44 protein-coding genes and 1 pseudogene (2 of these 45 cut by a window edge) are annotated in these 57,671 nt (G+C 32.1%); 41 read left to right on the top strand and 4 right to left on the bottom strand.

The window, feature by feature from the left end; genetic code table 11:
• From NST77_RS25000 to NST77_RS25075, 16 genes are all read left to right on the top strand, one after another.
• Positions 1–839, top strand: partial view of a replication-relaxation family protein gene (locus tag NST77_RS25000; protein WP_016205274.1) — the 3' portion only. 118 nt of this gene lie to the left of the window's left edge; the window shows 839 of its 957 coding nt (coding positions 119–957); its start codon lies off the left edge, out of view; it ends in the stop codon at positions 837–839.
• 404 nt (positions 840–1,243) lie between these two features.
• Positions 1,244–1,690, top strand: a complete 447-nt coding sequence (locus tag NST77_RS25005; RefSeq protein ID WP_341123837.1) for a hypothetical protein — start codon at positions 1,244–1,246, stop codon at positions 1,688–1,690.
• Positions 1,683–2,297: a hypothetical protein gene (locus NST77_RS25010; protein WP_016205276.1), complete on the top strand. Its 615-nt coding sequence runs from the start codon at positions 1,683–1,685 to the stop codon at positions 2,295–2,297. The genes NST77_RS25005 and NST77_RS25010 overlap by 8 nt, the downstream gene beginning before the upstream one ends.
• 740 nt (positions 2,298–3,037) lie before the next feature.
• Positions 3,038–3,880 carry a polymorphic toxin type 44 domain-containing protein gene (locus NST77_RS25015; RefSeq protein WP_341123838.1) on the top strand — a complete coding sequence of 281 codons (843 nt, stop codon included), beginning with the start codon at positions 3,038–3,040 and terminating at the stop codon, positions 3,878–3,880.
• A gap of 591 nt (positions 3,881–4,471) precedes the next feature.
• Entirely contained in the window at positions 4,472–5,938 is a 1,467-nt protein-coding gene (locus NST77_RS25020; protein ID WP_341123839.1) for a hypothetical protein, read from the top strand.
• Positions 5,935–6,684, top strand: coding sequence for a hypothetical protein (locus tag NST77_RS25025; protein ID WP_341123840.1), 750 nt, complete (start codon positions 5,935–5,937; stop codon positions 6,682–6,684). The genes NST77_RS25020 and NST77_RS25025 overlap by 4 nt, the downstream gene beginning before the upstream one ends.
• 15 nt (positions 6,685–6,699) lie before the next feature.
• Entirely contained in the window at positions 6,700–7,854 is a 1,155-nt protein-coding gene (locus NST77_RS25030; protein WP_341123841.1) for a ParA family protein, read from the top strand.
• 15 nt (positions 7,855–7,869) lie between these two features.
• Positions 7,870–9,408 (top strand): ATPase, T2SS/T4P/T4SS family, encoded by a 1,539-nt coding sequence (locus tag NST77_RS25035; protein WP_341123842.1) that lies wholly within the window; start codon positions 7,870–7,872, stop codon positions 9,406–9,408.
• Positions 9,401–10,381 carry a hypothetical protein gene (locus NST77_RS25040; RefSeq protein ID WP_341123843.1) on the top strand — a complete coding sequence of 327 codons (981 nt, stop codon included), beginning with the start codon at positions 9,401–9,403 and terminating at the stop codon, positions 10,379–10,381. Before NST77_RS25035 ends, NST77_RS25040 begins: the two co-directional genes overlap by 8 nt.
• Before the next feature lie 18 nt (positions 10,382–10,399).
• On the top strand, positions 10,400–11,308 hold the full coding sequence (locus NST77_RS25045; RefSeq protein ID WP_016205133.1) for a hypothetical protein: 909 nt from the start codon (positions 10,400–10,402) through the stop codon (positions 11,306–11,308).
• Between the two features lie 194 nt (positions 11,309–11,502).
• Positions 11,503–11,658 (top strand): hypothetical protein, encoded by a 156-nt coding sequence (locus tag NST77_RS25050; protein ID WP_193224519.1) that lies wholly within the window; start codon positions 11,503–11,505, stop codon positions 11,656–11,658.
• Between the two features lie 16 nt (positions 11,659–11,674).
• Entirely contained in the window at positions 11,675–11,851 is a 177-nt protein-coding gene (locus NST77_RS25055; protein WP_162837589.1) for a hypothetical protein, read from the top strand.
• Between the two features lie 64 nt (positions 11,852–11,915).
• Entirely contained in the window at positions 11,916–12,287 is a 372-nt protein-coding gene (locus NST77_RS25060; protein WP_341118161.1) for a hypothetical protein, read from the top strand.
• A 9-nt stretch (positions 12,288–12,296) separates the two neighbouring features.
• Complete coding sequence (locus tag NST77_RS25065; protein ID WP_016205131.1) at positions 12,297–12,797, top strand: hypothetical protein; 501 nt, start codon at positions 12,297–12,299, stop codon at positions 12,795–12,797.
• A gap of 341 nt (positions 12,798–13,138) precedes the next feature.
• Positions 13,139–14,185, top strand: a complete 1,047-nt coding sequence (locus tag NST77_RS25070) for a hypothetical protein (RefSeq protein WP_341123845.1) — start codon at positions 13,139–13,141, stop codon at positions 14,183–14,185.
• Positions 14,186–14,364: 179 nt separating this feature from the next.
• Complete coding sequence (locus tag NST77_RS25075) at positions 14,365–18,474, top strand: PKD domain-containing protein (RefSeq protein ID WP_341123847.1); 4,110 nt, start codon at positions 14,365–14,367, stop codon at positions 18,472–18,474.
• A 327-nt stretch (positions 18,475–18,801) separates the two neighbouring features.
• Here the strand turns inward: NST77_RS25075 and NST77_RS25080 are convergent, their stop codons facing one another.
• From NST77_RS25080 to NST77_RS25090, 3 genes are read right to left on the bottom strand one after another with little or no spacing between them, the layout of a single operon-like run.
• The gene (locus NST77_RS25080; protein WP_341123895.1) at positions 18,802–19,992 is read right to left on the bottom strand and encodes an IS110 family transposase; all 1,191 of its coding nucleotides are present in this window, start codon (positions 19,990–19,992) and stop codon (positions 18,802–18,804) included.
• A gap of 10 nt (positions 19,993–20,002) precedes the next feature.
• The gene (locus NST77_RS25085) at positions 20,003–22,951 is read right to left on the bottom strand and encodes a Tn3 family transposase (RefSeq protein ID WP_163187432.1); all 2,949 of its coding nucleotides are present in this window, start codon (positions 22,949–22,951) and stop codon (positions 20,003–20,005) included.
• Position 22,952: 1 nt separating this feature from the next.
• Complete coding sequence (locus NST77_RS25090) at positions 22,953–23,522, bottom strand: recombinase family protein (protein WP_000668444.1); 570 nt, start codon at positions 23,520–23,522, stop codon at positions 22,953–22,955.
• 346 nt (positions 23,523–23,868) lie between these two features.
• Between NST77_RS25090 and NST77_RS25095 the strand changes: the two are divergent.
• The 4 genes and pseudogenes from NST77_RS25095 (at position 23,869) to NST77_RS25110 (ending at position 29,415) form a co-directional block, all read left to right on the top strand.
• Positions 23,869–25,131, top strand: a pseudogene (locus NST77_RS25095) (IS110 family transposase).
• Positions 25,132–25,953: 822 nt separating this feature from the next.
• Entirely contained in the window at positions 25,954–27,279 is a 1,326-nt protein-coding gene (locus tag NST77_RS25100) for a spore germination protein (protein ID WP_163187434.1), read from the top strand.
• Positions 27,280–27,299: 20 nt separating this feature from the next.
• A complete protein-coding gene (locus NST77_RS25105) occupies positions 27,300–28,355 on the top strand; it encodes a GerAB/ArcD/ProY family transporter (protein WP_163187470.1) in 1,056 nt (351 codons plus the stop codon).
• The gene (locus NST77_RS25110) at positions 28,342–29,415 is read left to right on the top strand and encodes a Ger(x)C family spore germination protein (RefSeq protein ID WP_163187436.1); all 1,074 of its coding nucleotides are present in this window, start codon (positions 28,342–28,344) and stop codon (positions 29,413–29,415) included. Before NST77_RS25105 ends, NST77_RS25110 begins: the two co-directional genes overlap by 14 nt.
• Before the next feature lie 308 nt (positions 29,416–29,723).
• Here NST77_RS25110 and NST77_RS25115 read toward each other — a convergent pair whose 3' ends face one another.
• Positions 29,724–30,959: an IS110 family transposase gene (locus NST77_RS25115; protein ID WP_095322885.1), complete on the bottom strand. Its 1,236-nt coding sequence runs from the start codon at positions 30,957–30,959 to the stop codon at positions 29,724–29,726.
• A 1,009-nt stretch (positions 30,960–31,968) separates the two neighbouring features.
• On the opposite strand from NST77_RS25115, the gene NST77_RS25120 reads away from it, so the two are divergent.
• The 21 genes from NST77_RS25120 to ltrA (NST77_RS25220) all read left to right on the top strand — a co-directional run.
• Positions 31,969–32,643 carry an SOS response-associated peptidase gene (locus NST77_RS25120; RefSeq protein ID WP_341123848.1) on the top strand — a complete coding sequence of 225 codons (675 nt, stop codon included), beginning with the start codon at positions 31,969–31,971 and terminating at the stop codon, positions 32,641–32,643.
• A gap of 518 nt (positions 32,644–33,161) precedes the next feature.
• Positions 33,162–33,692: a hypothetical protein gene (locus NST77_RS25125; RefSeq protein WP_144545589.1), complete on the top strand. Its 531-nt coding sequence runs from the start codon at positions 33,162–33,164 to the stop codon at positions 33,690–33,692.
• The gene (locus tag NST77_RS25130; RefSeq protein ID WP_341123849.1) at positions 33,692–34,108 is read left to right on the top strand and encodes a hypothetical protein; all 417 of its coding nucleotides are present in this window, start codon (positions 33,692–33,694) and stop codon (positions 34,106–34,108) included. The genes NST77_RS25125 and NST77_RS25130 overlap by 1 nt, the downstream gene beginning before the upstream one ends.
• Before the next feature lie 109 nt (positions 34,109–34,217).
• The gene (locus NST77_RS25135) at positions 34,218–34,385 is read left to right on the top strand and encodes a hypothetical protein (RefSeq protein WP_341123850.1); all 168 of its coding nucleotides are present in this window, start codon (positions 34,218–34,220) and stop codon (positions 34,383–34,385) included.
• Between the two features lie 167 nt (positions 34,386–34,552).
• Positions 34,553–34,774, top strand: coding sequence for a hypothetical protein (locus NST77_RS25140; protein ID WP_016205245.1), 222 nt, complete (start codon positions 34,553–34,555; stop codon positions 34,772–34,774).
• Positions 34,775–36,219: 1,445 nt separating this feature from the next.
• Positions 36,220–37,434, top strand: a complete 1,215-nt coding sequence (locus NST77_RS25145; protein ID WP_341123851.1) for a replication initiation protein — start codon at positions 36,220–36,222, stop codon at positions 37,432–37,434.
• 98 nt (positions 37,435–37,532) lie between these two features.
• Positions 37,533–38,669 (top strand): DUF418 domain-containing protein, encoded by a 1,137-nt coding sequence (locus NST77_RS25150; protein WP_144545594.1) that lies wholly within the window; start codon positions 37,533–37,535, stop codon positions 38,667–38,669.
• Positions 38,670–38,870: 201 nt separating this feature from the next.
• On the top strand, positions 38,871–39,230 hold the full coding sequence (locus tag NST77_RS25155) for a DUF6018 family natural product bioysynthesis protein (RefSeq protein ID WP_144545596.1): 360 nt from the start codon (positions 38,871–38,873) through the stop codon (positions 39,228–39,230).
• A gap of 46 nt (positions 39,231–39,276) precedes the next feature.
• Positions 39,277–39,936: a JAB domain-containing protein gene (locus NST77_RS25160; RefSeq protein WP_341123853.1), complete on the top strand. Its 660-nt coding sequence runs from the start codon at positions 39,277–39,279 to the stop codon at positions 39,934–39,936.
• The gene (locus NST77_RS25165; RefSeq protein ID WP_016205240.1) at positions 39,933–40,337 is read left to right on the top strand and encodes a single-stranded DNA-binding protein; all 405 of its coding nucleotides are present in this window, start codon (positions 39,933–39,935) and stop codon (positions 40,335–40,337) included. The genes NST77_RS25160 and NST77_RS25165 overlap by 4 nt, the downstream gene beginning before the upstream one ends.
• 798 nt (positions 40,338–41,135) lie before the next feature.
• Positions 41,136–42,935, top strand: a complete 1,800-nt coding sequence (ltrA, locus tag NST77_RS25170) for a group II intron reverse transcriptase/maturase (RefSeq protein WP_341123854.1) — start codon at positions 41,136–41,138, stop codon at positions 42,933–42,935.
• An 80-nt stretch (positions 42,936–43,015) separates the two neighbouring features.
• Complete coding sequence (locus tag NST77_RS25175; RefSeq protein ID WP_341161098.1) at positions 43,016–44,098, top strand: DUF6094 domain-containing protein; 1,083 nt, start codon at positions 43,016–43,018, stop codon at positions 44,096–44,098.
• 11 nt (positions 44,099–44,109) lie between these two features.
• Positions 44,110–45,114 (top strand): DNA cytosine methyltransferase, encoded by a 1,005-nt coding sequence (locus NST77_RS25180; protein ID WP_341123897.1) that lies wholly within the window; start codon positions 44,110–44,112, stop codon positions 45,112–45,114.
• 60 nt (positions 45,115–45,174) lie between these two features.
• Entirely contained in the window at positions 45,175–46,893 is a 1,719-nt protein-coding gene (locus tag NST77_RS25185) for an LPD1 domain-containing protein (RefSeq protein ID WP_341123855.1), read from the top strand.
• A gap of 490 nt (positions 46,894–47,383) precedes the next feature.
• Positions 47,384–47,668 (top strand): hypothetical protein, encoded by a 285-nt coding sequence (locus tag NST77_RS25190; protein WP_341123856.1) that lies wholly within the window; start codon positions 47,384–47,386, stop codon positions 47,666–47,668.
• Positions 47,669–48,023: 355 nt separating this feature from the next.
• Entirely contained in the window at positions 48,024–49,115 is a 1,092-nt protein-coding gene (locus NST77_RS25195) for a DnaA N-terminal domain-containing protein (protein WP_144545608.1), read from the top strand.
• A gap of 1,945 nt (positions 49,116–51,060) precedes the next feature.
• Positions 51,061–51,618 (top strand): hypothetical protein, encoded by a 558-nt coding sequence (locus tag NST77_RS25200; RefSeq protein WP_341118259.1) that lies wholly within the window; start codon positions 51,061–51,063, stop codon positions 51,616–51,618.
• 19 nt (positions 51,619–51,637) lie between these two features.
• The gene (locus tag NST77_RS25205) at positions 51,638–52,453 is read left to right on the top strand and encodes a hypothetical protein (protein ID WP_341118258.1); all 816 of its coding nucleotides are present in this window, start codon (positions 51,638–51,640) and stop codon (positions 52,451–52,453) included.
• A gap of 1,272 nt (positions 52,454–53,725) precedes the next feature.
• Complete coding sequence (locus tag NST77_RS25210; RefSeq protein WP_152116068.1) at positions 53,726–54,049, top strand: hypothetical protein; 324 nt, start codon at positions 53,726–53,728, stop codon at positions 54,047–54,049.
• A gap of 336 nt (positions 54,050–54,385) precedes the next feature.
• Positions 54,386–55,324, top strand: a complete 939-nt coding sequence (locus NST77_RS25215) for a hypothetical protein (RefSeq protein ID WP_213086491.1) — start codon at positions 54,386–54,388, stop codon at positions 55,322–55,324.
• Between the two features lie 748 nt (positions 55,325–56,072).
• Positions 56,073–57,671, top strand: partial view of a group II intron reverse transcriptase/maturase gene (gene ltrA, locus NST77_RS25220; RefSeq protein WP_171510404.1) — the 5' portion only. It continues 267 nt past the right edge of the window; 1,599 of the gene's 1,866 nt are visible here — the first part of the coding sequence; its start codon is at positions 56,073–56,075; its stop codon lies off the right edge, out of view.

Here is a 57,671-nt window from a genome sequence, read left to right on the forward strand (position 1 = left end):
CGAAATATTACCCATATACAGGGATAGAAGGTGCTATGACACTATTAAACAGAAAAATTATTGATGAAGCGGATTTTACCCTTATTAAAGTTCTAGGTGACGCTGTTTGTGCAAATGAGGACCAAATTAGGAGATATATGTCTTCTCTAATGAGTAGGTCAGAAACCTCTAAGCGTTTAGATCGATTGAGAACCAATGGTGTTGTAGATAGATGGAAAGTTAGAATACGTGGTGATGAAGAAACACGACCTCCCGCTCCCTTTACATTAGGGGTAGCGGGTTATAGGCTACTAAAACATTATTATAGCGATCAGTTCTTTATGGCCCCTGATAGATGGGATAATTATGGTGTAGGTGGATTAAAACGATATGTATCAATGAATGAACTTCGCTGCCAATTCATAGAAAAGAAAGTTGTTTCTAAATGGAAATGGAATGCTCGTCTAGCAAATAATGCTCGGTATAAGTTCCCAATGAGTGCAGCAGAAGTAAAAACCCCTAATGGGAATATTAACTTTCTTATTGACAGAGCACAAATGAACCAAAACTTTATTGGTTATTTCAGAGATAAGTTTGAGAATTGGAAATATGTCTATAATAAATATGGTAATTTACCAATTTCAGATTTTCCTGAAAATCCGCAAATCGTAATTATATATACATCTACCATATCTATTGCTGAAGCAATTCATAAAGAACTGTTATTAGATACATTACCATTTAATATTCTTTTCTTAGTTGAAGAATTAATAAATGAAAATTTAGAAAGTGCCTATTATCAACCACTGAAACATCAAAAATTACAAAGAATAAATGTTCATTTGCAGGGGAATTATTAATTAAATTCCCCTGTAAATATATATCATTATTAAAATGTTGTAAGTATCATAAAAGAACAAATTACCTTAAAAGAGATGAACTTTTAATTATGTATAGCGGCCCTTATCCAAGAACCGCTATTTTTTTATTTTTACTTTCTTAACTGCTGCTGATTTTTTCCCTAGCTCTCCAAACTGTTTTAAAACTTCCTTAGATACAGGACTAATTACAGTATTTTTTTTGGCCATATAAAAAGCTCCTTTTATATAAAATTATTCGTCTATTTAAAGTTTGTCCAAAATTCTAGTTTCTATACGTTCTAAACCTCTCCTCCTCCTCATACACTATCAATATAACAATTTGGCATACTGACACTGAGATAAAGTAGGGGAAAACAAAAAAGGAAGAGGGGGAAGAGAGGGTTATGGATGGAAGGAAGCCATTAAATCCTATTTTTAACAACAATCATAAAAAGAAAGAAGATCAATTACTAATAAGGAATGTTCGGAAAATACCAATAACAAAAGATGAGGGACGCAAAACGAGGATAGATAAGAAAAAGGATGTAAAGATTCCTCTTTCAGATGAAGAAAGAAAACTCATTAAAAGATTGGCCAATAGGAGAGGACTACAACCAACACCTTTTTGTTCACTCTTAGTAAAAAAAGCTCTAACAGAATATAAAGATGCCCAAATTTTTGATGACTCCTATGACCCAAAAGGCAAGCCTTATCCTGCTAAATTAGAAGTTTACTATCATGACCTACTCTTTGATAAGACAGTTGAATGGGATTGTAGCCTTAAAGAAGCAGCATACCGCCTATTGAAATTCATGTTAATAAAAGAAAGAGATGGTCATTTATATGGCTAAATCAAATAAACCAATATATCCTGTTTATGAAGAGGAACTTAATGAGTTATCGTATCGACCAGATGGATTTTTTGACAGATTATTAAACTTTTCATTAAATAAATTAACTAACCCAGTTAAACTTCCTTATTCCTTTTTCATCCCTGTTTCTGAATATTTGAGAGGGGAGTTATTTTGTGAAGATGTCGCGGAGGCAATGGGAAATTATGAATTTACCCAACGAGATCTTATAAGTATTTTAGTCGATGACTTTCTATTTCAAGTTAAAGATAGGAACAATCCTTACGACTTATATCATGAATTAAAACAGAGAAATGATTATTTTGTAAAAATATATAGTTATTCGGAAGATAAGCATCAACCTCTTACTTTTGCTAAACCAAATAAAACAACCAAAACAAAACAGATTAAATGTTCACTAAGAAGAAAAGTAGCACTTAGATTGGAGGTAATGCTATCTGATATTACAGATGTTGAACCAGAAAATGAATTTGTAGTAGAGGATATATTAAGATTACTATATCGTGATTTTATACAACAGTATAAGAAAGGTAACTTAGGAAACGTAATACCAGGTATAATTAGAAGATTGAATGCTGATAAATAAAAAGAAAAATCAGAATGGACTAACTACTTTGTTTTGCCTTACACTGATTGCAACAGTAAGGCAAAATAAACTTTCAAGATTGAAACCCTAGTAATACATGTTTATTTATAGAAAAATTATTATAATCGATATTTTGAAGGACCTATAATGAACGTCCTATGCTATTGTGTGTATTAATGACTATTGACTATAATGACGAACAAGTTAGTCTAAGAACTACATTTTATTACCAGTTAAAGACTTAAATAATTTCCCCTCAATTTCTCAAAATTTATCCCCACCTATTATCAATTATCCAACCTAAAATATTGATAATTTTCAAAAAAAATTGAAAAACAACAAAATTTCTATATAATGGAATAGTTAGCAATAAATTTACAGTATAGAAAGGGGGGGGAAATATGTCTATTAGAAAAAGATTATTTCAGTTATTATTAGTAGATTTTGTTTATTTATTGATCTATTTTATTTACATTATAAGTCCAATATATCCTGGATATTATTTATTAGGAATTATAAATATTGTCTGCTTAATAATTGGTCTAGTTTTATTTCTTATGTATTTAAAAAATGCCATAACTATAAAGAAATTTAAAAGTGTAGATATATTTTTGACTATTGGGTACTTAATTTCAATTTTTATTATGTCTTATACTTTTATTGTCTGGTTACTTTTTAGTCCAGATTGGTTCAATGGTTAGTAATCTTAAAAAATAATTTAATAGTGAGGTAATAAAGTTATGAAGAGTAATAGAATTTTTTTAACTAAATTTATAATTGTTATAGCTTGTTTATTTATTCTTACACCTACTAATATTTATGCTGCTGAACCTGACTCTTCAAATGGTGTTTTAAATGAAATTAATAATTCTATAGAAGACATATATAATGATTCAATTGATTTAAATGTTACAGCCGTTTCTTCTGATGAAGATGCTTATACACTACTTCTTAAACATAAAGATCTAGTTTCATTAAATTCCGATAAAACACTCAATGTTAATTATAATAGTTTTTTAGATGCTGAAAAATTATCGGAGAATGATCTTAATACTTTAAAGAATTTTATTGAAAAAATAAATGTACTAATTACTGAAAAAGCAATTACCGTAGACAAAGATCTTTTAATTAACTATGTTACAGATGTACCTAGGGAAATTGTTATAAGACCTATGGCGCAAATTATTAGTATTATGTCTTCAACTAGAAGTCATGCAAAATCACTTAAAAAAGTATATGACAATGCTGTATTTGGAACTAGACATCTAGTTGCTGGTTCATATTTCGCACAAAGAGTTAAACCCGGTGGAGTATGGGATTATAAAGTTCAATTAGGAACAACAACAAAGTATACAGTTTCAGATTTAAATAAATCTTTAATGACAGGTGAAGCAATTGGTAATTTTCATTATGGGTATGTTGGAAGATCTATTTTTAGTGCTACAACTTTAAAGTCTGCAGCTGGGTTAGTACAAATCGGTGTTGGAACTTCTAACATAAAATTTTACAAGAGTTTTTTCGATGATCCAAAAGATCAAGCACAAATTCAAAAAGGGATAGATAAATATAATTCTGAACATTAGAATACACTTGGAACTTTTATAAGATAAAATAATTGATTAAACAGAATAAACAGAGATACCTGTAGTTAGGACATTTTAAAAAGAATGCTAACTACAGGTATTTTTATATACATATCTATTATATTAATTAATCTTATATTTGTAATTTAACAGGTATATTTAGAATATTTCAAAATATATTATGTTAAAACAACTAATAATCTCTTATTTATTGTTAAGGAGCATTTTCTAGCTTTTTCAATATCAACTTCTAATACTTTTTTCTTATTCTTTGTAAGAGACTCCTTAAAAGAAGCTAAATATAACTTTTCATATGTAACAGAAATTGATTTAAGCGATAATTAAATTTTTCAATACTTTTTGTTAATAATTAACTTGAATGTGGAGTAGTAACATGATACTATAATTTTAAAGATTGAATCGTCGTCAATCTTTCTCTTTTAAATGTAAATGTCTTCTAGGATTCTAGAAGACTTTCATACCGAAAATACGCAAATTAATATAATGACTAACGGGAAGCACCCGAATGTAAGACAATTCTTTGTAATTGCCTTGTGTTCGGGTGTTTTTTTGTTTTAAAGGAGTTTTAGTATGACAAAGAAGGTTCTTATAGCGGTAGGTGATAAAACCTATACCAAGATTTTAATTGAGACCTTTTCAAAGTCTCCTGAAGATTTCACTTTAAGTAAACAAGAAATTTTACATCGAAAATATCTCTATGAAATTGTTAAAGAAGAAACTCCTTCAATACTAATTGTGCATGATACTTATTTAGAATCCATGCAAGAAAATCAAAAAGATAAAGATATTGAGCTGTTAAGTATTATAAAACAACTCCGACTTGATTTCGACGACGCATTAAGAATTGTTTTCCTATGCGAACGATCAAGCAATGATCCGCTTCTTTCTCGACTAGTTAGTATGGGAGTACTTGATATATTCAATACCCAAAGAATAGATATTGAACAATTTATAAACCAGTTAAAAGGGAAAGTCTCATTCGCAGAAGTAGCACGTTTTATCAATAACTCTCTTAGTATCGATGGTGAAGTGATTCCCTCTCTACTGGAAGAAGATTCGGAAGAGGAATCTGTTAACGAAGATGAGAACGGTAAAACACACAAAGAAAAAAACACTAAAGAAAAAACTATCGTACAAAGAATCGTTCAAAAAAATGTCATAAAAAGGGAATACTCAATTCACGTACATAATGCACCCAGTGAAAAAGTAGTAGGTGTTCCAGTTAGGAAGAAAACTATCCTTGTAGGTAGCTTTTACCAACGCAATGGTACAACATTTATTTCACATATATTAGCTCGTAGCATAGCAAATTACCAAGTTAGCACATTATATGTGGAAGATCCCTTGCTAAATCCCTATACATATGACCGTTTTTATGGCCATGAATTTGCTCCAAATTACGTAAATAAGTGGAGTGCACAACAAGAGAATACTTCAGATATTCAAACAGAGTGGTTTCGTGATGGTGTTGAACTTATATGTCATAATCCCACTTTAAGTGAGGAACCAGTAGGAATTAGCTTTGAGGATTATATAAAGTTACTCTACACTAATTCATCACTTGTAACGATTATTGATGTTGGTAGCAACTTAGACAATGAGGTAGTCACTGATTTATTAGAGATAGCAGATCATCTATTCATTGTTCTTGACTCAGATGTCACCCAACTTCAAGGGCTTGGTGAAAATCCACTATTCTCTAGCCTTATCGAATCTGAGAAAACACATATCATTGGTAATCGTTTCAATGAAAAAATAAAGAAAAATCCCTTAATTCAAGATTTATTTAAAGATAAATTAATTTCTATAATTCCCTCTTTTGAAGATGAAGATGTATATGAAGCACAGTATCAAGGGATATTCCTTAACGACTATAAGGATTATAAAAGCAAAGTAAATGAACTTTTGGTACCTATATTAGAACTTTTACTTCCTAATAAACTCTTGAAAACTAAAGCAAGCGGGATATTAAACAAACTCTTCAATAGAAAAATTAAGATAGAAAAAACGAATCCAGGAGGTAATCAAAACGAATGAATTTCTTTAAAAGACCTTCCATCAAAATAATCAGCGGTCTATTGGTAGGTGTATCAGCTATCGGTTTAACCTTATTCTATGATCAATTTTTACGAGTACGAATTGATTCAACAGAGGTTGTAGTGATTAAGCCCTCTTCTGAAATATTAAAAAATGAACCTATTACAGAAGATAAGTTACTGATAGAACGTAGACCTAAACAAACTTTAATGAATGACGTCATCCTACCTGCAGAAGTGGATGAAATTATTGGATTAGATGCTAATCAGATTATCCAAGGGAATTCACTTCTTACTAAAACAATGATAGATTACGACGAACTTTTACCAAATGAAGAGGAAGGCGAGGCTATTCGACCTATAACGAAAGAAATGATTTATGCAATGCCTGGTTCTTTAAGAAGAAAAGATACCGTTAATATTTATTTGATTTATAACGATGGAACTACAAATTTAAATAAAAATGGTCCATCTACTACTAGCTCTGAGGATACAAAAGAACAGCTCGAAAAAATATCTAATTCAATGGAAAGTGAACCGTTCTTAAAATCAATAAAGGTTGTTTATGTAAAAGATTCGAGTAATAAAGAGGTAATCTCATCCTCAGAAAACAACAAAGAGGATAAACGACTTAATGCTACTTCAAGCATAAGTGATTTGGAGATTATTTTAAATGAAGAGGACTTTAAAAAGTTAATGAACGAAGTGCTCGGTAAAGGAGCAAAATTATATATAACTTATCAATAGGGAGAAGGACATGTAATGGAAATATTAATTTTTAGTCAAAACTCTATCTACAAAGAACTAATTGACAAAATGGACAACCTCCATGCTCATATGGGCAATATTGATTATTCAAATAAGGAAAAAATTGACGCTGTTTTATTAGATGGAGATTCATTTGACATCAATAACATAGGAGTAGTTAGAGAGAAATATCCCTCTATTCCCATGTATTTTAAGCCTACTCAAATCAAGAGTGAACAATTTACTAAGACAATTACAAGACTATGTGCAGCATATAAAGTAACCCTTATTCATGAATATTCTACAGAACTTCAAGTAGTTGAATACTGTATCAATAACCTAACGAATAAAGATGATTATTTATCAAAGAGAATCATTGGCATATTTGGCACACATAATGGTGCTGGTGTTTCCTCTACCACTTTAAATTTAGGAAGAGCATTATCACTCAAAGTAAAAGAAAAGGTTTTAGTTTTGAGTTTAAATAGTTGGGATCCAGCCGATTATTTTTACTTGTATCAAGGTCAATATTTAAATGATTTGAAAGTAGATCTCAATGTCAAAAATTTAACGATAAACAGGTTATCCGAAGCTATTTATTATCATGATTCCTTTTATCATTTGGCCGGCAACCGCGATATTAAAATGCAAAGATTTTATAAACCTTATGAAATTGAACATTTGATTCAAACAGCTCAACAGTTATTTGATGTAATTTTAATCGATGCTGGCACTCACTTTGATTCTGCACTTGCAGCACAAGCTTACTTAAGTTGTAATATGAAATTTCTTGTTACTAATCAAGAAGAGAAAGGCTATAGAGGATATTATCCTTATCTATACCAACAAATAATTGAACCTTCTGGTGGGAAAAATGATGATTTTATGCTTGTTATCAATAAATTCCAACCTGCGAATGCATTAATAAGCGAAAAAAAACTTGAGGAAGAACTAAATATGAATCGAGTTGTCACAATACCAGATATGAAGGAGCTAGGATCCATTGCTACTTTTGAGAAAAAATTACTATACGATTTTTCAGATAGTAGCTATAACAAGCCAATAGATGTTTTAGCTAATGTAATAATTGCTGAAGCTAAATTAACAGAGAAAGAAGATACGAAGGAACACAAAGAAAAGAAAGGATTTTTATCTATATTTAACCGGTAATAAGGAGGCGAAAAAATGACTTTAAATGCAGTTAAAAATGATACAGAACAATCATTAGGATTAGAAAGTGAGTTTGAGCCTTCCCAATGGTTATCTAAAACTATTGATGAAAAAGGGTTAAAAAAAGATTTTGTAACTACCTATGAAAGAAAAAAGACATTTCGTTTAATTTGTAACCAAGTTAAAGAAGAGCTACAAAGTATCATAATAGCTGAATCTGTAGAAAATGATCAATCTTCCTCTTTAATAAACGATGATTCAAATAGTGATGATGTTTGGTTAAACAGGCAGCACCAAGCAGTTATTGGGGACAAACAGGCTATATCTTACTTTATAACAAAAATTAACGAAGTCTTACAAAAAGAGAATATTACGTCCGATGAATATCCCTCTTTTTATGATTCTTTACCAGAAGCAATTTTCCATGAAGTATGGGGCGTAAGTATTCTACATAAATGGGATAAAGAACCTAATAGTGAATCTGCTGTTATCAGAGGGACTGAATTATGGATCGATAAACATGGTTATTTTCAAAAACAGCCAGAAGAATTTGAAAGTATATCAGTAGTAAATCGGATAAAAAAAGCTTTTCAAATTAGAACAAAAGAAGCACTAATTAATGAGCAGCAACCAGAACTGGAAATAGAACGAGAAGATGGTTCGCGAATCACCATGATGATGAATCCTAGAACTAAACTAGACATTATAGTATTTAGACGATTCGTAATTAAAAATAACAGTTTAGAAGAACAAGCAAGATTAGGAACAATCCCACAAGATGATGTTCCTTTTTATCGAGCCTTATCAAGAAGCATGGCTAACACCATTTTTGCTGGAAGAGTTCGATCTGCAAAAACAACTTTTATGAAGTCAATGATACGCGAAAGACCACCTGAATACACAATTGCAGTTTTAGAAAAACATTTTGAATTAAATCTAACCGAGGATTTAAAAGATCGTTTAATTTATGAAGTTCAGGCCACAGAAGGAGACTTACATCATGCCGTACCAAGACTTCTTCGTATGGAACATGACTATATTACTGTTGGGGAGATTCGTTCTCTAGAAACAGAGGGGTACTTACAAGCTTGTGAAAGAGGAGAACGTGGTGCCTTTTCTACTTATCATTTAACAGCCGTTAAAAATATTGTTGCTCAGATTACCCGACATTTATTAGATGAATTTCCCAATCGGAAATTTGATAACGAACAAGAGAGGGTAGCAAGAAATATAGACCTGGTCATTTCCCTGAGCGCAGAAAGAGATAGAAGAAAGAAAAGGGTTATCGGTGTAACAGAAATTATATGGGATGAGAACGAAAAGAAACCAAAAGAACAAGATCTAGTTCGCTACCACCCAATAAGCGGACAATACTATTATTCTTCTAACATAAGTAAGGAACTTCTATATCTAATGGCTGAAGAAAGTGTAGAGGATACTAAAATTCTATTAAATCATCTAAAAAAGAAAGAAAAGCTTTTTCCAATGAGCGAATATGAGAGACAAAAAGATAATATTCTTAATGATTTATTAGATGGTGCTTTAAATGAATAATTTTCAATGGTTTTGGCAAGCTGGTATCAATTACGTTCTCTATTCCATCTTTATCGTTTCTGGGCTTTATATTTCCTATCAGATTATGATGGATTCAGTCAAAATAAAGTATCAAGAAGTTAATTATAAGTACCGAATAAGAAGAATCAAAAGTGGTAATGCTTCACCAGAATCTCATACCTATAAGCACCCTTTTTTTAAACACATAAGCTTATTAATAAGAACTACAAGTGATCATCGTAGTGACAATGATACTGGTGTATTTCTCTTATTCACCACTTTACTTGGTTTGACTAGTTTCGCTTTTATCTTTTATTTAATAAAAGATTTTGTTATCGCCCTACTATTCGGGTTACTTCTGATGACCGTACCATATTTAATATTAAGGATAAAATTAAACAAATTGAGATATGTCATGAGTACAGAATTTCTAAGTATGGTTCAGAAACTAACCCAAGCCTATAGTGTTAATAAATATGATATTTATTACGCTTTAAGTGCCATGCAAAACGAAATACAGAATAAGAGTTTAAGAAAAGTAACAGTTCGCTTAATTACTGATCTTCAGTTATCTCGAAATGAACAAGAACTGAAAGATAGCATTCAAGTTTTCACTTATACTACTGGAACCAATTGGTCCAAAAGATTAGGAAGTATTATTTTAAAAGGCTATATGTATAAAGAAAACGTATTACATTCTCTCTTAGTTCTAACAAAACAAATAGAGGATACAGAAGAAATGTTAGAAGAAGAACAATCTCAGACTGTTGAATCTATTTATGATGGATTCCTAACGGTTCCATTGTTTATCGGCTCACTATTATTAGGTTATTTTACAAGTGGAGCACAGGATTGGTTTAAGCTTCAATTTGGAGAAAAATGGACATTATTTACCTTTTGCCTTTCCGTAGTAGGGACTGTTTTTTCACTAATAATTTCAATTTATTTAAAACATCCTAAAAACGACCTATAAGGAAAGGAGTCAAATATTATGGAATCAGAAGTTCTATTATTTAAATACATAGATGTATTTAAATACCTAGTAGTAATTGTTCTGTCTTTTACTTCAGGATATTTAGTGTATTTGGGAATGAATTCAACATCTGAAAGAATGCAACACCGTTTACGGTTTAAAAGCAATTTGCAAAAAAATAAGAACTCTATTTTAGGACTTGCTAAAAATTCTAAAGCCGAGGAATGGTTTAAACAAGCAAAGTATCCATTAGGACTAAATGGTATTAAATACTATTTAATTCTATATTCAGTAACAGCATTTTTAGTTCTTTATTACATAGTTTTTCCGGTTTTATTAGGGAATATGGATTATCTTGCACCAAAGGCTGCTGTTATATTACTTCTATTTGTTTTCGCTCTTCCTAGTAATCCTATTTCGTTATTTGTTTATATCATGAAAAGAACCATTGACTATCAAACATCGAAATTACATTCAGAGATTTTTATGCTCTATGATTTAATCATTAACGAAATAGAAATGATGACTGTCCATCGTCTTAATACTTATAGTATTTTGCAAAATATAAAGCCATTTTTCTATTTGCTACAAAAACCGTTAACGGAATTACTAAGTTCATGGACTAGTGATGGACCAAGTAAAGCATTAGAACAATTTTCTAAACACTTAGATTCTAAACCCAGCGAGGCGCTAATCGGAGTTTTACAAAATCTAGACAGTATGAAAAGAGAGACCGCACTTGAACAGTTAAATGGAATGCATGGAACATTTGCAAAAAAACAAGTTGAAAATTACAGAAGAAAAAGAAAAATAACAACAGATCTATTAAAAATTCCTATCAAAGCTACACATTTTATTCATATATTAAATTTTGTACTTGTAGTAGTAATGATGGTAATAGCTATATTAGATAAATCACAAATGTAAAGGTGGAATCTATTATTCTTTTAAGGAGGTGACCAACAATAAATACGTCGCTAAGTACTTTCATGAAAATCGCCATTACAGCCATTGTGATAAGTACATTTATTTTTGTAGCTTTGTATCAGGAATTATCTGGTTTCTCTGATTCTATGGCTCTATATACTGCAAAAAGCGGTGGATAACGAGGGGATATTATTATGAATAAATCACTATTAACATTTATGATGATGGCAGCAATTGTATCCATTATGACTTATTTAATTTTAGGAACCTCATTTAATGCTTATAAAGCAAAAAACAATCAGTATCAAGATATGCTACAAAATGAACATCAAATAAAAATCAAATTGTAAAAGGGGAATTTTAAAAATGAACACAACTTTAGCTCAATTCTTAAAAATCGGACTTACAGTAGTAACAATTAGCGCATTCTTATTCTTCATCGGCTACAATCTAGTAGGTTCAAATACTACTACTTATTCTGCAAAAATTAACGGAGCACAAAGCAACCTTCCTACTGGTGCTGGTGTATCTAGTAATAATTAAAAGATCAACATTTACAGTCAAAGGAGTTTACAGCTCCTTTGATTTTTTCAAAGGGGTGTTCTAAATGGCAAGAACGTTAGCTGAATGGATGGTATTGTTTATTACAGTAAATCTTATATTCACACCATTATTAACATCAATTGATAGTATGCATCGAGATGCAATTGAGGTCACTTTAACCGAAGGAGCTAAAGAGGCCGCTATTGAGGGCAGATTAACACCAGAAATTATTAAGGAAATGAAAAAAACTCTAGTAGAGGGTTATAACTTTGACGAATCTAAAATTATCATCACAGGAACATCTAAATTAACCCCTCGAAACGAATATATAGAAGCTACTATTGAAGTGCCACGAACTTTTATATTTATTCTTAATATATTCAACCAAGGTCCTAGAACTATTTCAAAAAGCACCAAAATCTTAAGCGAATATTAGGAGTATATAATGAGTACAACATTAAGAACTTTATTATTTGCACTACTTTTTGCATTAATTATGCAATTACAGCTTAATTTAGATACAGACAAAACCGCTTCTAGACAATTAAAGAACTCTTTAGAATTAGCAGTTCATGATGCTGGTCTTGCGATTAATCCAGCTGCATTATCTGAAGGAAAGATAATCTTTGATAAAGAAAAATCATTAGAAAATCTTAAAAATAGTTTAAATAATAATTTAAAACTTAAAAGTTCTCAGGGCTATGTTTATACACCTACCGCAAACTCTTTTTTTCAGAAAGAATTGTACTTAGTTCATCTAGAATTTATTGATGATAGTATATCCAGGACCTATCCGTTTGTATATTATAACGATAACTATCAGGTATTTGAAAACGTAGAAGGTCCTTGTGTAATTGCCATTGTAACTACTGAAAGCCCCCGCTGGTTCAAAGGAGATCTTGCAATGATACGACAAGCAGCGGTTTATGAGTATAAAAATAAATAACAGGATAAAAGAACCATGCTAATTGTATGGTTTTTTCTTTTAATAATTCCAAAATTATCCGATATAAACAGTGAACATGGTTAAAACAACCAATTTTTTTTACTTTTATAATGAAATTATCTTAAGAACCGGGTATAATTAAGGCATATCAATACTATTTTTATTTTTTGTGCCATCAATGGCTATTCGATTAATGAAAAAAGATGCGGTTCTTTGGGACTATGTTTTAGAAGTTGATTAGGGTGATTATACTCTGATCCATTAAAACGTCCCATTGGATCGCTTTTTTTCGTTTATAAAGGACAAAAAATAAAGTAAAAAAATTGAGAGGGGAAATTTATATGAAAAGAGTAATAACGTTATTAACATTAATACTAATTTTAGGAGTATTAAAACCAGTGCATTTGCTTGCAGATGAGTTACCTTTAGCATCCTGTAGCATGACAATTAATTCAGATAAGGCTACACAAGCTAACCCAGCAAATGCAAGTGGATTATGCAGAGATATAGTGTATGGATATTATGCAAAGGCTGCAGATACTTTTAATATTTTTGGTGGGGTTCATCAATCTGTAACAAAAAGTGGTCAAAAGTTTATAGTACCCGTTTTTTCAGATAAACACACTCATGCAGAATTAACGGTTTATATTAACAGGGTTGCTACTAAGCCAACTCCTAAACCTACACCGAAGCCTGAGCCAAAGCCCGAACCTAAACCTACACCAAAGCCTGAGCCTAAACCAGACCCTAAACCTGCACCAAAGCCTAAACCAGAGTCCAAACCGGTTACACAACCGAATTCTGATAATAAAGCAACAAAACCTTCTACTTCTACAGGTAGTAAAAATTCAAGCAATACCAATACTAGTAAAAATAACTCAACTAATACTTCAAAATCGAGTTCTAGTAAAAGCAACTCAACTAATCTATCAAAATCAAGTGGAACAAGCAATAATACAGAAAGTAAAAAAACAAACAGCAGTTCTTCTTCCAATAGTTCATCAAAATCAAGTCAAAGTAGTTCTTCCGATAGAAGCAATAACGAGGAAAATAAAGTTGTTGCCTCTGTAACAAAAATAAAGGAAGGAAGTAATACATCTACTGATAAAAATGATAATAAAACAAAAGAAAGCACAATGGAAACTGAGCAGAAAAAAGAAAGATCTGATAAAAACGACCCTTCTACTGAAAACAAGGAAGATAACATGGATACCAATATTACAAATGAAAACAATGATAATATTAAAGAAGAAGCAACTCGTTCTTCAATTCTAGATGAAGATGAGTCTAAATCTAGTAAACTCCCAATAATTATTTCGGTAGTAGGAGTACTAATTATCGGAGCTGCAGTAATCTTCATTATTAGAAAGAAAAAATTAAAAATTTAAACTTGATATTTATTGATTCCCCATTTAATTTGCTTTAAAATATTTTATATAAACTTTTATATTAAATGGGAACGACCCAAGACGAAGTAGTTTAATAAACTGCTTTAGTTTTGGGTCGTTTTTTGTTATTAGGAGGTGAAATGTTAATTTTTTTACAAAGAATAGAAAGCGGGATTTAAATGAGAAATGCAAAGATTTTTTTTCTGATTCCTATTTTATTTTTTTTATTTTTACTTTTTATTCAAGAGCATCATGCTCACGCAAGTACTGGTGATGAAGATATATATAATGTTTCATCAACGGTTAAGAATAATTGGAATAACCTAATGGGATCAAAAGATTTCACTATGACTAGTGGAAGAAAAATAGTTTACGATGTATATTCAGACAAGTTTGTTACAAATGGTTATCAAGTTATAACAAAAAATTTTGGGAAAGGTAGTCAAAAATATATTAGATTTTCGGGTTGGTCAGTATTATTTGGACATCGTGAACATACCTCTTCTAACCAAGATACGTATATAGTTGCTAGAAAATCATCTGGTGATAGTGGTATCGGCACAGTAAAAATTTATAAAACAGTTCAAGGAAGTTTAGATGCAACCGAGGATCTAGAATATAATAATCAAGGGGCTGGCATATGGAACCAATGTCCATCGAGTGCAACAAATAGATGGAACGATGATTGCAATATGAAATATCAAGATGTAAGTTTTAATGCTTATTTACCCTTAGAAGAGCTTTTCAATAGAAAAGAAAAAGCTAATTGGGATTTATTTATCGTTAAAAAAGTACAAAATCAAATTGTGTATACGCCACTTATTCTTCCTTTCGAATTTAGTAATAAAGCATATGAGGGAGGAAAGTTATCGCTTTCAAGTGGTACCAATACTAATACCTTAGAAATGAATGCAGAAGGTGTATTACGAAGGAAAACCCCTAGAGAAAGTGCACCCTCTGTCATTGATGAATTAGGTAATAACAGATACTTCACTCAAGGGAAAACTTATACAAAAGTCGATTTTGAAGAATCTCAAACAGCTGTTTGGTATGGAGTTAGAAGTCCACATGATAGTAATAAAACCAAATGGGCAAATACCGCATATTTTACTTTTAAAGGAGATCAAGCTAAATTATCATTTCAACCAAATAGACCTCCTATTGCAAAATGGGAATGGGATCCTTCCAATAACGTCTATAATGATACAACTGTCAAAATGATAAACAATTCTTCTGATCCCGATGGCGACCCTTTAACTTACAAATGGTACAGGAAACCATATGGATCAGCTGATAGTAATTATGTTCAAATATCAACTGCTAAAACGCCATCTAGCTTTAAGATTGCAAAAGGAAAGTATACCTTTAAATTAGTAGTTTCTGATGGAAAAGAAGAGGCAGAAGCTGGACATGCTTTATATGTAAATAACCGGCCTCCTGTTGCAAAATGGGAATGGGATCCTTCCAATACTATTTATAATGATACACCAATCAAGATGGTTAATAGTTCTTCAGATCCTGACGGAGATTCTTTAACATATCGCTGGGAAAGAAAACCATATGGCAGCGCAGATAGTAATTATGTGACTGTGTCTACTGCAAAAACGCCGTCAAGTTTCACTATAGGAAAGGGAGACTATACCTTTAAACTCACTGTTTCTGATGGAGAAGATGAAAGTGTTGTCGGTCATGCCTTATATGTTATTAATAGACCTCCAATAGCTGATTTCACTTGGAATCCTGGTACCATTTACAATGATACTTCTGTTTCTTTCAGTAATAAATCTTCAGATGTAGACGGTGACTCATTAACGTATAAGTGGGAAACTCAAAAGCCTAACGAGACTACCTGGAGTACATTTTCTACTTCTAAAGACCCTCCTTATACTTTGAATAAAAAGGGGGTTTGGAAAGTTCGTTTAACTGTCTCAGATGGAGAGGCAAGCCATAATGTAACTAAAAATATTACTGTACAGAATAGAGCACCAGCTGCCGATTTTTCTTGGAGTCCTAGTACCATTTACAATGATACTTCTGTTTCCTTCAGTAATAAATCTTCAGATGCTGACGGTGACTCTCTAACGTATAAGTGGGAAACTCAAAAGCCTGATGACACTAATTGGAGTACGATTTCGACTTCTAAAAATCCCTCTTATACCCTAAATAAAAAGGGGATTTGGAAAGTACGTCTAACTGTTTCCGATGGGGAAGCTAGCAATAATGTGACTAAAAATATTAGTGTAAAAAACAGAGCGCCGAATGCTGATTTCACCTGGAGTCCTAGTACCATTTATAATGATACTTCTGTTTCCTTCAGTAATAAATCTTCAGATGTTGACGGTGACTCTCTAACGTATAAGTGGGAAACTCAGAAACCTAATGAGACTACTTGGAGTAGTATTTCGACTTCAAAAGAACCTTCTTATACTCTAAATAAAAAGGGGGTTTGGAAAGTTCGTTTAACTGTCTCAGATGGGGAAGCTAGTCACAACGTAACTAAAAATGTTACTGTGCAGAATAGAACTCCGGTTGCTGACTTTATATGGAATCCTAGTACCATCTATAATGATACGTCCGTTTCTTTTACTAATAAGTCTACCGATGCTGATAAAGATTCTTTAACGTATAAGTGGGAAACTCAAAAGCCAAATGAGTCTACTTGGAGTACCATCTCTTCTTCTAAGGACCCTTCTTACACTTTAAATAAGAAAGGGGTTTGGAAAGTTCGATTAACGGTTTCAGACGGAGAAGCTAGTCATAATGTGACTAAAAACATTACTGTTCAAAACAGGATACCTGTAGCAGATTTCACTTGGAGTCCTAGTACTATCTATAATGATACGTCCGTTTCTTTTACTAATAAATCTACGGATGCTGATAAAGATTCTCTAACGTTTAAATGGGAAGCTCAGAAGCCAAATGAATCTACCTGGAGTACTATTTCTACTTCTAAGGACCCTTCTTACACTTTAAATGAGAAAGGGGTTTGGAAAGTCCGATTAACAGTTTCAGACGGAGAAGCTAGTCATAATGTGATTAAAAACATTACTGTTCAAAACAGGATACCTGTAGCAGATTTTACTTGGAGTCCTAGTTCTATCTATAATGATACGTCCGTTTCTTTTACTAATAAGTCTACGGATGCTGATAAAGATTCTCTAACGTTTAAATGGGAAGCTCAGAAGCCAAATGAATCTACCTGGAGTACTATTTCTACTTCTAAGGACCCTTCTTACACTTTAAATAAGAAAGGGGTTTGGAAAGTCCGATTAACGGTTTCAGACGGAGAAGCTAGTCACAACGTGACTAAAAATGTTACTGTTAAAAATCGAGCACCTGTTGCGGATTTTACTTGGAACCCAACAACCATTTATAATGATACCACTGTCTCTTTCACTAACAAGTCATTTGATACAGACGGTGATCCATTAACAAATATATGGGAATATCAGGAACCAAATAAAACGACTTGGACCAAATTCTCGACTGAAAAAAATCCTAAAAATATTTTCACTAAGGTGGGAGATTATAAAATAAAATTAACTGTTACAGATGATGATGGAGCTACAGGTACAAAAGAGAAAACTCTAAAGATTACCAATAGACCACCACAAGTTACTCTTACATATACACCAAAGGATGTATATGAAGGTGATACCGTAAATGTTTGTATAAAAGTAATTGATTTAGATAAACAACCAATGGCAGTTAAATTATTTTTAAAAAAGGATTATGGGAATAAACAAACCGTTTTAACAAAATCAAATATTAACTCTGGTGAAGAGGTTTGTTATGTTTTTGTTCCGGACGTAGGGAAATATGATTTTACTACCGAAGTGGATGATGGCCATGATAAAACGACTGTAGATATATCCTTTTATGCTAAACCACTAATCATAAAAGGACATGTAAATCATACAGCCGATTGGAAGAAAAAGCATGAGAAACTTGGAAATACACTAGATAAATTTTTTAGTGGTGAAAAGTTTTTACTTGAAGCAGATACTTCACCTTATGAAACTATTTATGTAAAGAGTACTTTATCCGCGGTTCAAATGGATAACAAAAATACTACCTCTCCTGTTGATTTAAATAAAGAAACTAATATATTGTATAATGGTTCGCTTTATGAAGAAAAACATCAGTACTATCCAACTATGTTGAAAGTAGGAGAAGCTAAATTTGAATTTGAAGTAAAGTATAAGAATGGAGTAATTAAAAAGGATACCGTTAAAATAAATATAATTGATGACGCATTTAACTCATCTAAATATCATCGCAAATTTTAATTAATGTGGTCAATTATAGTATGGCATGTCATAATACCAGTATTAACAAACTATTGTTAATACTGGTTTTTTTATTTATATTGGTGCTTACGAATAATAATGTCCCTTTAAAAAACTATATAGTTGTTTAATAAACAATAAAGTTATTTAAAAATGAATAGTATTCATCGTAATCTTGCCAGCTCTTCTAGAACTAAACCAGCTAATAGTTTGTCAATAAATATATTTTAAATTTATAATTACTAAATGCTATACTAAAAATGCACAACTCAAATAACCCTCCTGATTCAATTTGGAAGGTTTTAGTTGTATAGGAAAATGTTGTTACTAAATAGTTTCTTGGAATGGTGTTTTCGTTTTTAACATCGCATAAATCCAGTGTAAAAGCTTATTAGCACATGCAATAATGGCTACTTTATAAGGCTTACCTTCTTCACGTTTTAAATCGTAGAAGGCACGTAATCGCATATTTCGTGCAATGGTTTCTTCAGTTGTTTTCTTTTTACGACTATCTCGAATGGAACACCGAACTGCTGTAAAAAGCATGTGGCGAAGCCTTGCAGAGCCTCGTTTAGTAATATGATTCTTCGTGCCTTTAAAGCGACCTGATTCAAATACACTAGGATCAAGTCCTGCAAAGGCAACTAACTTTTTGGGATGACTAAACCGATCAATTTCCCCGATTTCAGAAATAATCGTTGCAGCGATTTTTTCGCCTACACCGGGAATTGTTTGGAGTAGTTCATATTCTTCGAGCTGTACTGCTAACTGATCAATCTCACGCTCCAACGTAGAAAGCTGTTGGTGGTACACTTGAAGTAAATCAATATACATATTCAGACTGACAAGAAGGCTTTGATAACGCGTTGACTGAAATGGGTTGCGTTCTGCAGCTGCGATTAATCCCTCTGCTTTTTCAAGCGCCCAATTAAACGATCTTGCTTTACAATGCCTATCAATAAATTGTGCAATTTCCTCCACACAAGTTTTTAAGACAGTCTCCGAGGTAGGGAAAGTTTGTAAAGTTCTTAATGAAACCTCGGCATACAGATCGCCAAAAACGCCTTTATACTCTGGAAATACTTGATCTAATACAGATTGAAATTGAAGCTTTGTTTGAACCATAATTCCCGTCATATTTTCATGTTGTCTTGTCAGATGCCGAAGGTTTAATAACTGAACACCACGCTTTTTCTGCGGCTCTAAATCCTCTTTGTAATACAGTTCGCCTAAGTGATAAGCATCAATGGCATCTGTTTTAGTTTTTCTTAAACTAGAACTTTTTGCTCGGTAAGATACCAATGGATTTACGATAATGACAATGTACTCTCTTGCTTCTAAAAACTGTACAACTGGGGCATGATAGTGACCCGTTGATTCCAAGACAACTGGTGGTTTCATCCCTGTTTGATGCTCTAAATCTAGTAAATGGGGTACTGCCGACAAAACGCGGATATTATACGCTAAGACATTTTTTGGATATGAAAACCCTAATTTTTCTACGCTAAGCAGAAAAATTAGGGTTTTTTTATATCCTAAGTGGACTTAGGGAATGTATTGAGTTCAAAATCTCAGGTATAAATGAATATTCTCCTAGAAAGTTTATATGTTCCCATCCTAATGGTGATATGTGCGGGAGCAATTCCTCTTGATACTTTCCTGTATTTTTAAAATGTTCAATTGCTTGTGATAGATACACGGTATTCCAAATACTAATAGCATTAATAATTAAGTTTAAGGCGCTGGCACGCTGTAATTGATCTTGTAATGCTCTTTCTCTAAGTTCCCCATGTTTCCCAAAGAAAATAGCTCGTGCCAATGCATTCATAGCTTCTCCTTTATTTAATCCACGTTGAATTCGCCGACGCAATGTTTCGCTAGAAATATAATCTAATATAAACAAGGTTTTATCTATGCGACCCATCTCTCTTAAAGTTGTCGCAAGGCTATTTTGACGAGAATAAGAACCTAATTTCCCCATAATGAGAGAAGCAGAGACCGTTCCTTTACGAATGGAATGTGCCAACCTTAATACATCATCATAATTTTCCTGAATGATCTTGGTGTTAATTCTTCCACGAAGCAACTTCTCCATTTCTGGATATTGGTCTGGCTTTTCAAATGAATAAAGTTTTGAATCTGCAAGGTCTCGTAGTCTTGGGGCAAATCGAAATCCTAACAAATTAGTTAATCCGAATACTTGATCCGTATAACCAGCCGTATCTGTATAATGTTCTTCAATATGCAAGTCGGTTTCATGATGCAATAAACCATCTATAACATGAACAGCGTCTCTTGCGTTTGTATTAATCACTTTCGTATAGAAGCTAGAAAATTGGTCACTAACAAACCGATAAATGGTTGTTCCTTTCCCTGTGCCGTAATGTGGATTTGCATCAGCGTGTAAGGATGAAACTCCTACTTGAACACGCATTCCATCTGAAGAAGAAGTTGTACCATCGCCCCAGTACGACGACAAGTTTAACTGGTGTTGAAAATTCACCATAACGGCTTGTGCTTTATTCATAGCATCTTCATATAAACGCCACTGTGAGGCTGTGGACATTTGCCGGTAAGAAACCCCTTGTGTCGCTTCTGCCATCTTAGTAAGACCGATGTTTGTTCCCATAGCCATAATCGCTGCCATGATCGCAGGCTTTTCTTCTTCTTTCGGTGGATTCAGCGTAGAAGCATGGAGGAACTGCTTTTCGAATCCCGTCCAACTTGCTACTTCCATAAGCAAATCTGTCAACTTCACACGAGGTATCAGTTGATATAGAGATAAACTATATTCTCGTGCTGTTTCTGGAACGTTTTTCTCCAAACGATGGAGATGCAGCCGTCCGTCTTCAAAATTAACCCCATCTAATTCTGTGATATTCGCTTTAATCCATTCAAGCCGATCATGTAATGCATCTATTTTCAATTTTAAGTATTCATCAACAGAAGGTGGTGCGGTAAGTCCATTAAGGTGCTTGTTTTGCTCCCATGCTTCTTTTGTCACTAAATAATTATCAAAATCTTGATGCTGACGACTTCCTTTAATAGAAACGTTACCTGAGCGTACAAGATTTCTTAACTCGGTAAGAACAGACATCTCATAATATTGGCGATTTATATTACCATCATCATCATAAACGTGCTTTTGCCAGCGATTCGAGATAAAGTCCAAAGGAGCTCCTTCTGGAATTTTTCGTTTATTATTTTTGTTCATCTCTTTAATGGTCTCAATAGCTTGAAGCAATGGCTCTCCTGATTTTGTAGAAGTGAATTCTAGGGCTTCTAACAATGTTGGAGTATATTTACGTAAGTAGTTAAAGCGAAATTTTAGTAAGTCTAAGTAATCGTAATCCATAGGGCGTGATAATTGCTTCGCCTCTTCTATTGAGTTTACGAAGTCCTCCCAAGGCATAATAGCTTCTAAGGCTTCAAATGGGTCCTTCCCTTGTTCTTTTGCTTGAATCAATGCTGTTCCCAAATCTGCAAAGTGAATAACCTTTTCATTAACTGATTTACCATTTAACCTCTGAATCTCTTCTTGAGCTTTACGTCCTTTTGATAACAATAGGCTAATTTGCCGATCATGTATCTCAAAGGCATGATCAGTAAGGTTTTGGCTAAGTTGTAGGAGGTGTAAAACTAAAAGCGCAAATTTCTTATTCTCTTTAAATCTACGGAATGAACGGGGTTCATATTTGGAACCCAATCGTGCTAGCTGTAAGACCCTATTTGGATGAATTTCTTTAATATCCACATTAAGTTGCAAAGTTCGTATGACTTGAAGACGTTTTATAACCTTTAAGAAGGCATCTGGAGAAGATTGACCGGGAACTTCTCGCAACCAAGCAAGGGGTGTCTTTGAATTGGTGGAACTTGCATCAAGTAAGTGATCTAACTTTTGTTTTTGAGATTCACTTAATGTAGAGATGATAGATTTAAAAATTCGTTCTTCTGCCCGTTGACGAGCTTCCCATACAATCCTTTCTATTGTTGTCAGTGCTGGCAAAATTACTTTTTGTCTTCGCAATTCTTCAATTGTTGAGCGAATCAAGTAGTCTGTATTTCCGTTCTCAAGAGCAAGTTTAAGAGTAAATTGTGCAATTATTCGATATGCCCCAAAGGATAAGTTTTGGTAGCCATAATGTTGCCGAAGTTCCTCTAGATGTTCATTTCGAGTTGCTACCCGTTTTGCATACTGGGTATATTCTTGAGGGGAGACATCAATTTGTTTTGCAATATAATCGAGTATTGGGCTGGGAATGTCTTTAATCTGAAATAAAGTCCAACCTGGATACCGAAGGACAGCGAGCTGTAAAGCAACCCCTAAGCGATTATGGTCTCTTCGGTGCTTATTAATAAATCCAAGATCTTCTGAGGTAAAAGTATAGTGCATTTCTATGTCATGCTCATTCATATCATCAGGAATAGACACAAACATATTTCGCTGATCGGAGGTTAACAGCTCTTTCCCTCTCATGTTATACCTCCTTGCCAGATTTTTCTTTTGTTCCTAAGTAACGATATAACGTTGTTGCTCCTATTCCTGTGGCTTCTTTAATTTGAGATAAGGAGTAGTCTTTACTTTCATACATCTTCATGGCAAGCATGATTTTTTTAGGTTCAACCTTCGGTCTACCTCCATTTCTTCCCCTAGCTCTAGCAGCTACCAGTCCATCTTTAGTTCGTTCACTAATGATGTCCCGTTCTAATTCGGCTATGCTGGCTAACATTCTGAAAAAGAATCGCCCCATAGCTGTTGTTGTGTCAATTTTATCTTGAATAGACACGAAATGAATTCCCTTAGCTTCAAACTGCTCCATGAGTTCAATTAAATGTTTGGTACTTCGACTGATACGATCTAATTTGTAGACAACTACTGTGTCGCCCTTACGCAGAACTTTAAGTAGCTCGTCCAATTGAGGCCGGTTTTTCCTCTTACCTGATTCTTTTTCTTCAAAAATCTGTTCCACTTCATAATGGTTCAAAGCATCCAGTTGTAATGACAATGACTGATCTTGCGTACTTACCCGTGCATATCCAAATTTCAACACAAATCCCCCCTTACTTAATACATTTACTATACCATAAAGGGTATTTAAATAGATATATTAGTAATTTGATTTTGGTTATATTTTTGGTTATGTGTTTTAAGTAGTTTTTGAATATTTTTAGATAATCTCTTTTCTACAACCAAAAACGGTCGTTTTTGGTATTTTTTTATATAGAGGAAATGGATATAGGAGATTGTGAAAAGGTGTACTTACACTAACGGGCAGCATTCCTGTAATGAAGAAATATGAGGTTTGAACATAAAAAAGCCCCTTGGTATGATATGAATGTCCAAAGCCTGGCGGCAAAAAGGACAACAAACACATATACCAGGAGGCTATTCAAATGAATTATAACCAAAATGAAAAGATTGCTCAAATTACTTCTCAAACATTAATTATAGGTGTTGATATTGCTAAATACAAGCATGTGGCAAGAGCCCAAGACTTTAGAGGTTTAGAATTTTCAGCACCTTTATACTTTGAAAATACAGATTCTAGTTTTAACTGTTTCTTAGAGTGGATAAAAAAGTTAATGAATCAAAACAATATGGAAAAAGTGATCGTAGGAATGGAGCCGACAGGTCACTATTGGCTGAATTTAGCTCACTTCCTTAAGGCGAAAAATATCAAGTTTGTAGTTGTAAATCCTTTGCATGTAAAGAAAAGTAAAGAGTTAGATGATAATTCTCCAACTAAAAATGATGTAAAGGATGCAAGAGTTATCGCACAGTTGGTCAAAGACGGGAGATATGCAGAACTTCGTGTGGCTAGAAAAATACGTGATCTTCTATCTGTTGATCTTCAAGCAGTTCAAGGGCAAGTCCATAATTGGATAGACCGCTATTTTCCAGAGTTTCTTACCGTCTTTTAAGGATTGGGAAGGTAAATCTGCTATACAATTACTAAAACTAAATTTATTGCCACATGAGTTAGTAGCTCTCTCCGAACAGGAGATACTAGTACATCTTCGAAAAGCTGTTAAACGTGCAGTGGGACTCAGTAAAATAAAAGAACTAAAGAAGATTGCAGTTGCTTCAATTGGTATTAGGGAAGGTTCTGATATGGCTAAGTTAGAGCTTCGCACGTTAATAGACAAATATGAACTAATAAAAGAAAAGTTCGAAGAACTGGAATCTAACATAGATAAACTTCTTGAACAAATTCCAGGTGTTGAACAAATGTTGGCTATTAAGGGAATAGGGAAAGACACGGTTGCAGGCTTTTTTTCAGAGGTAGGAGACCTAAGTTACTATTCCCACCCAAGGCAGATTATCAAACTAGCTGGGCTTAGTCTTAAGGAAAATACATCTGGTAAGCATAAAGGACAAACCTAAATTACCAAGAGAGGTAGGAAGACATTAAGAGCTCTCCTCTTTCGAGTTGCAATGCCTTTGGTCGCTAAAAATACCGCTTTTAAAGCATTACATGAGTATTTTACAAAGCGTCCAAATAATCCTTTGAAGAAGATGCAATCTCTAATTGAATTGCAATATGTAATAAGCTCATACGTATTTTATTTACCATCGGTAAAAAGCAGTGCGAATTTAGTGAAGAACGCATGTTATCGGACATTCCTCATATGGACGTATTACAGGTAGCAGCTTAATTTCTTTTCTTGATTGAAATTATTTAGTAGGTTAATTGTTTTAAACATTTGAAGCACGGATTAGTCAGTAAAACAACTAAAATACGGGCAAGGACCCTGTCGGGCAGCATGACTGACATCCACCTCATGGAAAGGTTGGACGAAGGAATTTTGGAGCGAAGACTCTGTGAGATATGGGAGGGTTGACCTCCATGAGAAATGTGGAGATCCACCAGTGCAATCATATTTTTACTCATCCACCAATGGTTGTAAGAAGGTGGTTGATGGGTTATAGCTCTTTTTTCTCTCAGAGTCCAAATATATCCTTTCAAGTGAGAATCCTCCAGCTATAAGGACATTTACCGACAGGTAAATAACTATGAAAATCTAAGAAAACAAGAGTAATCCGGCGTTTTCCCTTCTTTTATAGAGGGAGTTTAGTTGAATAGCGCTATTAATAAAAACAAATCCCAATCATCAAGATTGTTCACACAAATTCCTCGTTCCCACCTGAAATGGGGATATTTGTGTGGCTATTCAAAAATTCCGTAACTTAGCTGGTATGTACTTTTATTATAAAAATTATTTCAAACTGTTTATAAACAATAATATTGTATTCCTCTTCATCCTAAACTTCTACACTTCAACTTTTCCAGATTTCTGTATCTTAATTTTTTCTTCTAAGGACAATAGTTCGTATTCCCAATTTGCGTTCATTCACTTCCTTTTATTTTCTTAAACATTTAGAAGTTATATAAATTGTTCCAGTATCAATTTTCCCCCTGAATAATTATATAAAATTAAGTGCAAATTAAACATATAGGAAATGAAAGGAAAAATGTTATGGAACAAATAGTTTTAGATATTAAAAAAGCGTTAGGGGGTAATGATGACTTTTTTATAAAACGTGATTACCTTTTAAAAAAGGAAGTTTTGTTACTAGGACTATCTACTTTAGTAGATATGACAAAAACAAAAACAATTCTTCAAAAACAGTCAGAGGGTTTAATTTCTCAAGGGAAAACATCAGAATCTATATTTATTTTAATGGGTGAACTTTTTGAAGACGATACAAAAAAGGCTATTACATCAGTCCTTGAAGGTAAACTTATTATATATATAGAACATACAAAAAAGTTTATTATTTACGAACCTGTTCCTAAGGGGTTAAATCGTTCAATTGAAGTTCCATCAAATGAAAGTGTAATTCAAGGACCTTCAAACTCCTTCACAGAAGATATTGACACAAATATTGGACTCCTTCGTAAACAACTTACTTCAAATAAACTTCTTGTTCATTCCTTCACAACAGGGAAAAATCAGAAGACAAAAATTTCTTTACTATTTATTAATGGTCTAGTGGATAAAGAACTTGTTGAAAATATAAATAGTCTTATTGAAAAGAATAAGAGTATGGATATCAGTAACTTACAAAGCATGTCAAAAATGCTGGGGTTTTCATCTTGGGATACAGTTTCAAAATTTAATACGACAGAACTTCCTTTTCATGCATCACAATTTCTTAAAAAGGGAAGAGTTGTTATATTAGTTGATCAATTACCTTTTGCTTTAATACTGCCTAATCTCCTTTGGGATATGTTTATTGTTGAGAGTGATCGTAATTTTCCATTTCCCATTATGATAACTATCAGTTGCCTCCGAGTAATTGGTGCATTAATTGCTCTAATAAGTCCAGGAATGTATGTTGCTCTTGTTGCTGTAAATCCGGAAGCGTTACAGATAGAGCTTGCACTTTCTGTAGCTCAAAGTCGAGAAGGGGTTCCTTATCCAGCACTTGTTGAAGTTATAATCATGTTGGTTGTTCTAGAACTGATATTAGAAGCAAGCATAAGGCTTCCAAAATCAGTAGGTCCCACAATTACAATGGTTGGAGGAATTATATTAGGACAAGCAGTTGTAGAAGCTAAATTAGTCAGCAATCTCTTAATCATCATTCTTGCAGCAACAACAATTGCTAACTCAACCCTTGTGGGGGCTCAAAGCTCGCTTTCAATCAGATCATTTAAATATATTAATGTAATTCTTTCTTCACTATTTGGAGTTTTAGGATTAGTAGTAGGTCTAGTTTTTATTAGTTCTTATTTGGCAAGTTTAACTACCTTTGGCAAGTCCTATCTCTATTTAAATATAGGAAGGAAGGAACAATAGTGGTAAGAAGTCTACATGTTATGATAATGTATGTGCTTTGTCATCTGGGACTAATTTTTTTTATGTTTCCAGCTGATATTATTGCTAGTACAGAACAAGGCCATTGGTTCCCAATTCTAATAGGGATTATTGTACATTTTGTATGTTTGTTGACTTATATGAAAGGTCTCAGCTTTTTTCCAAAAAAGGATATTTTAAGTATATTTTCGAAAAGCAAAAAAAGGGTAACTTTTTTATTTTTTGCTCCCGTTTTACTTTATCTAATCATGGCCATTATTATAACGGTCAGAGCATACGCAGAAATCGTAACCTTGGTATTTTTATCCCATACCCCATTATGGACAATTATACTATTATTGTTGTCTGTTTCTGCATACATTTCATCTAAAGGTATCGAAGCCATTTTACGAACTGCATTTTTATTATTTATATTATTTTTTCCAATATTATTGTTTGTCTTAATCATGTCATTTCAGAATGTTGATTGGAGATATGCCATACCTTTTGACACAGACTTAGGATTCATTAGTAAGCCTGCTTACTTCGAGAGTTATTTTGCATTCGCCGGTGGGTTTCTCTTTCTTGGATTTGTACAACCATTTTTCTCTTATGAAAGAAAATATGTTATTTTGTCTGCGATATTTCTTATTCCTTTCTTTCTCTTTTCAGTATACATTCCAATTCTTACTTTGGGACAAGCGACTGCATCAAAAGCATTTCTTCCTTTTGTACTTATTGTGGATTCTATAAATATTGATTGGTTAATGTTTGATCGAGTTACAATGTTTTTTCTTTTAAGCCTTATTGCTTTTATTATTTTGTATCTCTCTCTCTTAATGTGGAAAGCAATTCGAATAATCAACTATTACATTCCTAAAAGTAGACCTAGCTACCTATTGTTCGGTTTGTCTGTAGCAATCTTTTTCGTTTGCTTTTGGATTCCAGACTGGAAGGATGTTGAAAATATCCTTTTTATGAATTCTCTTTTAAGGTCATACGTTATAATTGTTGTACCTCTTTCTATTTACTATATTGGAAGAAGATTAAAGAGGAAGGATACAAATGAAACTATCTAATAAAAAAGTCATTTATTTAATTTGTAGTCTTTTAACTATGTTGATATTGAGCGGTTGTTGGGATATTAAGGATATAAATCATCGTCTACTACCAGTGTCGATAGGTGTTAAGAAAGTTGACGACCAATATTTGGTGATCCTGAATATACCAGAGCCTATAGATGGTAGTATGGAAACGAAAATTGTATCTGCTAAAGCTGAAACGGTCTCAAAAGCAGTGGATACAATTAGTAGAAATATGGAGAGCGATGTGTATTTATTGCATGTAAAGCTAATCTTTATTGAGAAAGAAACTGCTGAGGATGGAATAAACGATATAATTGCAGGATTTATGCGTTCAAGAGACGTTTCCCCAAAAGCTTTAGTTGCAATATGTGATGAGGATCTTCAAGAATTTTTCAATAACATTAAAATTAATGCCGAAAAAAAAGGGCTCAGCACTTATAACTATTTCGAAAAAAATGCAGGCTGGAATCCTGACATTGCCCTTACAAGAGTTTGGGAGGTCTTCCGAGGCATACATTCTTATACACATGATGTGGCTATACCTTTGATTCGTTCGGGAAAAGATACGACTATGGATCAAATCGGTTCTGCCATATTAAAAAGAGGAAAAATGGTCGAGCAAATCAGTTCAAACGAAACCCTGCTGTACAATGTTTTTAAAGGGGAGAGTGGTAATGGAAAAATGGAAGTAATGGAACATGCTACAGTCATGCTACTGGGTTCTAAAACTGACAATATAGGAAGACTAGTGAATAATGATGCACATATGGAAAGTCTAATAAAAATGAGAGTTGTGATATTGGAAACAAAAGGAGAACCCAGTTTGAATTTAATTAAAGAGGAAATTAATACTCTAATCTCTGAGAGGTATAATAAATTATTTACAAAACTTCAAGAGAATGAGGCTGATGTATTCGGAATGGGTCAGTTTTTTAGAAATCAAATCCCTCGTGATGAATTAAAAAACTGGAGGTCAGATTACTTTAAAAACATGAAGATTAATATTAATGTTAAAATAGACATTCAAAATGAAGGTTATCTGAAAACAACTTAAAGAATTATATCTATATCCATTTTTGTAACTGGATTGGATTTTATGAATCAAATTTATGTTATCTCAGCAGTTATCTTGAATATAACAATTGAAAAAATAAATAGATAATAAAAAGCTGTTTTTCGATAAGAAAACCGGCTTTCTTTGTGAATTATGTGAAACAATGTACTTAAACAAAACCAGCTAATAGTTTGTCAATAAATATATTTTAAATTTATAATTACTAAATGCTATACTAAAAATGCACAACTCAAATAACCCTCCTGATTCAATTTGGAAGGTTTTAGTTGTATAGGAAAATGTTGTTACTAAATAGTTTCTTGGAATGGTGTTTTCGTTTTTAACATCGCATAAATCCAGTGTAAAAGCTTATTAGCACATGCAATAATGGCTACTTTATAAGGCTTACCTTCTTCACGTTTTAAATCGTAGAAGGCACGTAATCGCATATTTCGTGCAATGGTTTCTTCAGTTGTTTTCTTTTTACGACTATCTCGAATGGAACACCGAACTGCTGTAAAAAGCATGTGGCGAAGCCTTGCAGAGCCTCGTTTAGTAATATGATTCTTCGTGCCTTTAAAGCGACCTGATTCAAATACACTAGGATCAAGTCCTGCAAAGGCAACTAACTTTTTGGGATGACTAAACCGATCAATTTCCCCGATTTCAGAAATAATCGTTGCAGCGATTTTTTCGCCTACACCGGGAATTGTTTGGAGTAGTTCATATTCTTCGAGCTGTACTGCTAACTGATCAATCTCACGCTCCAACGTAGAAAGCTGTTGGTGGTACACTTGAAGTAAATCAATATACATATTCAGACTGACAAGAAGGCTTTGATAACGCGTTGACTGAAATGGGTTGCGTTCTGCAGCTGCGATTAATCCCTCTGCTTTTTCAAGCGCCCAATTAAACGATCTTGCTTTACAATGCCTATCAATAAATTGTGCAATTTCCTCCACACAAGTTTTTAAGACAGTCTCCGAGGTAGGGAAAGTTTGTAAAGTTCTTAATGAAACCTCGGCATACAGATCGCCAAAAACGCCTTTATACTCTGGAAATACTTGATCTAATACAGATTGAAATTGAAGCTTTGTTTGAACCATAATTCCCGTCATATTTTCATGTTGTCTTGTCAGATGCCGAAGGTTTAATAACTGAACACCACGCTTTTTCTGCGGCTCTAAATCCTCTTTGTAATACAGTTCGCCTAAGTGATAAGCATCAATGGCATCTGTTTTAGTTTTTCTTAAACTAGAACTTTTTGCTCGGTAAGATACCAATGGATTTACGATAATGACAATGTACTCTCTTGCTTCTAAAAACTGTACAACTGGGGCATGATAGTGACCCGTTGATTCCAAGACAACTGGTGGTTTCATCCCTGTTTGATGCTCTAAATCTAGTAAATAAGAGTATAACTCTTTTAAACCATCCACCGTATGTTCAACTTTCACACTATTTTTATAGGGCATTTTTTTATCCAAGAACATTTGAACCTGACTTTCACCTTTAGCGACATCCAGACCAACAACTGGATTCATAAATTATCTCCTCCTAGTGTAGTGGATTGACCGGTAACCTCTATCTAGCTTGTCATTCATATCTTCGCTTGTTATACGGGATCATCATGTCCCAACCAGCCTAATCATGTGTTAACAAGTAGAGGGGAACAGTTTAGTTGTCGGGATCAAGTCCCACGGGTGCGTCCGTTCTTCCCCGGCTACTATCAATCTATAAATTGAATAAAAAATAGTCAACCAGAATTCTCTGGCTGACCTTATAATACGACGGGTGCGTTAGTTTATTAATAGTCAAACAACTTTATTATCAAATTCGAAGATAAGAATAATTATAGTGATACAAAATTAACCACTTTAAATAATCCATCCTACAATATATCGTAGGATGGTTCTTGTTTTTTATGTAAAAAAAAAAAAACGTATTTATTATCTCTATACAATTGGAGAAAAAGTAAATGAAAAATTCATTGTCAAAATTATCATTTCAACCTCACTTTTCTTAATAAAATTAAGAAAAAAATAAAGGATGATAATTTTGCTAATAAAAAAATCTAAAAATAATAAACACTCTCTTGTTTACAAAACATCTACCTTTTATACTGAGAAGCATCTAGTTAAACTCACTTATATAAATAAAATCACCTTTAATGCTGCTAATGGAAAAAAAACAATTGAAGTTTTATGGTCAAATATAAAAGAATTGCCGTTATCAAAAAATATCTCATAGGTTATCAAATAGAAGACTGAAAGAAAAATTTAAAGTTATTTCAAAAAAGTCGGGTAGAAATTTTTAATTGCGTTTAGTTATTAAAAGGGAACAAGAAAAAAATATAAAGAGAAAAATAGTAGGGATAGTAGTTATATTTATAAACGCGCAGCCTGAAGGTAGCGCGTTATTTTTTTAAAGGCTGATTTCGTATTATTAATAATATAATAATACGTAGTAGTTATCGTACTTGACGATAAGTTACTACTCGTTTGTTTTCCGTATTCTACTTTGCTACACTTAACCTAAAAAGCAGGTGATAGCATGTGTGGTCGCTTTACTTTATTTACCGACTTTGGAACAATTATTGACCGCTTTAATATCGACTCAGCAATTGAAGAATCCCATTATAACCCAAACTATAATGTAGCTCCCTCTCAATCCGTACTTTCTGTGATCAATGATGGTGAAAAGAATCGTCTTGGATATTTACGTTGGGGATTAATTCCTTCCTGGTCTAAAGATATGAAAATCGGTTATAAAATGATTAACGCTCGTTCAGAAACAATTGCCGAAAAGCCAAGTTTTCGTAATGCCTATAAAAAGAAACGCTGTTTGATCCTTGCTGATTCTTTCTATGAATGGAAACGTACAAATGAACGTAAAATTCCTATGCGTATAAAATTTAAAAATAATCAACCATTTGGTATGGCTGGCTTATGGGAATCTTGGAAATCCCCAGAAGGAGAAATGGTATACTCATGTTCTGTAATTACCACTCAACCAAATAAGCTAATGACTGAAATACATGATAGAATGCCAGTCATATTAAAACCTGAAGATGAACAATTCTGGCTAAATCCAACAAATACCGATACTAACTCGTTAAGTAAATTACTTGTTCCCTTTGACTTTGAACAAATGGAGGCTTTTGAAGTTTCAAATGATGTTAATTCTCCAAAAAACAATTCACCTAGCTTAATTCAGCAAATTTGTTAGAAAACAACAAATACTTATAGTGGTTTAAAAGCATTTATTGACGACAGTGACTTTTTGTTCAAGTTTAGATCTATTCGAATATAACGATTCTAGAGTCGAATTTTAAAATAGATGCTGCTGGAACATTAGTTATGAATTATGTATCTGGAAATTATAGAAATCTATGACTGTGATGTATCTTCAAGTATAAAAGTATATTTCACTTTTTTGTTTGTAAACAGACTGTCCTGCTCGAATAACTGACGATATCTTCTGAAACTATTGAAAATAATAGGATAAAAAGTTAAAATTAAATCAGATTATTTTTCTATTTTGGATTTTTCTTTTACTTAGTAAATGTAGAGCCTTTGGGTTCAGTTTTAATAGCAGCTGTGCTATTAACTGTCCTGAAGGCTTTTTTTTATGAAAAAAGTAAACGACAGTAAAGAAAATTAATAGAAATGAAACAAAATACTAGGAGGGAAAGGTTTTGACGACGACTAAATTATTTGATTCTAATGTCTGTAGGAGGATTACATATGTATAAAATCACATGCTTTTGTCCTCTAGAACCTACAAAGTTAGAAAGCTTATTAAAGGGTATAGGATTTTCAAGTAAAAAAGATGGATTGGAATGGTATTTTGAAGATATAGTTTTTCGTATTGAACCATTTAAAGGACATTCTAATCAAAGAGAAAAGGGATATAGAGTGTATTTTAATGGTAATAATACTATGAGCTTTGCTTATATGTTTGACCTTTCATTAGGAACTTTAAATACTACAATTACCTGTATTGAGTATATGTTAAGTGAGGAAGGGAAAAACTCTAATGATTGGCTATCACTTTTAGATAATAATCCATCTATAATTACTATTGACACAAGGGGTTTCTATCAAAAAAACAGTATAAATATAATTGTTACTAATAATACTGTAGTGTTCCAATTGAGAAGTAAAAAGAATACAAGCTTAAAATTAATAAGCGGGTTAAAAAGGATCGAAGAATTGGTTGAATATATTATTCCAACCACTTACGATCTTTTTTCATTTGAGGAGGAATTAGCATAATGGTTGATTTTTATACTAGTAAACATTTCTATCAAATTCGTGAAAATATATTATTGATTGACGGAAAAATAGAAGAAAAGGGCAATATTTCTGTATATCATCTTATAAAAGATGAACCCGCTTTTATTAAAATATCTCAAAAAGGCAATATACCAAAAATAATAAAAACAGAAGATGTATTATTCGTTGATAATTCATTAGAAATTTATCATGGCCAAAAAACAATTAAGAAACATTTTCTCGTGTCGGTTCTACTTAAATTTAATGAGCAAGAAAGATATATAACTACAGATATTTTGGCTGCTAACGAGGACCATGCAAAGAGAATTATCAAGGTAAACTATAGTATGTTTCATATTTTAAATATAAATGTTAAGAATGTGAACATTGTTAGGTTATTCAATAATATCCAATAAGGAAAAGGGAGAAACCACTATTACTATTATATCACTAGTAGTGGTTTCTTAATGAAAATATTTAATGTTGCTCTTTTTAATATTGAAAAGAAAAACGGGGAAAAGTTTTATGAATAGAATTGAAGATTTAATTGACATACTTAATAAACGTGGATGGGATTATATAATCGAAAAAAAAGGAAACATTAGATTTATTTTAGAGAATCAAGAAATTATATGTTCTAAAGTGGACTCAGAAGGCATTAAAAAAATCATACTTGATATTATAAACTGGTAAACTAGCAGGATTGCATTAGAGGGGAGAAAATCCTTTTAGAACAATTATTATACATTTTAGATAAGAAACCTTTCTCTTATAACAGAAGCGCAAATAACAGCTATTTTGTAAGTTAGAGAGTATCTAGAACACATACTTGACACTAAATCTATATTGGAGGAAATAAGATGTTATTAAAACATGTAGAATTAGAAGATATTGAAAATAATGATGGTTGGACTAATAAAGTTGACATTTATGGTTATGAAAACAAGGTATGGGTAATGGCTCATGGTTTTTTTAAAGAATACCCTACTAGGGATTTTGAGAATACAAAAAATAAAATTGATAGTATTATTGCTAAATTAAAAGAGGTGTCTTTTAAAATAATTTATATTAAACAATATTAGTACTAAATAAAGGGTATGGATAATATAATTTATCTATACTCTTTATTATATATAAATTATCTAGCTTTCTAGTTTTAATATTTTAACTTATTTTTAATAGTTTTAGATGTTTTAATATTTTATCGTAGCTTTAAACCCTTGGTACTAATAGGTTAATAGTAGACAATTATAGCAAAATTGGGATAAAATATAACATTTTTAGGATGAAATATAGCAATTTTGGGACGAAATATAGCAAATTTAGGGTGAAAATGTAACATTTTTGGGATAAAATATAACATTTTTAGGATATGTAGTTACCTTAGTTTTATAGTTTTAATATTTTAGGTATCTGATGAACCCTTGATATATCTGTGTTTAATGATAGTAAATATATCATATTTGGGATAAAAAATAACGTTTTTGGGATAAAGTATAACAATTTTGGGATCAAATGAACAAATGATATTTAAGCACGTTACATTTAGTTGATAATTTAAAGACATCTTTTATAAATTGCATTTCTTAAATTACTCGAGTCAGAGGATCTTTAAAATCATAATGATATGCATATATTTTTTATTAAAAAATATATTTAATACACTCTTAAAAATTACTACTAAAAAACATCCCAAATATGTTATCTTTTTTCAGATTTTGAATTATAACATATTTGGGATGTTTTTTCTTTTAATAATTGAACTATAAAATTTTTTGGATGTAATGTCTTTTGGAATGAAGGAACTATAACATATTTGGGATAGTGTTATCTTTTGATAAGTGAACTATAACATATCTGGGGTAGGGTTATATATAGAAAAAGCGAAACTATAACATATTTGGGATAGTGTTATCTTTGAGATAAGCGGAACTATAACATATTTGGGATAGTGTTATCTTTGAAAAAAAGCGAAACTATAACATATTTGGGATAGTGTTATCTTTGAGATAAGCGGAACTATAACATATTTGGGATAGTGTTATCTTTGAAAAAAAGCGGAACTATAACATATTTGGGATAGTGTTATCTTTGAGATAAGCGGAACTATAACATATTTGGGATAGTGTTATCTTTGAGATAAGCGGAACTATAACATATTTGGGATAGTGTTATCTTTGAAAAAAAGCGGAACTATAACATATTTGGGATAGTGTTATCTTTGAAAAAAAGCGGAACTATAACATATTTGGGATAGTGTTATCTTTGAGATAAGCGGAACTATAACATATTTGGGATAGTGTTATCTTTGAGATAAGCGGAACTATAACATATTTGGGATAGTGTTATCTTTGAGATAAGCAGAACTATAACATATTTGGGATAGGCTTTAGAAAGTAGAAGATCTTATTGATTAGAATATTCTGAAATATAACAGTTAATAATCTTTTGTTATATTTCACTTTCTTTTCTCTGAAAATAATGTCATAATTTGTTTAAGATTACAAACTTGTTAGTAGGTGATAGTTTGATAGAAACAAAGCAAGTTGAATTTAAAGTAAATGATCTAATCATCCAGTCTAATGATTTAATAGAGGCTTATTATGATAATGAATTAACCACTTTAGAGCATAAGTTTATTCGATATGTTGCTAGTAAAATTAAGAAAAATGATTCCCAATTTCCAGACTATACAATTACTGTTAAAGAATTTGCAGAAGTCATGAATGTTAAAGGAAATAATTATCATAGTCAGATAAAAGAGTTAGCTGATGATCTAACAAGAAAAAGAATAAAGATTCGCTCGTCTAATGATAAAATGGGATGGTTTCCATGGTTTAGCGCTATTATATATGATAATGGTACTGTTCATGTTTCTTTTAATCCAATAATTAAAGATTATTTAATTAGCTTAGACAGTAGATTTACAGGATATTCTTTTGATGATATAAAAAAATTAAAAAGTGGATATACAGTGAGAGTTTATGAACTGTTAAAACAGTATGAGAAAATTGGAAAAAGAACAATAGAGCTAGATGAACTTAAAAGGATGATTGGAGTAGGGGATAAGTATCCTGTATACGGGAATTTCAAACAACGAATATTAAATGTTGCCAAAAAAGAGTTAGAAGCAACTGGAGAATTATATTTTTCTTTTAAAGAAGTCAAACAAGGTAGAAAAACAGTAGCAATAGATTTTAATATTCATAAAAAAAGTCCTAAACAACAAACTCCTCTTTCCAAAGAATCACAGGAATTTGTTGAATCAGTAAAGAAATCTCTATATATTCATGGCATCGATATTTCTGATAAGAAAATTCTATCCTGGAAAAAGTATGGAATAGAATTAATTTTAGAAGTTTTGGAAGAAATAAAGCATAGAGACATTGAAAATTATGAGAATTACATATCAAAAGTGTTAAAAAGTAAGTATGAAAATAAAGAAGTTGATCCTGATATAGGAAAAGTGGAAAATACTAGCAAAGAAATAATAGATGATATAAATGAAATAGATGAATCTCTATTAAATCTTGCTCGTCAAAACATCGTTGCAAAATATGCGCCTGGTAAGGAATTAATTCCAGATTATTTTCTAGAAAAAGAAGTAATTCCATTTTTCATGAAGTTCATGAACGTTAGTGAAAAAGTTGCAAGTGAATTATGGGAAAAATATAAAACAATTATTATGTATCAAATTAAAACCAAAAAAGATGAACAATTACAGAAACGATATAATAGATAACATAACAAAAAATAACTCAATGGGACTACCCCAAATATGAAGGTAAATCAAAGTTACCTTATATTTGGGGTAGTCTTTTTTGCGAAGGAGATTGAATAATGAAGAAGGAAAGAATACATTCAATTGATATTATAAGAGGATTTGCAATCTTAGGCATAGCTTTTGCAAATATATTACCCCTAAGTGGTCCTCATTTATATGAATCCTCTCCAAGCAGTATTTGGATGGATCCTATTGATAAACTAGTAGAATCGATTTTATTTATCTTCGCTGAAGGTAATTTTTATTCCCTCTTCTCTATCCTTTTTGGTTTTAGCGCAATTATTTTTATGGAGAACGCAGAAGACAAAGGATATAATCCTTACTATTTATTCTCAAAGAGATTATGGATACTGTTTGCAATTGGATTCTTACATGCCTTTTTCATTTTTTATGGAGATATACTCATGATATACGCAGTAATAGGTTTGTTCTTACTTCCTGTTTATAAAGTTCCTGGTCGTGTTATGATGCTGCTGATTGGTATATTTATGATTCCAATGTTGTTTGAATTAATTAAGATACTGTTATTTGATTATCAAATTGCAGCTGTTGATTATAACTTATTACAAAATGTGATTATTAATTATCAAACAGGGGGAAGAATTGCATTATTACAAAATACTGTTGATTGGTTAACGATTTACTCTATAGAAAATCTTCCATCTTTGTTCTGCAGTATTTATCCAATGTTTTTGTTAGGGATGATATTAGGAAAAAATAAAGCATTGATTACTAATATTAAGGAAATCCACAAATTAATGTGGGTGATAAGTGGTAGTATTGGTATTGCAATAAAAACATTAGCAATAATATATTCTGACTCCTACTTTTTAATAAGACTTTCCGAAATTTTTGGTAATATAAGCATGTCCATATTTTATGGTTTATCTATTCTGTTATTACTAAAAAAAACAGGAAAGCATTTCAAATTAATTGCTAATATAGGAAAAACATCTATGAGTAATTATTTATTCCAAACAACATGTTGTTTTTTCATGTTTAAAGTATTTAAGTTATATGCACAAGTTTCACCTGGTCATTTAGTTTTTCTTTCTATAGCTTTAATATTCATACAAATATTATTAAGTAATTGGTGGTTAAAAAAACATAAGCAAGGACCCATTGAATCGGTATGGCGTAAGTTAACTTACTATAAAAGGACTCCTTCCTATAATAGGGTTGATAAGAAATAGATATAATAGTAGAATGAAAATGTAACTATTTTATATTTTTAACATTTTAGCAGCCTTTTATTGGCTAGCAGTTTAGATATTAAACGCAGCGTCCTTTGGGATGATTTATTGAGTATTACACTTTATGTGTAATTCATTAAACCATCTCTCAGGGCGCTTTTTGCGTTTTATATAAATAATATATTGAGAGGATGAAGAAAAATGATGAAAGAAACAATTAGTAAGGGGCCAGTTTTACAAGGAAATGTATTTGAGGAAAGTAAAAGAAAAGCAGAAAAAATTATTGCTAGTAAACCAATCTTACATTCTCGTCATAGTATCGAGATCATTTTGCCAGATGGGGAACGAAGAATATTTAAAGCTAAGTCAGTGTCAAAAGAACATGCATTTAATGAATTCTTAGTATTTATTGAGTGTTTAGAGCAAGGAATTAACTCAAAAGTAATGTGGAGGTATAAAGGCGATAAGGTTTATCATTTTAGTACAACTATCTACGAAAAACCTTCTACAATTACACGCTTAAAGAAAGCGATAATGGGATATTTTTTTGATATTGAATAAAGAGCTATGAGGACATTTACATTTAATTAAGAGAGGTAGATTTATTATGAGTAGATACAACGACGCAAAGGAATATATTAAGTATTTTGGGGAGAATGACACTAGTCTTCCACATTTACTGGCTATTATTGTCGGTGAAACCGTATGTGACTCAACGATCGATACTTTAGGTGAGTTAGGTTTAAGTGGGATTTCTCAATTATCTGAAGAGGAGCTATTGAAGTTCGAAGGAATAACTACGGAAACTTTATTTAGAATAAAAGCACTAAATGGAATCTTAAATATGGTACCAAAATTTGATTGGCAATCGGAATTTAAAATATCTTCTAAATTTGATGTAATTGAATGTGTGAGAGATATTCGTTATAAGCAGGATTCACAATTAGATCTTTTATTTTTAAATAAGAATAATGTGGTTATAGGCAGACAAAATATTGTTAAAGGGACTAGAACACTCAATAAAGACTTAGTTCATTTGGCATTTCGACAAGCAATTAAAAGAAACGCTTCAAAAATAGTAGTCTGTAGTAATGAACCTGCAGGTTATGCAGTTTTAAAAGATGAAGACTATTCTTTATTCGACTATTTTTTATCTATATCCAATCTAATGAATGTTGAGGTACTTGATCATATTATTTTGGGTAAAAAAATGTGCGTTTCTATTGCGGAAGAGATTACGAATAAGTCCAAAGGAGAATTAGCATGAAAAACCAATGTAACCTAATAGGCCGATTGAGTAGAGATCCTTATTTAGCAGGTACAGAGGAAAATCCAGTCTGTTTTATGACACTTGCTGTAAATCGAAACTATAGAAATCAGCATGGAGAAAGAGAGGCAGACTTTATTCCAATTAAAGCATTTAAAGAGAAAAAGTTAGCTACCACTTGTCATAATAATTTACAAAAAGGTAGTTTAATTGCTGTTACAGCACGTTTGCAAGCAAAATTTAAGGATAATAAAACAGAAATTGAAATCATTGCAGAAGATATAGTCTTTTTAGATTCAGGTAAAAGGAGACTGAAGACTGAGGATGATGGAGAGAATAATCACAAATATTCATATGAGGAGAATTATCATCAAGAGGATATAATGCCTTGGGAAAGATAATATTGAGTAAACGTTCATTCTAATAGAATGGGCGTTTTTTCATGATTAAAAATAGGAGGAAATAACATGTCTCATATAGGTAACAAACGTGCGACACGTTGAGCTATAAATGACATTAAAAAAAGTCGTGAAAAGCTCGGATATGGGATTGCAAATTCATATCTAACTGTCATTCCAAACTATGAATGAGGGAACTAACCACCCCGAAGCATAGTCACTAAGACTCCTACATGCGTCAACTCCCTCCGAAGGATTTGAGGTGTGAAGCTAGGTAAAGTCGATTGAAGTTGGTCCCAATGCTGTTATTGTAATGGTTCAACGATAAATCGGGTGTCTATAAAATATATATGGTGAGAATGTCCTTGTAACTGACGAACTTTCGAATGTACACAACTATAACCTAGATGATTAGGAATAATCATCGCCGTATAAAGCGGTACTTGTGAGGATGAGTAAGAATGTTTGTTATGAAAATCCTTAGCAACAAAGAAGGGTTGCTCCAGCAAGTAGTTGTAAAGAAAGCACCTAAGTATATATGAACAGATAGGAATGATTGGAACGTGGAAAGCGAGTAACGTGGAGGTTCGGAGACTTTTGAAGCGTTCATACGGAAAAGAGCAAATCTATAACGTGTGTTAATACTCGTGATGGTGGTGGCATGGTACCGAAGAAACAGGGATAACAAACTGTGGAGGGAAGGCCACTAGTCTAACGGAATTAAACAGAAAATTACTAGGGTAAGCAATCGGTTAGGACAAGTAGGCAAAATCCTTTTAAAGGAGAGTAGCGAACTTACCAATGAATGATAGTGTAAGATATTCCGAATATTATTTAATGCAACCAATTTTTGATAATCTATACGCAAAATCAAAAGAAAATTTTTCATTTTCTAATCTCTATGAACTAATTATTAGTAGAGACAATCTACTTTTAGCATATAGAAATATCAAATCTAATACGGGGAGTAAAACTGTTGGAACAGACGGATTAAGTATCAAAGATTATAAAATAATGGATGAAGCTACCTTTATCAATAATATCCGAGAAAGGTTAGCCAACTTCCACCCTAATAGTGTACGTCGAGTTTTCATTCCTAAAGCTAATGGAAAGGAAAGACCGCTTGGCATACCTACAATGGAAGATAGACTTATCCAACAATCCATAAAACAGATACTTGAACCAATATGTGAAGCGAAATTCTTTGAACATTCCTACGGTTTTAGACCAAACCGCTCAACACATCACGCTCTTGCAAGGATGCTAAACCTTATAAACGTAGGGAAAAATCATTATGTTGTTGATATTGACATTGAAGGATTCTTCGATAACGTCAATCACAACAAATTGATTAAACAACTATTTTCTTTAGGTATTAAGGACAAAAGGCTCCTGGCAATTATTAAAAAGATGTTAAAAGCCAATATTGAAGGTGAAGGGATACCAAACAAAGGTGTTCCACAAGGTGGAATACTTTCCCCTTTACTCTCAAATGTCGTTCTTAACGAACTCGACCATTGGGTAAGTGACCAATTTGAAACCTTCGACATTAGCAAACTAGGAAGTAAAGATACTCGTAAATACCGCTTTTTGCAGACCAAAACAAACATGAAGCAAGGCTTTATTGTTAGGTACGCAGACGACTTTAAAATCATCACAACTTCATATAATGAAGCGAAAAGATGGTATTTTGCAGTACAAAATTTCCTTGAAAAGAGACTAGGTTTAAATATCTCGAAAGAAAAATCGAAGATAACAAATCTCCGCAAAAGAAAATCCGAATTTCTTGGATTCAAAATTAAAGGGGTTAGGAAAGGAAAAAGAATCGTAGCACATAGTTTCATCAGCGATAAAAAGAAACAAGATATTATACAATCCTTACGCCAAAGAGCTAGAACACTATATCGTTCTAACACCCGAAAAGAAGCATATGAATACAACTCTTATATTAGAGGAATTCATAACTACTTTTCTGCTGCATCGCACGTTAGCGTTGATATGAAAGAAATTGCCTACAAAACTTACCGAACTATATGGAATAATCTTTCAAAAATTAGTGGATCAGGCAAATGTGAAGTGAAAGGATATGAAAAATACAATTACACTACCTTTTCCATCAAAGAAGTACCTTTAATTCCTGTTTCAGCGGTGAAATCTATCGTGGTGAAACAATTTCAACAGGATATTAATGACTACAGTCCGAAAGGTAGAGAGCTAAATAGTAAAGTCAATCTCATGTATAACATTCAAAAAGCTGTGCAACAACTAGCTAAAACTTACATTGAGAAAAGAAGCATTCAATACAATGATAATCGTGTCTCAAAGTTCAGTGCCAGTAAAGGCAAATGTTTTGTTACAGGTGTGGACCTAACTATAGACATTCACAACTATCATTGCCACCATATTACACCTATATATTTAGGTGGAACTGACGAATACGAAAATTTGGCTGTACTTCATAAATTTGCTCATATCTTGGTTCATGCTACGAAAGAGGAAACTATAGAAAAATATATGAGGTTGTTGAATATAAACGAATATCAACTAAAGAAATTAAACAAGCTTCGTAAAGCTTGCAAACTTCAACCTATTAAAGACTAGTAAACTGTATAACCAGTTAGATGGGGCGCCGTATGAGGTGAAAGTCTCACGTACGGTGCTAACCGGGGGAAAAGTCGGAGATTACATCAAAGACTTACCTATCGGAACTAAAAGCAGGTTTTTTTGCAACACCTGAAACACAAGGTGAATATATCATTAAATTACTAAATGTCGAAGGTAGTGGTGTTTGGTTTGATCCCACTTGCGGAGAGGGAGAGATTCTAAATCAACTTGCAGCTGCCTTTAATAATGAAGAGACTATTATTAATACTTATGGAGTCGAACTTGATAGAAGACGTGCTGAACGCGCTTCAAAGCTTTTGAATCATTGTATAAATGCCCCTATAGAATCTATGGTAATACAAATTGAAGCTGTGTCATTCTTATTTCTTAATCCACCATATGATTTTGCATTAAAGGGGATGGATGATTCTTCAGCCAAAAGAAAAGAATGGGTTGAATTAGAAAGGAATTATAGATATCTAAAAGAGAATGGAATATTGATATATATTATTCCTTCATATCGTTTTGCAGATCAAAAAATTTCTAGGTTTTTAGCAACTAACTTTAATGAAGTTGGCATTATGCGATTTTCCAAAGAGGATTATGAAGACTATAAACAGTGTATTTTTATTGGAAGAAAAAAGGCAGGAAAATATAAAGGAATTAATGAAAAATTATTTGATTTTTTATTAAGAATGGATTCCGAGGAATTTATATTAAAGAATGTAAATACGATTGATCAGATTGTAACTAGAGAATTTAAATGGAATGTACCAAGCGGTTATAAAAACTTATCTACATTTTATACAAAATTGGCAAATAAAGACGATTTTGTTGAAAGTATTAGAGAGAGTAAAGGATTCGAAGCTTTTATGAATAGAACCAAGCCACGTCAATTAAGTATAGGTGGAGAACCTATTCTGCCGCTTAATCAAGGGCAATTGTCTTTATTATTAGCAAGCGGAGCGATTAATGGTGAGCTAGGTGAAGGCGAAAATTATCATTTAGTACAAGGTCTTGAATCCGTTTCTAAAATTGTGGATGAAGAGGTAAAACATCACGACAATGGCAGCAAGACTGTAATAACTAAAACCAGAACAAAGAGGGATGTATCTGTAAAGATAATAACTCCAAATGGGATGATAAAAAAATTAGTGTGACGGTGATTGATATGATAAAAATTTTAGAATTATTCGGAGGTATTGGGGCCCCAAGAAAAGCTTTATTAAATCTGGGGGTTGATCATAAAGCTATAGATTATGTAGAGATAAAAGAAAATAGAGTACGTGCTTATAATGCTCTATATGACCATGCTCATAAACCACAATCCGTTGTTGGATGGAATCTGAAGCCGGATATCCTTATCCACGGATCTCCCTGCCAAGATTTTTCAAGGTCAGGATATAGAAAAGGTGGAAATATAAAGACTAAGACTCGCAGTTCATTAATGTTTGAAACGCTTAAAATTATAGAAAATATGGGGAAGTGGAAACCAAAAGTTGTAATTTGGGAAAATGTAAAAGGCGTTTTAGATAGAGACCTAATTGGCCCGTTTAACTCTTATATTCAACAAATGCGTAAACTAGGATACACAAATTCTTTCGATGTTTTAAATGCTGTTGACTTTGGTATTCCACAGCAAAGAGAAAGAGTGTTTTGTATATCCATTTTTGGAAAAGAGGCATTTGACTTCAATAAATTAGAAAGAACCCCAATGCGTCATATTAGTGGATTCTTAGAGAATAAAGTAACTGGTTCTCAGTATTTGGTTAATGTTCCAAGTATGTTGAGTAGAATAGAAGAATTTAACCCAGTTAAGGAAACGGATAAGTATAAACGTAGATTATCCGTAATAGAAGATTATTGTTGGACTATAACAGAAAGACAAGATCGATGTCCTAACGCTGGAATTATTAGATTAAAAGATAAAGAGGGATATAGATATCTAACTGAAAGAGAAGTATGGAGATTAATGGGTTTTGATGATAGGGATTTTGAATTAATCTTGGAACAATTCCCTTCTAGAAAGGGTTGTAGAAATGCTACTCTTTACGAACTAGCAGGAAATAGTATAGTCGTCCCAATTTTAGAAGCAATTTTTAAAGTTATTCTAAAAGAGGATTTTGCAGAAGATTTACTAACAAATACAAAAGGGCAATTAGAGTTGATTATTTAATTAAATGGAAAAAACGGATTAGATCTAATATTCTAATCCGTTTTTTAGGAGGATATAAACATGAACTCACAATTAAGTATTTTTGATCTTAATATTAAGAAAGTTAAAGAAATAAGAACAGAAAAGCAAATTGATAAGAATGTTGCATATGACGTTGGAGACTTTATTACTGGTTCTAGAAAAGAACTAGATAAAATAAAAAGAAGATTTCAGGAAAATCATTCTGAGGAAGAATTAGAAAACATAGAAAAGCTTAATCCGCTTCTTTCAGAGGAATTAATAACCAAAAGAGAATTAACAAAATCTTTTTCTCTGAAGCTTGAAAAGGAAAATGGTGTAGAACCAGGAGTTGCTAAATTGAAGCAATTAATTATTAATAGAATAGATAAGGTTCCCGCTGTTCAAACAAAAGAGGGAAGAAGAGACTTTATGTTAGCAATCCAAAGTTTCTTAGAACTTATTAATAAAGTGAAAAAGTGGGACGATGTTTCAGACTTTATTGTTGGTTTTTCCAAAACGCTTATATTAGAAAGAAATAAAGAATCAGATACAAATTTCTTTATTTTAGGGAAAAGCTTCTTAAAATTTTTTCTGAGGGCAGGATATAAATCATCTATTAATACAGCATCAAAAATAAATACATGGGACGATATCTTTGGGAAAAAGGAAAATGGCGTAAAAGGTACAAAAAAGAAAAATAGTAAATGGGAAAGAGTATTACCAGAAAGACCTGATAGAAGAGGTGGGAAACCAAGCCCGGTAAAAAAACCTGAAGATTTGGTGGAGTTGTTTGGATTTCGAGGAGTGCAATTTGGCCATTATATGGATGATGAAAAAGGCATGGAGCATTTAGTTCGAGCTTCAGAAGCAATTTTGGATTTAGCAGATGTACTTGAAATTGATGTTACTTCTTTATCTTTAGATGGAACACTTGGACTAGCTTTTGGAGCAAGAGGAAGAGGCGGAAATGCATTAGGTACTTATGAGGCTCTATCAAGAGTTATTAATATGACAAAAAATAAAGGTTGTTTAGGAATTCTCGCCCATGAGCTATTTCATAGCATTGATCACTACATTTACATTAAAAGTCATAAAAATACAAGTAGTAGAGGATATGGAACAGAATGTAATACACTAGGTGAACAAATACCTTCTCAAATAAAAAGTGCCTTAGAATATTTATCTGAGAGTTTAAGAGAAGGAAATGGAACAGCATATTTCATAAACACAAACAAAGATGATGTAACTTATAGAGGAGTTGCTTTAAAAAGAGATTATGAACGTTTTAACGGAGATATAGCATTAGGTATAAAAAAAGAATGTACTATTCAGCGAGAAAGCATAAATAGAAGACTTGATTTTTCTCAGTATTATGGAGCATCAGAAATTTCACTAAAGAAAGAAAAAGAAAAACTCAAAAGAAGGGCAAAAAGAGAAGTTAAAAAATATGCATTGGCTATGGCTTGGTATCATGAAAAAATTACTGGAGAAAGAGTTGAAAGAATACCTTATCCAACTGATAAATCACAATATTACCTAAATGCAATCGAGTTAGACAATGGAAATGAATCTAAATATTGGAGTAATATTATTGAAATGGCTGCAAGGGCGTTTGAAGCTTACATTGCAGATAAACTATCAGCAACTAATAGACGTAATGACTATCTAGTGTATGGGACATCAGAGGAGATTGCTTTTCCTCAAGGAAAAGAGCGAGAAAAAATAAATAAAGCTTTTGATATATTATTTGATACATTAAAGATCAATGACATATTATAAATAAAAAAATATAAGAAACCCAAGATATCTAGCTCAAGATACCTTGGGTTTCTTTTTTATATAAAAATTACTATTAACTTCTTTATAACTCTAACTTTAGACCCTAACATTTTGTTTATTTTTTATATATACTTTATACTATAGTTTTATTATGATGATGGTAAAATGATAACTAATAGCCAATTTAATTGAAGAGTGAATAAATAAATGGAGTGTCCAAAGGACTTTAAAAATAAAGTTGTTTTCTTCCTCAAAATGGTTATAATATAGGTAATATGTCATTAACGTTACAAAAGAATAGGAAATTTATAAAGAAATTCACTGTATACTGGAACTTTATTACTTAATATCTAAAGTATAATAACAGCTAAGTAAACGTTGGTTTAGTTAGCTTTTTTTTGGTGAATTATATACTTTATTGAGAGATATCTATAGAAATTTATAAAATGTTTGTATATATAAGTTAAAATAAATAGAAGATGATATAAGAATGAGGGATATTAAGATGGAAAATTACTTATTAAAACGGATAGGTTTTACATCTGAAGATAATTATGTGATTTTATATTCTTTGTTAAAGGAAAATTTTACAAATTGTAATGAAAATATAAGATCTAGTGTTTTACTTTCTATAATTCAAGAAAAACCTAAAAATAGATGTAAAAAAGTCCAAGAAGTAAAATTGCTAATTTCTAAGGAACAAGCCGATTACTTATTAAAAATTAATGAAGAAAAAGAGTTAATAAGAGAAATAAATTCCATCATATTGAAATAATTAATATCTTTGGAAATTAATCCTATTGAATAATTCCAAAAAGTATGTTTTAATAAATTCAATATTAAATACAAAGGGAAAAACCCTATGAAAAGGCCAAATTTCGATTTGGTATTTTGTCATAGGGTTTTTCCCTTTTTGTTTAATCCATAAACAAAAGCTTGTATGATAAAATAAAAAAACCCACCTAGATACAATTAAACTATCAGGCGCTAAACTGATAGTAGTTTAATTGAGTGAAAGCGGGAGTTTTCTAAACTTATATTCTTGAAAATATTTTAACATAAATATATGTTTTAGCAAGTAAAACTCCTTCTTTAATTTGTTTACTTGGGTTTACTTAGGAGGAACAATAGTGGAAGAAGAGTATTATAATTTAAAAGGTAAAAAGGATAAACTAAAGTATTTTCGATTAAAAGATACAGGTATGTTTACGCAAAGAAGTAAATTGATAAATATAGAGGATACTCAAGAATATAAAACCTATTTTTACCCAGAGCAAGATAAATTGATCTTTGAGGAAAATCAAGTTAGAAATTTTAGTTTAGACGAGCACGGAGAGTCTATTCCAGCAATTGATGGTGAGCTTACTATTTTTAATAACTATTTTTTTGACTTTTGGGGATTTTATCTGGGAGACGCCACACGATTATATGCATATTTAAAAAGACATGCTTATGGGGAAAAAGACTATGTGTATCCCAATTTTGAATTGATTTCAGAGAAAATGGATAAATCAAGAAAAACATTACATACCTATTTAGATATACTAGAGCATTACGGCTTTGTCTATAAGTTTAATGTAATAAATGAGTCTCGGAATAATATGGAAGAGAGTCCTATTTTTAAAGTCAGGAAACAAACTCCTTTATTATCTAAAAAGCTAATAGAGGGAGATAATAATATAATTATCCCTGAAAATGCACCTGCTCATGTAAAGAAAATGCTAAAAAAAGAACGTGAAGGATTACCTCCTAGATTACGCAAAGAGCACGAAGTTTTTACCAGGAAGCATTTAAAAAACAAAGCGGATATCCTTCCAGAACAATTAGATTATGAGGAGATTTACAATAAATACTTACAATATAAAGATATACTTAAAAATATTCATAAAAAAGATAAAAGTGAAGAAGTTGACTCATCTATTACCTATTCTGAAACAGAGGTACATTTAAAAAAGAATATGACACAAGATGAAAAACTGCTTTTAGCTGTTGTTCTAGAATCTGCACAAGCAAATATTTCTAAACCCTCTTTCGATACTTGGTTTAAAGATATCCTAATAAAAGTTCAAAATAATATTTTAACTATTTATGCACCGAACGAATTTGCTATGGATTGGCTAGAAGAAAGATATAAAGATAATATAGTAGAATGGGTGAATAAAACAGGTAGTTGGATCACTGACATAAATTTCTCCCATTATGAATTTTATAAGCAAGTTTAATAATAATGTAGAGAAGCTAACTATAACAATTTTAGTAAGGACCATTTTTGGTCCTTTTCTTCATATTAATCTAGCTGCTAAGCGCACAATATTATTTTGAAGGTTGCAAATCTCTTAATAAGCAATATTGATAATAACTATGTATTCAAGAAAATAGTGTTTGTTTATTGAGATGGAATAATTGTAGGTGAGCGGCCTCTCTTTGAATAAAAGGTTTCGACCCTTCTCCTATTGTCATTGCATTATTTGCTTCTAACTCTTTTTCAGTGTCTTTTCGAAGGTTCGAGAAGGGATCATTACAGGGGAACAGTAAAAATGTAAAAAGAAAAGGAGATGAGAATTAGAGGTAGTTATGATTAATCAAACGCAATCAAACAAGTAAGGTGAGATCTATGGAAGAATTTGAATATAAGACTAGCAATTATTTATGTAAATTGGATGAAGAGCATTTAATAATAACAGTTTTTAAGAACGAGAGAAAAATTGGCAGTATCCAAAATAACCACAATATAAAAAATTAATAGGGGAGAATTCTTGCAGCTGGTACAACATTACACCATGAAGTATGTGAAATAATATTGTAGGTAGCTTCTATATATATAAGTTATAAGGAGGATATTTTTTCTTTTTTAATAAAATTTCTTTTAATATAAAACCACTTTAATTAACAATGATTCAAAAGAAATATAATAAATTTTCCAATATATAGTTTAACAAGAAGTGTTATGCTTAAGTTAGTTATAAATACGTGTAAATAATTTGTGTGCATTATCTTTTTATTTAATTTTGAATACAAATAATCCCAAAAATGTGTTAGAGTATTACATAAGAGGTAATATAACCAATGTTAAAGAAAAATATCATACTCAATTGTTCAACAAAATGGAATCCCCATAAAAGCAGAGTCAAATATTGATTTATATACTCTATATTATTCCTGGAAGCAAAATTATTAACTAATACTCATGATTTTGAACCTTTTTTTGCAAGATTATAAAATGGGTAATTTATATGATATATGGCTTTATTCAAAAATTTTAAAAAACCTCAACTTTCAACCCCTTCTAGAGATTCAATTATTACCAAACAATTTACTATCAACAAACGATTACTTTTATCTTTTCACGGAGAGATAGCAAACAAGAACTAGTGAACTATTTAATTTCTACCAAAATGGCTCTGGAAATAATAGATAAACTCTCTTATGAGTTATCAGATCAAATTTACTTTACTATAAGTAATTGGCTTATAGTAAAGTATTCTGAGTTTAAATTAGATACCAATAAATATGAAATTGTTTCATTTTCTGGGTTTTAAATTTATTTTCTTCAATAGAAATAACATTGAAAAAACAAGGAATTGAAAATCCGTCAATTATTAAACAACTAAATCTTCTTAATTTTCAGAAATCTATCTCGGATACAAAATAGGACATACAATTAATGGAATCAATAATGGATATTAATCAACAATTAGATAAAGATATTGTTCCAATTGAGATATAAAAAAATTACCGAATTAGAAAATCAAGATGGAGGTTATCCATTATATAGCCAATCTAACGAAAAATCTGATATTTTAACAACATACTCTAGTATATAATTTTTTTAAGTCAATTGAATTTAGAATAAACCTCACAAATAAGCAACTCATATTTAAATTACTAATTTAAAATAAGTGTTAAACAAAGGTATCAATTAAATTGATATAAACAACAAAAAATTTAGGGAGGAGAAAAAATGATGAAAAAAATAAGTTAACTGGAATGTAAGCGATTGTAATCAATGTGGAAACTTTGCCGGAATTAATGCAGAGGTAATTAGAGTTAATGATGGGGTAGTAATGTAATGGTTATTTTTACCTGTTTTTGTAGTTTTAAGAAGGTATGCAGGTGCTTTTGAAAAACATGTAATTATTTGAAAATTCAATCATTAGGAGGGGAACTATGAAAGGATTAAAGGGTATTCTGAAGGGGACGATTTTCGCGTTGATTTTTTTATTAATGGTTCCACAAGTAAGTTTAGGTTACAGTGGTGAGGAAGAAGAAAATGTAGAACTAGGAGAAAGTGTTAAGGTTGAAGGTCAGTTATCAGAACCGGAATTCACTACAATGGCTGCACATACAGCAGTAACTACGCTTTCAGGACCAACAACTGTGAAAAAATTTGTTAGGTACTTAACAGGATCATGGGCAAAAGCAAGCTCATATACTTGGAGTAAAAGTCAATCAGCAAGTTCAACTATATCTTCTAATGTTGGGGTAACTGCAAAAGGTATTTCAAATTCATTAGGGGTTTCAAATTCTGTGACAACCACTTATAGTGTTGCCATCACTATTCCAGCAAGCAACAGTAAATATAGTAAACTTGCTTTTTATAGTGATTATAATAAGAGGTATGTCAGAGTAAGATTGTATAATACACAAGGTCTGTTATATTCTGATAAAAAAACTTACCATTATGCTCCGCGTAAAGATACTTATTTACAGGTCGTATATCAATAATTGAGCGAGGAAAAATTTCATGATACAAAGCCGAAAAAAAGTATTTAGTTTAGTAACAATTGTTGCTTTGGCCTTTGTTGTTTTCTTTTTGATATTTCAAACAAACAACAAACGTGTCGAAGGTAATCAACATAACTATATAAATCTCAAATTCGGTGATAACTTTATAAGTTATATCGTTGAGAATAAAGATGGTATGGCCTTTAATATTTTTGGTGTTCAAGATGTCCAAAACACCAATTCTTCAATTAAAGACTTGGTGTCATCTATTGAGTTTAACAATCCAAATATTGATGTTATAGATTACCAAGTGGATGAAGGAATTATATACCAAAACTATAAGTTGATTAACATCATTGTTACTACTAAGGTCTTAACCGATAAAGTTGAAACAGCAGATCAAGTTCTTATTCAATTTGGTAATGAGGATGTAAAAGCATATAATTTTGGGAATTTAGCTATCCAAAGTGATGTTTCTTATCAAGATCAACATATTGAACCCTCGGGTAAATATAATGTTGGTTATCCTTCTTTATCTTTAGATGTTAGTGTTAAAAATAAAACAGACAAGGATATTAATTTTTCTGAAATTCACGACCTTACGAAAGACATTTCATACGAGTTTGACCAGTCTTTCAACATTCATTCACAAGAAAAAAAGCAAATAAAAATTAATAATCTTAATAAAAAAAGTGAAGGGAATCATGATTTCATGACCATTACACCTATCCTCTCATATACCTTCGGAAATAGTAAGTATGTGTATAATATGCCCGGTGTTGTTTATGGAGTTCTTGATAATGATATTGATAAAATAAAAAAAATTATTAATTAAAAAAACAAAACAGTTCTATTCCGTATTGAGGGCGCTTCTGAGCGTCCTTTTTTCTTTTACTTTAACCCAAGGGGATTACCAAAGGAAAATCCCACGAAGGCGAGAGAGCCTTATATGGCGTCTGGCAACGGTAACGGACCGAAGGTAGGATAAGGAGTTGACGGACTCACTGCACCAAGAAACTCTTGGTGTGTCAAAAGGCGAACGTTAAAAGTAACTTTCACAGGAAGTGGTAACGGCGATAAATTGCTTGTTTATACAAAGTATACCTTTAACGGAGCTACATTCTCCATTGCAAAATCACCAGCGCTTTCTAGGACCAGTTGCACTGTTGAACGGAAATTTATACCGGTTAATATATAGAGACCAAATATTTATCATACAATACCTTTCGGCGTAAAAAATAAATCAAATAATATATTAAATTTATCTATAATGCTATAAGATATTGGATTGCTTTATATGATTTTGGTCTATATAGCATAAAGATTAACTTCTATTTGTTATTATTTAATTGCCAAAAAACATTTTCGTCATTCTTCCTGTATCTTTAATATGCTTATATCTTATAATTCTTTTTCTTTAGTGTTATTAAAAGAAAATACATTTTGAACAATCTTTCCTCAAATTTTTGTATTCTTAAAAATAATAAAGAGTCATTAAAATGTCTTAAGCAATCTTTATTCAAAACTACAAATAATGTTAGAGTTACCCACTAATATTTTCCGCATTATCAAAATTGTAAGGGAGGGTTGTAAATTTTCCAATGCGTTTTGAATTTTTTACATCCCCCCTTGCAAAATTTACAAAGCGGAAATATAACATGGGGTTGTAAAAATTACAAGGCGCAATTATCTAATAATTTTCGCTTTGTAAAATTTTCAACCCCTATTGTGAATTTTTTAAGGTATTTATAGGTTGAAAAATTTCCAAGGGGCGGTTGTAATTTTTGCAAGCAAATAAATACTAAGTTAATAAAAACAATTCTTTTAAAAATATATATTATATAAGGGAAAACCAATTTTGTTATCTACTTGTCTTAAAAGAAAAGTAGGGATATAATACCACTATACAAATGTTTCGTACTTTTATTTTTTATTTGCAATCCCTTAAGGGATTAGCAGTCTTAATATAACGTTAACAGCCTTTGTGGTTGATGAAAATAAATAGCTTATAAGCTATTTATCTACATTAAATCACAAAGGCTTTTTTGCGTTATTTTAATGAAGCACTTGTATAGATGAATTCATAACAGAAAGGATTGAGAGAGGTATGACGACGAAAAAGCAATCTAAAAAGAGAAAATTAAAAGAGGGTACCAAGAATTCTAGGACCACCAAGGAACTAGTAAAACAAATCGAAAAGAAAGTAGAACAGGATGGATATTGCATTTTAAAGCAGATTCATCATGGGAATGAAACTTACCATAAAATTTGGTGGTGGATGGAAATAGAATTAATGATTGGAGAATATGACGTAGCAGCTAACAAGGTTAAAGAAATAAAAGATATCAATATCGAAAATCGACAGAATCTACTAGATATAGTAGCAGGATTAGAAGGAAGCGTATCCCTTGTGCCGCTTGTTAAAGATTAAACCAATCAGGAAGCACAATGTAATGGGAAATGAGATTATAACCACACACAAAGGTGAAAATATGAACATAGAAACTGTTCAGTTCTCGTATTTCAAATACAAAGATAGATATATAGAATATTGCGGTTATCAATACAACCAATATTGGTTTTTGATTCATAATTCAAAAAGATCCGAAGTAGTGTCTATATCTAATGAGCTTTGTCCATCTTTTGATACAGCAATGTCTTATATATCTAATATGTATATTGATAAAAAAATGAAATAATAAAAGGGAGGTGCCCTACCTAATTAGATAGAGGCATCGATGCTTTCTATTCTTATTAGGTAGAAAGCATGAAGGAAACTAAAACGATAAGTATAACAGAAGAGTTAATAGAAACACCAAAAATGATTGAAGTATATCTTGATGATGCATGGCAGACTGCTTTTTGCTATGGATTAGCCTATGAAAAACCAAAGCAAAATTGGCAAAGAGCAAAACTGCTTTTAACTATTATTGCTGGTAATGATTCTACTGTACAAGCTATGAAGGCTGCTATTGATATAGGATCAAGTGGTTTGTCTTTCGGAAACGGAGAGAAAGGCTTAACAGATTATACTTATACAAAAGAATTGGAACTCTATACAGAAAAAGGGAAATACGAAAAATTTCCAATGACTATTATTAATAATAGAAAAGCAATTGTTGTTGTTCATGATGAATTAATGGGAAATGATGATTATATTTTATCTTTTACTGGGGATCCAGCAGATGACTTACGTACAGTTTTAGGCGGAGGCAAATTTGGACTACATATCCTACCCGAATGGAAAGATATTATTTTTCATGAATTTTTAAATATAGGAATTTTACAATCTGTAGATATTTACTTTGATTCTAAATTATTTCCAAAAGGATTTTCCTTATTTAAGTTACAAGCTACAGAAGAAGAGGTTGATAATTTAATCTCTAAAATGATTAAAGAGAAAAAGTTAAGATTCCGCAAAGAGGGTACTGGAACTGAAGTAGAAATGGTATCAGATTTGACAGAGTATATGCAACAAAATGTTGAGGGAATGATTAATAAAGTTAGCAGAGAGGTATCACCAATTCATAATCCTTTAGTGGATCATATTAGTCCTAAAATTAGTACTTATAAACGTGAATTGTTTCCAGTTCAAGCTCATGTAAGTACTGCTGTAGCGAAAAAACTTGCTAAGAGTAAGGCTGTAATCATCCAAGGCGAAATGTCGACAGGTAGTGCGGCACGTTCCGCTATAAGTGTAGCTTAAACACGAAAAGCGGGGGCCGAATCTTTATAAGATTGGTTACAACTCTTTAAACGATTTACAGGGTGAAATTTCCCTGTCATGGCTAATATTCCAAGTCAAGTCATGTCTATGAGACTCCTACATGCGTCTATCATTCCAATGTGATAGAGGTCTGAAGCTAGGTGAAGTCGTCCTTGAAGCGAACTCGTTGAACGTGGATATAGGGCGGTAGGCTTTAAAAACATTCTATGATGAGCGAAATCGAACCCTCGTATGTACGCTCCGTTACTCATTCCCCAACCTAATAACGAGATATATGGTTGGGATTTGCGTGAAGGTATTTCCCTTTTGCCAGTAGAGAAATTGCTTATATAGGTCTTTCCAGTGCCTATATAAGATTCATGAGAGTTAGGAATAGTCTACTCATGAACAAGTTGCGCCGGAGTATAGAGGGCATCTAAGGAATGTAAAAGAAGGGCTGGTTTAAAGGGAACGTGCGAGAGCCAATAAGTGGAGGTATTGGAACTTATGAAACTTATTGGAAGTCAGCGACACCATAGTACCAATAATGAATAGCCGTTTGTATCTTGCTATAAGTTGCTTCTGCAACGAAATGTAAGAGAGGGTAGAAACTATTCTAGGGAAGGGTGTTAGTCGAGAAGTATTGCACTAATTGAGGAAAATGTTCAAACGAACCATGTGAGAGTAAAAGAGTTAATTCATTTCGGATAGTCCATTTTCTCTAATCAAGGGGGCGATCCACATAGAAATGAAGGATAATAAACAATTTCCACAAAACGAAAAAGAGCTAAAACTAGCACTTGATAGTATGTACCGATTAGCCAAAGAAAGCAATAAACCTTTCTATAACCTTATTGAACTTATGAAGAACGAGCAGACTATACTGACCGCCATTCATAATATCAAGGGTAATAAAGGAAGCAAAACTGCTGGTATTGATGGTAAGACTATTGATTACTATCTTCAAATGGACAGAGATAAGTTGATGTCCCTAATTCGTAGGAATATCAATAATTATCAACCTAGTCCAGTAAGAAGAAAGTACATTCCCAAATCAGATGGTAAGCAACGTCCCTTGGGTATTCCTAACATGATAGACCGCATCATACAAGAAATAGCCAAAATTGTCATTGAACCCATAGCAGAAGCTAAGTTTTACCATTACAGCTTTGGTTTCAGACCAATGCGTTCAGCTGAACAAGCCATTGCTGAAACACTAGAACGTATTAGGAGAAGCAAAACCTATTGGGTAATAGAGGGCGATATTAAAGGATATTTCGATAATATCAATCACAATAAGTTGATTGAAATAATGTGGACATTAGGAATCCGAGACAAAAGAGTGCTTATGATGATTAAGAAGATGCTAAAAGCAGGAATTATGGAAGAAGGTAACTTCAGAGACAGCGTTAGTGGTTCACCACAAGGCGGTATCATCTCACCTCTTCTGGCTAACATTTATCTTAATTACTTTGATTGGGAGATTGCTAGAATGTTCCAAGAGCATCCAGCTAGGTATAAGGTCAAAGACGTTTCTCGAAATGGGTTACAACGTGTTCGTCAAAGACACGAAGATACATTTCTAATCAGATACGCAGACGACTGGGTTATACTCTGTAAAAGTGAGGAAAATGCCAAAAGGATTCTCAAAAAAGTGGAGAAATATTTTAACCACCAATTGAAACTGGAGCTATCCAAGGAAAAGACCTTAATTACTGATGTGAGAACTAATAGGGTCAATTTCTTAGGATTCTGGATTTTTGCAGAAGAACATCGGCTTAGAAAAGGCAGCATACAAGGAAAAGCTATTCCTAATATGGATAAAGCCAAATTGAAAATAAAGGAAATTAATAAAGATATTAAAACCCTTTATGACCATCGCGGTACTAAATCCAAACAGGTTGCCATAATCGAGAGTATCAACTCAAAGATTGTCGGTATAGCAAATTATTATAAAATCGCCAACGTATCTACTATATTTCAAGGGTTTGATAAACGTATTCATTATGCCCAATGGAGAACATGGTTGTTTATGAACAATCGTCGAGGACGATATCATCAACTAACTACTCCAGCGGACACCCTTATAAATAGAAGAGATAGACATAAAGAGCAAAAAAGCAAGGTGTTCTTCGTTGAAGAGCATGGAGCCAAAGTAGGAATAACCAAATTTGCATTTACTCCTAAACGTAATGCAATGAAAGTGAATCTCTTAATGTCTCCCTACACAGAAGAAGGTAGAAATATTTATAAACGGACAACTGGCAAACGTGAGGCACTAGAAAGACCGAATTTCTTCCAAGAGGATATTCCTTTCTATCAACTCAATAACCGTTATCCGATATAT

This window comes from Niallia sp. FSL W8-0177 (assembly GCF_038006285.1).
GTDB classification, from domain to species: Bacteria; Bacillota; Bacilli; order Bacillales; family Cytobacillaceae; genus Niallia; species Niallia circulans_A.

What these genes read in the sequence shown, in the direction of transcription:
- NST77_RS25005 (WP_341123837.1), top strand. Translation starts at nt 1,244, where the DNA reads ATGGATGGAAGGAAGCCATTAAATCCTATTTTTAACAACAATCATAAA.
- NST77_RS25010 (WP_016205276.1), top strand. Translation starts at nt 1,683, where the DNA reads ATGGCTAAATCAAATAAACCAATATATCCTGTTTATGAAGAGGAACTT.
- NST77_RS25015 (WP_341123838.1), top strand. Translation starts at nt 3,038, where the DNA reads ATGAAGAGTAATAGAATTTTTTTAACTAAATTTATAATTGTTATAGCT.
- NST77_RS25020 (WP_341123839.1), top strand. Translation starts at nt 4,472, where the DNA reads ATGACAAAGAAGGTTCTTATAGCGGTAGGTGATAAAACCTATACCAAG.
- NST77_RS25025 (WP_341123840.1), top strand. Translation starts at nt 5,935, where the DNA reads ATGAATTTCTTTAAAAGACCTTCCATCAAAATAATCAGCGGTCTATTG.
- NST77_RS25030 (WP_341123841.1), top strand. Translation starts at nt 6,700, where the DNA reads ATGGAAATATTAATTTTTAGTCAAAACTCTATCTACAAAGAACTAATT.
- NST77_RS25035 (WP_341123842.1), top strand. Translation starts at nt 7,870, where the DNA reads ATGACTTTAAATGCAGTTAAAAATGATACAGAACAATCATTAGGATTA.
- NST77_RS25040 (WP_341123843.1), top strand. Translation starts at nt 9,401, where the DNA reads ATGAATAATTTTCAATGGTTTTGGCAAGCTGGTATCAATTACGTTCTC.
- NST77_RS25045 (WP_016205133.1), top strand. Translation starts at nt 10,400, where the DNA reads ATGGAATCAGAAGTTCTATTATTTAAATACATAGATGTATTTAAATAC.
- NST77_RS25050 (WP_193224519.1), top strand. Translation starts at nt 11,503, where the DNA reads ATGAATAAATCACTATTAACATTTATGATGATGGCAGCAATTGTATCC.
- NST77_RS25055 (WP_162837589.1), top strand. Translation starts at nt 11,675, where the DNA reads ATGAACACAACTTTAGCTCAATTCTTAAAAATCGGACTTACAGTAGTA.
- NST77_RS25060 (WP_341118161.1), top strand. Translation starts at nt 11,916, where the DNA reads ATGGCAAGAACGTTAGCTGAATGGATGGTATTGTTTATTACAGTAAAT.
- NST77_RS25065 (WP_016205131.1), top strand. Translation starts at nt 12,297, where the DNA reads ATGAGTACAACATTAAGAACTTTATTATTTGCACTACTTTTTGCATTA.
- NST77_RS25070 (WP_341123845.1), top strand. Translation starts at nt 13,139, where the DNA reads ATGAAAAGAGTAATAACGTTATTAACATTAATACTAATTTTAGGAGTA.
- NST77_RS25075 (WP_341123847.1), top strand. Translation starts at nt 14,365, where the DNA reads ATGAGAAATGCAAAGATTTTTTTTCTGATTCCTATTTTATTTTTTTTA.
- NST77_RS25085 (WP_163187432.1), bottom strand. Translation starts at nt 22,951, where the DNA reads ATGAGAGGGAAAGAGCTGTTAACCTCCGATCAGCGAAATATGTTTGTG.
- NST77_RS25100 (WP_163187434.1), top strand. Translation starts at nt 25,954, where the DNA reads ATGGAACAAATAGTTTTAGATATTAAAAAAGCGTTAGGGGGTAATGAT.
- NST77_RS25105 (WP_163187470.1), top strand. Translation starts at nt 27,300, where the DNA reads ATGATAATGTATGTGCTTTGTCATCTGGGACTAATTTTTTTTATGTTT.
- NST77_RS25110 (WP_163187436.1), top strand. Translation starts at nt 28,342, where the DNA reads ATGAAACTATCTAATAAAAAAGTCATTTATTTAATTTGTAGTCTTTTA.
- NST77_RS25115 (WP_095322885.1), bottom strand. Translation starts at nt 30,959, where the DNA reads ATGAATCCAGTTGTTGGTCTGGATGTCGCTAAAGGTGAAAGTCAGGTT.
- NST77_RS25120 (WP_341123848.1), top strand. Translation starts at nt 31,969, where the DNA reads ATGTGTGGTCGCTTTACTTTATTTACCGACTTTGGAACAATTATTGAC.
- NST77_RS25125 (WP_144545589.1), top strand. Translation starts at nt 33,162, where the DNA reads ATGTATAAAATCACATGCTTTTGTCCTCTAGAACCTACAAAGTTAGAA.
- NST77_RS25130 (WP_341123849.1), top strand. Translation starts at nt 33,692, where the DNA reads ATGGTTGATTTTTATACTAGTAAACATTTCTATCAAATTCGTGAAAAT.
- NST77_RS25135 (WP_341123850.1), top strand. Translation starts at nt 34,218, where the DNA reads ATGAATAGAATTGAAGATTTAATTGACATACTTAATAAACGTGGATGG.
- NST77_RS25140 (WP_016205245.1), top strand. Translation starts at nt 34,553, where the DNA reads ATGTTATTAAAACATGTAGAATTAGAAGATATTGAAAATAATGATGGT.
- NST77_RS25150 (WP_144545594.1), top strand. Translation starts at nt 37,533, where the DNA reads ATGAAGAAGGAAAGAATACATTCAATTGATATTATAAGAGGATTTGCA.
- NST77_RS25155 (WP_144545596.1), top strand. Translation starts at nt 38,871, where the DNA reads ATGATGAAAGAAACAATTAGTAAGGGGCCAGTTTTACAAGGAAATGTA.
- NST77_RS25160 (WP_341123853.1), top strand. Translation starts at nt 39,277, where the DNA reads ATGAGTAGATACAACGACGCAAAGGAATATATTAAGTATTTTGGGGAG.
- NST77_RS25165 (WP_016205240.1), top strand. Translation starts at nt 39,933, where the DNA reads ATGAAAAACCAATGTAACCTAATAGGCCGATTGAGTAGAGATCCTTAT.
- ltrA (WP_341123854.1), top strand. Translation starts at nt 41,136, where the DNA reads ATGAATGATAGTGTAAGATATTCCGAATATTATTTAATGCAACCAATT.
- NST77_RS25180 (WP_341123897.1), top strand. Translation starts at nt 44,110, where the DNA reads ATGATAAAAATTTTAGAATTATTCGGAGGTATTGGGGCCCCAAGAAAA.
- NST77_RS25185 (WP_341123855.1), top strand. Translation starts at nt 45,175, where the DNA reads ATGAACTCACAATTAAGTATTTTTGATCTTAATATTAAGAAAGTTAAA.
- NST77_RS25190 (WP_341123856.1), top strand. Translation starts at nt 47,384, where the DNA reads ATGAGGGATATTAAGATGGAAAATTACTTATTAAAACGGATAGGTTTT.
- NST77_RS25200 (WP_341118259.1), top strand. Translation starts at nt 51,061, where the DNA reads ATGAAAGGATTAAAGGGTATTCTGAAGGGGACGATTTTCGCGTTGATT.
- NST77_RS25205 (WP_341118258.1), top strand. Translation starts at nt 51,638, where the DNA reads ATGATACAAAGCCGAAAAAAAGTATTTAGTTTAGTAACAATTGTTGCT.
- NST77_RS25210 (WP_152116068.1), top strand. Translation starts at nt 53,726, where the DNA reads ATGACGACGAAAAAGCAATCTAAAAAGAGAAAATTAAAAGAGGGTACC.
- NST77_RS25215 (WP_213086491.1), top strand. Translation starts at nt 54,386, where the DNA reads ATGAAGGAAACTAAAACGATAAGTATAACAGAAGAGTTAATAGAAACA.